This is a genomic window from Vibrio sp. 10N.239.311.G01, assembly GCF_041465805.1.
Lineage (GTDB): Bacteria > Pseudomonadota > Gammaproteobacteria > Enterobacterales > Vibrionaceae > Vibrio > Vibrio crassostreae_C.
The window spans coordinates 1-57,671 of sequence record NZ_JBFSRM010000029.1 but is presented as its reverse complement, the minus strand read 5'-3'; the positions used below and the strand labels follow the sequence as shown (position 1 = coordinate 57,671).

Annotated in this window: 56 protein-coding genes and 2 pseudogenes (1 of these 58 running past the window's edge); 33 read left to right on the top strand and 25 right to left on the bottom strand. The window is 44.6% G+C overall.

Annotation, left to right across the window (positions count from 1 at the left end):
• Nucleotides 1–400 carry the 5' portion of a DUF2860 family protein gene (locus tag AB6D06_RS19295; RefSeq protein WP_102332872.1) on the bottom strand. It extends 584 nt beyond the left edge of the window, so the window shows 400 of its 984 coding nt (coding positions 1–400); its start codon is at nucleotides 398–400; its stop codon lies off the left edge, out of view.
• A 221-nt stretch (nucleotides 401–621) separates the two neighbouring features.
• Between AB6D06_RS19295 and AB6D06_RS19290 the strand changes: the two genes are divergently transcribed.
• On the top strand, nucleotides 622–1,119 hold the full coding sequence (locus tag AB6D06_RS19290) for a fasciclin domain-containing protein (protein ID WP_017060018.1): 498 nt from the start codon (nucleotides 622–624) through the stop codon (nucleotides 1,117–1,119).
• 127 nt (nucleotides 1,120–1,246) lie between these two features.
• On the opposite strand, the gene AB6D06_RS19285 is transcribed toward AB6D06_RS19290, so the two are convergent.
• The 6 genes from AB6D06_RS19285 to AB6D06_RS19260 form a co-directional block, all read right to left on the bottom strand.
• Complete coding sequence (locus tag AB6D06_RS19285) at nucleotides 1,247–1,543, bottom strand: hypothetical protein (protein WP_017060019.1); 297 nt, start codon at nucleotides 1,541–1,543, stop codon at nucleotides 1,247–1,249.
• Nucleotides 1,544–1,674: 131 nt separating this feature from the next.
• Entirely contained in the window at nucleotides 1,675–1,932 is a 258-nt protein-coding gene (locus tag AB6D06_RS19280) for a hypothetical protein (protein ID WP_017060020.1), read from the bottom strand.
• 165 nt (nucleotides 1,933–2,097) lie between these two features.
• Nucleotides 2,098–2,580, bottom strand: a complete 483-nt coding sequence (locus AB6D06_RS19275) for a GNAT family N-acetyltransferase (RefSeq protein ID WP_017069854.1) — start codon at nucleotides 2,578–2,580, stop codon at nucleotides 2,098–2,100.
• A gap of 98 nt (nucleotides 2,581–2,678) precedes the next feature.
• The gene (locus AB6D06_RS19270; protein WP_065584628.1) at nucleotides 2,679–2,993 is read right to left on the bottom strand and encodes a cupin domain-containing protein; all 315 of its coding nucleotides are present in this window, start codon (nucleotides 2,991–2,993) and stop codon (nucleotides 2,679–2,681) included.
• A 60-nt stretch (nucleotides 2,994–3,053) separates the two neighbouring features.
• Nucleotides 3,054–3,557 carry a YgjV family protein gene (locus tag AB6D06_RS19265; RefSeq protein WP_017060023.1) on the bottom strand — a complete coding sequence of 168 codons (504 nt, stop codon included), beginning with the start codon at nucleotides 3,555–3,557 and terminating at the stop codon, nucleotides 3,054–3,056.
• Nucleotides 3,558–3,680: 123 nt separating this feature from the next.
• On the bottom strand, nucleotides 3,681–4,481 hold the full coding sequence (locus tag AB6D06_RS19260) for a PhzF family phenazine biosynthesis protein (protein WP_065584627.1): 801 nt from the start codon (nucleotides 4,479–4,481) through the stop codon (nucleotides 3,681–3,683).
• Nucleotides 4,482–5,045: 564 nt separating this feature from the next.
• Between AB6D06_RS19260 and AB6D06_RS19255 the strand changes: the two genes are divergently transcribed.
• The gene (locus tag AB6D06_RS19255) at nucleotides 5,046–6,077 is read left to right on the top strand and encodes a PotD/PotF family extracellular solute-binding protein (protein ID WP_017060025.1); all 1,032 of its coding nucleotides are present in this window, start codon (nucleotides 5,046–5,048) and stop codon (nucleotides 6,075–6,077) included.
• A 3-nt stretch (nucleotides 6,078–6,080) separates the two neighbouring features.
• Nucleotides 6,081–8,513 carry a putative bifunctional diguanylate cyclase/phosphodiesterase gene (locus AB6D06_RS19250; RefSeq protein ID WP_372111437.1) on the top strand — a complete coding sequence of 811 codons (2,433 nt, stop codon included), beginning with the start codon at nucleotides 6,081–6,083 and terminating at the stop codon, nucleotides 8,511–8,513.
• A 224-nt stretch (nucleotides 8,514–8,737) separates the two neighbouring features.
• On the opposite strand, the gene AB6D06_RS19245 is transcribed toward AB6D06_RS19250, so the two are convergent.
• Both AB6D06_RS19245 and AB6D06_RS19240 read right to left on the bottom strand, forming a co-directional pair.
• Complete coding sequence (locus AB6D06_RS19245) at nucleotides 8,738–9,763, bottom strand: GGDEF domain-containing protein (protein ID WP_372111436.1); 1,026 nt, start codon at nucleotides 9,761–9,763, stop codon at nucleotides 8,738–8,740.
• A 9-nt stretch (nucleotides 9,764–9,772) separates the two neighbouring features.
• Nucleotides 9,773–10,228: a hypothetical protein gene (locus tag AB6D06_RS19240; RefSeq protein ID WP_372111433.1), complete on the bottom strand. Its 456-nt coding sequence runs from the start codon at nucleotides 10,226–10,228 to the stop codon at nucleotides 9,773–9,775.
• Nucleotides 10,229–10,689: 461 nt separating this feature from the next.
• Between AB6D06_RS19240 and AB6D06_RS19235 the strand changes: the two genes are divergently transcribed.
• From AB6D06_RS19235 to AB6D06_RS19210, 6 genes are all read left to right on the top strand, one after another.
• Nucleotides 10,690–11,064, top strand: coding sequence for a cytochrome c (locus tag AB6D06_RS19235; protein ID WP_029235248.1), 375 nt, complete (start codon nucleotides 10,690–10,692; stop codon nucleotides 11,062–11,064).
• 37 nt (nucleotides 11,065–11,101) lie between these two features.
• On the top strand, nucleotides 11,102–12,526 hold the full coding sequence (gene ccoN, locus AB6D06_RS19230) for a cytochrome-c oxidase, cbb3-type subunit I (protein WP_017069846.1): 1,425 nt from the start codon (nucleotides 11,102–11,104) through the stop codon (nucleotides 12,524–12,526).
• Nucleotides 12,527–13,141, top strand: coding sequence for a cbb3-type cytochrome c oxidase subunit II (locus tag AB6D06_RS19225; RefSeq protein WP_017064719.1), 615 nt, complete (start codon nucleotides 12,527–12,529; stop codon nucleotides 13,139–13,141).
• Nucleotides 13,138–15,294 (top strand): c-type cytochrome, encoded by a 2,157-nt coding sequence (locus AB6D06_RS19220; RefSeq protein ID WP_372111430.1) that lies wholly within the window; start codon nucleotides 13,138–13,140, stop codon nucleotides 15,292–15,294. Before AB6D06_RS19225 ends, AB6D06_RS19220 begins: the two co-directional genes overlap by 4 nt.
• A gap of 266 nt (nucleotides 15,295–15,560) precedes the next feature.
• Nucleotides 15,561–15,788 (top strand): PAS factor family protein, encoded by a 228-nt coding sequence (locus tag AB6D06_RS19215; RefSeq protein WP_004730426.1) that lies wholly within the window; start codon nucleotides 15,561–15,563, stop codon nucleotides 15,786–15,788.
• Between the two features lie 264 nt (nucleotides 15,789–16,052).
• Nucleotides 16,053–16,235 carry a hypothetical protein gene (locus AB6D06_RS19210; RefSeq protein WP_004730424.1) on the top strand — a complete coding sequence of 61 codons (183 nt, stop codon included), beginning with the start codon at nucleotides 16,053–16,055 and terminating at the stop codon, nucleotides 16,233–16,235.
• Nucleotides 16,236–16,406: 171 nt separating this feature from the next.
• Here the strand turns inward: AB6D06_RS19210 and AB6D06_RS19205 are convergent, their stop codons facing one another.
• From AB6D06_RS19205 to AB6D06_RS19175, 7 genes are all read right to left on the bottom strand, one after another.
• Complete coding sequence (locus AB6D06_RS19205) at nucleotides 16,407–17,699, bottom strand: alpha/beta fold hydrolase (RefSeq protein WP_017064721.1); 1,293 nt, start codon at nucleotides 17,697–17,699, stop codon at nucleotides 16,407–16,409.
• A gap of 396 nt (nucleotides 17,700–18,095) precedes the next feature.
• Nucleotides 18,096–18,833, bottom strand: a complete 738-nt coding sequence (locus AB6D06_RS19200) for a DUF3726 domain-containing protein (RefSeq protein WP_017064722.1) — start codon at nucleotides 18,831–18,833, stop codon at nucleotides 18,096–18,098.
• Nucleotides 18,830–20,641, bottom strand: a complete 1,812-nt coding sequence (locus AB6D06_RS19195; RefSeq protein ID WP_102393759.1) for a hypothetical protein — start codon at nucleotides 20,639–20,641, stop codon at nucleotides 18,830–18,832. The genes AB6D06_RS19200 and AB6D06_RS19195 overlap by 4 nt, the downstream gene beginning before the upstream one ends.
• 263 nt (nucleotides 20,642–20,904) lie before the next feature.
• Nucleotides 20,905–22,512, bottom strand: a complete 1,608-nt coding sequence (locus tag AB6D06_RS19190) for a BCCT family transporter (protein WP_372111427.1) — start codon at nucleotides 22,510–22,512, stop codon at nucleotides 20,905–20,907.
• A 230-nt stretch (nucleotides 22,513–22,742) separates the two neighbouring features.
• Nucleotides 22,743–23,738, bottom strand: coding sequence for a membrane dipeptidase (locus AB6D06_RS19185; RefSeq protein ID WP_017060833.1), 996 nt, complete (start codon nucleotides 23,736–23,738; stop codon nucleotides 22,743–22,745).
• 206 nt (nucleotides 23,739–23,944) lie between these two features.
• Nucleotides 23,945–25,405 carry an aldehyde dehydrogenase family protein gene (locus tag AB6D06_RS19180; RefSeq protein ID WP_017060834.1) on the bottom strand — a complete coding sequence of 487 codons (1,461 nt, stop codon included), beginning with the start codon at nucleotides 25,403–25,405 and terminating at the stop codon, nucleotides 23,945–23,947.
• A 187-nt stretch (nucleotides 25,406–25,592) separates the two neighbouring features.
• Nucleotides 25,593–25,991, bottom strand: a complete 399-nt coding sequence (locus tag AB6D06_RS19175; RefSeq protein ID WP_017060835.1) for a RidA family protein — start codon at nucleotides 25,989–25,991, stop codon at nucleotides 25,593–25,595.
• Between the two features lie 157 nt (nucleotides 25,992–26,148).
• On the opposite strand from AB6D06_RS19175, the gene AB6D06_RS19170 reads away from it, so the two are divergent.
• From AB6D06_RS19170 to AB6D06_RS19125, 10 genes are all read left to right on the top strand, one after another.
• The gene (locus tag AB6D06_RS19170; protein WP_017060836.1) at nucleotides 26,149–27,033 is read left to right on the top strand and encodes a LysR family transcriptional regulator; all 885 of its coding nucleotides are present in this window, start codon (nucleotides 26,149–26,151) and stop codon (nucleotides 27,031–27,033) included.
• Between the two features lie 716 nt (nucleotides 27,034–27,749).
• A complete protein-coding gene (locus tag AB6D06_RS19165) occupies nucleotides 27,750–28,151 on the top strand; it encodes an ATP synthase subunit I (RefSeq protein ID WP_372058259.1) in 402 nt (133 codons plus the stop codon).
• A 1-nt stretch (nucleotide 28,152) separates the two neighbouring features.
• On the top strand, nucleotides 28,153–28,923 hold the full coding sequence (gene atpB, locus AB6D06_RS19160; RefSeq protein WP_017060838.1) for a F0F1 ATP synthase subunit A: 771 nt from the start codon (nucleotides 28,153–28,155) through the stop codon (nucleotides 28,921–28,923).
• A gap of 47 nt (nucleotides 28,924–28,970) precedes the next feature.
• Nucleotides 28,971–29,207 carry a F0F1 ATP synthase subunit C gene (gene atpE, locus AB6D06_RS19155; protein ID WP_004730405.1) on the top strand — a complete coding sequence of 79 codons (237 nt, stop codon included), beginning with the start codon at nucleotides 28,971–28,973 and terminating at the stop codon, nucleotides 29,205–29,207.
• A gap of 54 nt (nucleotides 29,208–29,261) precedes the next feature.
• Nucleotides 29,262–29,732, top strand: coding sequence for a F0F1 ATP synthase subunit B (locus tag AB6D06_RS19150; RefSeq protein ID WP_017060839.1), 471 nt, complete (start codon nucleotides 29,262–29,264; stop codon nucleotides 29,730–29,732).
• Nucleotides 29,733–29,743: 11 nt separating this feature from the next.
• Nucleotides 29,744–30,295, top strand: coding sequence for a F0F1 ATP synthase subunit delta (locus tag AB6D06_RS19145; RefSeq protein ID WP_017060840.1), 552 nt, complete (start codon nucleotides 29,744–29,746; stop codon nucleotides 30,293–30,295).
• Between the two features lie 9 nt (nucleotides 30,296–30,304).
• Entirely contained in the window at nucleotides 30,305–31,846 is a 1,542-nt protein-coding gene (atpA, locus tag AB6D06_RS19140) for a F0F1 ATP synthase subunit alpha (protein WP_102332884.1), read from the top strand.
• A gap of 46 nt (nucleotides 31,847–31,892) precedes the next feature.
• Nucleotides 31,893–32,762: a F0F1 ATP synthase subunit gamma gene (atpG, locus tag AB6D06_RS19135; RefSeq protein WP_017064727.1), complete on the top strand. Its 870-nt coding sequence runs from the start codon at nucleotides 31,893–31,895 to the stop codon at nucleotides 32,760–32,762.
• Nucleotides 32,763–32,806: 44 nt separating this feature from the next.
• Nucleotides 32,807–34,192, top strand: coding sequence for a F0F1 ATP synthase subunit beta (atpD, locus tag AB6D06_RS19130; RefSeq protein WP_210441835.1), 1,386 nt, complete (start codon nucleotides 32,807–32,809; stop codon nucleotides 34,190–34,192).
• Nucleotides 34,193–34,206: 14 nt separating this feature from the next.
• Complete coding sequence (locus tag AB6D06_RS19125) at nucleotides 34,207–34,650, top strand: F0F1 ATP synthase subunit epsilon (RefSeq protein ID WP_019820614.1); 444 nt, start codon at nucleotides 34,207–34,209, stop codon at nucleotides 34,648–34,650.
• A gap of 200 nt (nucleotides 34,651–34,850) precedes the next feature.
• Here AB6D06_RS19125 and AB6D06_RS19120 read toward each other — a convergent pair whose 3' ends face one another.
• Nucleotides 34,851–35,813: a nitrilase family protein gene (locus AB6D06_RS19120; RefSeq protein ID WP_372111418.1), complete on the bottom strand. Its 963-nt coding sequence runs from the start codon at nucleotides 35,811–35,813 to the stop codon at nucleotides 34,851–34,853.
• 106 nt (nucleotides 35,814–35,919) lie between these two features.
• Here AB6D06_RS19120 and AB6D06_RS19115 point away from each other — a divergent pair, with 106 nt between their 5' ends.
• Nucleotides 35,920–36,801 carry a LysR family transcriptional regulator gene (locus AB6D06_RS19115; protein ID WP_017064729.1) on the top strand — a complete coding sequence of 294 codons (882 nt, stop codon included), beginning with the start codon at nucleotides 35,920–35,922 and terminating at the stop codon, nucleotides 36,799–36,801.
• A 136-nt stretch (nucleotides 36,802–36,937) separates the two neighbouring features.
• Here the strand turns inward: AB6D06_RS19115 and AB6D06_RS19110 are convergent, their stop codons facing one another.
• The 5 genes from AB6D06_RS19110 to AB6D06_RS19090 all read right to left on the bottom strand — a co-directional run bounded on the left by AB6D06_RS19110 (nucleotide 36,938) and on the right by AB6D06_RS19090 (nucleotide 43,274).
• Nucleotides 36,938–37,474: an RNA-binding S4 domain-containing protein gene (locus tag AB6D06_RS19110; protein WP_017064730.1), complete on the bottom strand. Its 537-nt coding sequence runs from the start codon at nucleotides 37,472–37,474 to the stop codon at nucleotides 36,938–36,940.
• Between the two features lie 117 nt (nucleotides 37,475–37,591).
• Nucleotides 37,592–39,214 (bottom strand): microcin C ABC transporter ATP-binding protein YejF, encoded by a 1,623-nt coding sequence (gene yejF, locus AB6D06_RS19105; protein ID WP_065584617.1) that lies wholly within the window; start codon nucleotides 39,212–39,214, stop codon nucleotides 37,592–37,594.
• Nucleotides 39,215–39,223: 9 nt separating this feature from the next.
• On the bottom strand, nucleotides 39,224–40,246 hold the full coding sequence (locus tag AB6D06_RS19100) for an ABC transporter permease (RefSeq protein WP_017060847.1): 1,023 nt from the start codon (nucleotides 40,244–40,246) through the stop codon (nucleotides 39,224–39,226).
• A 31-nt stretch (nucleotides 40,247–40,277) separates the two neighbouring features.
• Nucleotides 40,278–41,366, bottom strand: coding sequence for a microcin C ABC transporter permease YejB (locus tag AB6D06_RS19095; protein WP_004730359.1), 1,089 nt, complete (start codon nucleotides 41,364–41,366; stop codon nucleotides 40,278–40,280).
• 12 nt (nucleotides 41,367–41,378) lie between these two features.
• Nucleotides 41,379–43,274 (bottom strand): extracellular solute-binding protein, encoded by a 1,896-nt coding sequence (locus AB6D06_RS19090; RefSeq protein WP_017068488.1) that lies wholly within the window; start codon nucleotides 43,272–43,274, stop codon nucleotides 41,379–41,381.
• Nucleotides 43,275–43,686: 412 nt separating this feature from the next.
• Between AB6D06_RS19090 and AB6D06_RS19085 the strand changes: the two genes are divergently transcribed.
• On the top strand, nucleotides 43,687–44,730 hold the full coding sequence (locus tag AB6D06_RS19085) for an endonuclease/exonuclease/phosphatase family protein (RefSeq protein ID WP_372100620.1): 1,044 nt from the start codon (nucleotides 43,687–43,689) through the stop codon (nucleotides 44,728–44,730).
• 115 nt (nucleotides 44,731–44,845) lie between these two features.
• Here AB6D06_RS19085 and AB6D06_RS19080 read toward each other — a convergent pair.
• Nucleotides 44,846–45,325: pseudogene (locus AB6D06_RS19080) on the bottom strand (outer membrane beta-barrel protein); the annotation flags it as partial.
• Between the two features lie 118 nt (nucleotides 45,326–45,443).
• Between AB6D06_RS19080 and AB6D06_RS19075 the strand changes: the two are divergent.
• The 7 genes from AB6D06_RS19075 to AB6D06_RS19045 all read left to right on the top strand — a co-directional run bounded on the left by AB6D06_RS19075 (nucleotide 45,444) and on the right by AB6D06_RS19045 (nucleotide 52,284).
• Nucleotides 45,444–45,758 (top strand): winged helix-turn-helix domain-containing protein, encoded by a 315-nt coding sequence (locus AB6D06_RS19075; RefSeq protein WP_017060852.1) that lies wholly within the window; start codon nucleotides 45,444–45,446, stop codon nucleotides 45,756–45,758.
• Nucleotides 45,759–45,958: 200 nt separating this feature from the next.
• Nucleotides 45,959–46,378 (top strand): D-ribose pyranase, encoded by a 420-nt coding sequence (gene rbsD, locus AB6D06_RS19070; RefSeq protein ID WP_017060853.1) that lies wholly within the window; start codon nucleotides 45,959–45,961, stop codon nucleotides 46,376–46,378.
• Nucleotides 46,379–46,477: 99 nt separating this feature from the next.
• Entirely contained in the window at nucleotides 46,478–47,983 is a 1,506-nt protein-coding gene (gene rbsA / locus AB6D06_RS19065; RefSeq protein WP_009844906.1) for a ribose ABC transporter ATP-binding protein RbsA, read from the top strand.
• The gene (rbsC, locus tag AB6D06_RS19060) at nucleotides 47,980–48,966 is read left to right on the top strand and encodes a ribose ABC transporter permease (RefSeq protein ID WP_017060855.1); all 987 of its coding nucleotides are present in this window, start codon (nucleotides 47,980–47,982) and stop codon (nucleotides 48,964–48,966) included. Before rbsA ends, rbsC begins: the two co-directional genes overlap by 4 nt.
• Nucleotides 48,967–49,115: 149 nt before the next feature.
• The gene (gene rbsB, locus AB6D06_RS19055; RefSeq protein ID WP_017060856.1) at nucleotides 49,116–49,994 is read left to right on the top strand and encodes a ribose ABC transporter substrate-binding protein RbsB; all 879 of its coding nucleotides are present in this window, start codon (nucleotides 49,116–49,118) and stop codon (nucleotides 49,992–49,994) included.
• Nucleotides 49,995–50,185: 191 nt separating this feature from the next.
• Nucleotides 50,186–51,130 carry a ribokinase gene (gene rbsK / locus AB6D06_RS19050; RefSeq protein WP_372111410.1) on the top strand — a complete coding sequence of 315 codons (945 nt, stop codon included), beginning with the start codon at nucleotides 50,186–50,188 and terminating at the stop codon, nucleotides 51,128–51,130.
• Between the two features lie 152 nt (nucleotides 51,131–51,282).
• A complete protein-coding gene (locus AB6D06_RS19045; RefSeq protein WP_017064748.1) occupies nucleotides 51,283–52,284 on the top strand; it encodes a substrate-binding domain-containing protein in 1,002 nt (333 codons plus the stop codon).
• An 84-nt stretch (nucleotides 52,285–52,368) separates the two neighbouring features.
• On the opposite strand, the gene AB6D06_RS19040 is transcribed toward AB6D06_RS19045, so the two are convergent.
• Nucleotides 52,369–53,160: a carbon-nitrogen hydrolase family protein gene (locus AB6D06_RS19040; protein ID WP_372111406.1), complete on the bottom strand. Its 792-nt coding sequence runs from the start codon at nucleotides 53,158–53,160 to the stop codon at nucleotides 52,369–52,371.
• A 155-nt stretch (nucleotides 53,161–53,315) separates the two neighbouring features.
• Nucleotides 53,316–53,738 carry a lysozyme inhibitor LprI family protein gene (locus AB6D06_RS19035; protein WP_136978920.1) on the bottom strand — a complete coding sequence of 141 codons (423 nt, stop codon included), beginning with the start codon at nucleotides 53,736–53,738 and terminating at the stop codon, nucleotides 53,316–53,318.
• Between the two features lie 363 nt (nucleotides 53,739–54,101).
• On the opposite strand from AB6D06_RS19035, the gene AB6D06_RS19030 reads away from it, so the two are divergent.
• The 5 genes and pseudogenes from AB6D06_RS19030 to AB6D06_RS19010 all read left to right on the top strand — a co-directional run.
• A complete protein-coding gene (locus AB6D06_RS19030) occupies nucleotides 54,102–55,673 on the top strand; it encodes an EAL domain-containing protein (RefSeq protein WP_372111403.1) in 1,572 nt (523 codons plus the stop codon).
• A gap of 96 nt (nucleotides 55,674–55,769) precedes the next feature.
• Nucleotides 55,770–56,168, top strand: coding sequence for a hypothetical protein (locus AB6D06_RS19025; protein ID WP_017067715.1), 399 nt, complete (start codon nucleotides 55,770–55,772; stop codon nucleotides 56,166–56,168).
• 788 nt (nucleotides 56,169–56,956) lie between these two features.
• Nucleotides 56,957–57,205: a type II toxin-antitoxin system Phd/YefM family antitoxin gene (locus tag AB6D06_RS19020; RefSeq protein WP_004730320.1), complete on the top strand. Its 249-nt coding sequence runs from the start codon at nucleotides 56,957–56,959 to the stop codon at nucleotides 57,203–57,205.
• On the top strand, nucleotides 57,195–57,485 hold the full coding sequence (locus tag AB6D06_RS19015) for a type II toxin-antitoxin system RelE/ParE family toxin (protein WP_005377002.1): 291 nt from the start codon (nucleotides 57,195–57,197) through the stop codon (nucleotides 57,483–57,485). The genes AB6D06_RS19020 and AB6D06_RS19015 overlap by 11 nt, the downstream gene beginning before the upstream one ends.
• An 82-nt stretch (nucleotides 57,486–57,567) precedes the next feature.
• Nucleotides 57,568–57,671 (top strand): annotated as a pseudogene (locus tag AB6D06_RS19010) (IS110 family transposase); the annotation flags it as partial.

The following is a 57,671-nucleotide window of genomic DNA, read 5'->3' as shown; positions in this document are numbered from 1 at the left end:
CATACGGATCCGTCCAAGCCTTACCCGAGATAAGCGTAGGAATAACAGAAAAATCCAATATGGTGCCACCAGAAAGTTGATATCGATAACCGATCTCAAACGCAATGGTACCTGTTGCAATATCCTCTCGTGTCGTACCCGCATACACTTGGTGAGTCAGCGATTCGCCAAAAGTATATTGAACAGTACCCAAAAAGCCGAGTAGCCCTTGGTTTTCACTCTCCCCTTCCTGGGTGTTGGTGGCTTGATTCGAATCTTGTTCAGTACTCAAATTACTACTGTCAGAGTAGAAACCGGCCAATACACTGAAGTTACCGCTGAAGCCTTCACTTGGAGCAAGGCCACTGTATGCAGGCATTGAAGCCAATGCAGAAAAGACTACTGGTAAAACAAACCTCATATTCACATCCATTACTTGAATAATCACCAAATAACTATAAGCATCAAATAACTATAAGCATCAAAATGGAATTATAACAAGCATTTGACAACATAAATTTATTCGCTTGACGCTGTCGATATCGCTAACCATTCACTCAAAGACACAACAAATTGATCTATCACGATTGGGCTTTCGTAATACCTCTCGAAAATAACGGACAAAACTCAAAGGAAGACAATATGTTTAATAAATTAATCAAAACCATGTCAGTGCTAGTTGCGACGCTTCTTTTTACGGCTTTTGCTCACGCTGATCACCACGGAATGAAGAAAGATATCGTTGACGTGGCGGCTGAAAACGGCTCTTTCAACACCTTGGTAGCAGCGGTAAAAGCGGCAGGCTTAGTTGAAACATTGAAAGGTGACGGTCCCTTCACAGTGTTTGCGCCAACGGATGAAGCGTTCGCTGCGCTACCAGAAGGAACGGTTGATATGCTGTTGAAGCCAGAAAACAAAGACAAGCTGATTGCAGTACTGACCTATCATGTGGTGCCAGGGAAAATAATGGCGTCTGAAGTGATGAAACTTGATAGTGCCGTAACAGTGCAAGGCGAAGCGGTAATGGTAGGAATTGATCACGGCAACGTGATGATCAACAAAGCGCAGGTCGTGATGGCAGATGTTGAAGCAAGCAATGGTGTTATCCATGTGATTGATGCTGTATTACTGCCCAAATAATAAAGATGAACACAAATCAAAGCTTCTTAGAGGGTGTGACAGGTTCACACCCTTTTGACGTTTAAATACCAAGTTAAGATCGGTATCAAACTAGCCAAGCCTGCCTTGATATAAGCAAGAACCCGGATTACATAAACAAGCGCCCGAATATCAGAAAGGCCGCCATCGATACCACCTTCGTGAAGACCACCACCCAGATGCAGTCACCAATACTAGAGTGCGTCGCTTTCCCGAGTAAGAACACAAACAGAATCAACCCTAACACCCAGCCTACTGTTGGAATCAATGACACTAGAGCAACGATAACAGCAATAGTAAGAAGGGATTTAAAATCTGCGACCACGAAAGACATTTTAGAGGCGATGTACATACAACATGCGGTGATTAATGCGTCCATCACAAACACTAAAGCTTCAATTCCCACGTTACTTCCTTCACTCAAATTAGTTGCAGTGAATATTATCGCTAAAGTGATAATTTTTCTTGAATAAGAGAACAAAAAGCAGGTGAAAACTGTGTCAAAAATGAGATTACCGTTCGTCTGAAGGCATAGGTTTATTTGTTCGAGTCTTCTAAGCCTTTGACCAGTGCTCGCGACCGAGTCTGATTTGCTTTTTGATAGGCATCAAAGCCATCTTCGCGTTTACCTCCGAACAAACAAAGAAACGAGTTGATGACAAATGAAAAGAATGAGATGACGACAACAAAGAGAGGAAATAGCCCCGACACCCCAGCATCTAAGGCAAGAACGCCAACAGCGAAGGACAACATCGACACCAATGTATATAGTTTAGATCTACTCACATGACTCATGAACAACACTCCTTGTATTCATTCAATGTTTAGATTAGACAAATTATCTTGCACACAATTTGAACTCATCGACAATATCAATAGATCAGGAAAAGTTATCCTTAAAAAGGTTCATTAATATTTCAAACTCGGTTTCTGTATCCCTACGAACACTAGCCCGCCTATTCAACTGACTTTTCTATCTTCAACTACCTTTTCCATCACGTAATTGGTCAGCTTTACACCACGCATTTCGACTTCCTGTTCATTCACCACCTTAAAACCAAGATGCTCATAGAAAGGCCTTGCGGTAATACTTACTTCAGAGAAATATCTCGATATACCACGAACTCGACCCACAGTGAAAACATGTTCCATCAACGCTTTCCCTACCCCCTTCCCTTGATATTCGTGGTGACAGAAAAAGTGATCAATCAAGCCACTTGGTTGCAGGTCAGTATAGCCAACTACGCAACCATCGAGTTCAGCCACAAAGGGTTGTAACCCATTCATACGCTTTTGCCATAACGCAAAGTCAAAGCTACTGGGTGCCCAAGCTTCGACTTGCTGTTGAGAATAATCTCGAACATTCACGTTACGTACCGTATGAAAGAAGATCTCCCACAGTGCTTTGTCATCATTCGCTTGATAGTTTCGAATTCTAATCACAACATACTCCTTTTTGTCTTAAGTCCTTTCTGAGGTGAAAATAAACAGCTGAATCAGCAAGCTTTATAACCTAACAGCCTCAGCTTTAGAGCAAGATATCAACGATAAAACACAGCGAGCCAGATCGTCACCGCATCTTTATCCGTCCTCAGCACCTTGTGTTTTTCACCTGCGGAAATATTGAGATAATCCCCTTTAGACAAGGTAACAATGCGACCATCTTCAAACTCAATCACCCCTTGCCCATCGATCACCATTACCCATTCATTCTCATCTTGATCATACCAACCCTCGTCTGGTGAACTGTGACCATATGAGAGTATTCTCTCGATTCGAATGTTGTCGTTGGCAATCAGGTCATTGAATATTTCATTGGGTATTGATGAAGGAACATCATTGTAAATGTTTGGCATCAAGCTCTCCTAGCTAGCATTGAATTGATTAACAACTTGGGCCTTAGCTGTACTGTAAACCTAAGCAGCGGCACTCTTTTTGAAGTAAAAACGGTAATAGCCCACCAAGTTACTGCAGATAAACAGCGCCTCCATAACAACCGCTGTTGGCGAACCAACTAAATAATTGTGAACCAACCAAAAGCTGGTTCCGATGATCATCAATTCTCTTAATCGACGGTCATCTTTATTGAAGGCTGCAAAGGTCTGAAATACGGAGGCAAAGCAACTCAATATGCTGGTCAGCCCTGAGTAAGTCACTGCGGTTGCGACCACCGACATCGAAGAAAACAAATATTTAAACTTAGACGAGGTAGAAAATACGCTCGTCAAATAGCGAATCGTGGCAATCGTCATTAAGCTCGCCGCTGTCCATTGTTCAAGAAGGATAAAGTGACTCGAAATAAGAACGCCAGCAAAGAACAGACAAGTGACGATTTTCTTCCTTTCCTTGAATTGGAATGACAGAAGATCAAAACAAATGGCTATTGCGACTAATACTTGGGAAAGATAAAAGGCAGACACGGTGATTCCTTCAATAATAACATTCCGCCCTAGCCGCTTCTTTCACGGTGAATAATCGAATAAAACATACTAGGCGGTTACAACAAAACAGAGCAAACAGCGCTCTAAAGCTTCTATAAAAATCTAAAGCTTCAACACACCACTAATCACAGTGGTCGCAGAGCCGATTAACTTTATTCGCCCATTAGCCAATAATTCAGTCGACATATAGCCACCACGACGAGACGCCTGATAAGCACTGAAACTGCTTTTGTTGAGCTTTTCTGCCCAGTGTTGCGTCAATGCGCAATGTGCCGAGCCAGTCACAGGATCTTCATTAACCCCAACCCAAGGTGCAAAGTAGCGAGAAACAAAATCAAGTTCCGTATTTGCTGCCAATGCTGTCACCACTACACCTCGCCCTTGAATACCTTTTAACGCATCAAAGTTTGGTGAAAGCTCCAATAACACTTGTTCGTTGGAAACTTCGATTAACTGCTTAGAGTCAAATTCTCTGAATGAAACTACTTGATGCGGATCTAAACCTAGGTGTTCAAGCAGCGTGAGGTTGGGTTCAGAACGCAATGATAGCTGTGTACTAGGAAAATCAAGCTCGATAGACGATTCACAAACGGCGGCAGATAATTCCCCAGATAAGGTGTTAAACACGACCTTATCACCTGTCTCAAGCAGTCCTTGTTCTTTCATCACATGAACCGTTGCCAGTGTGCCATGTCCACACAGCTTCACTTCGACTTCGGGAGTGAACCATTTAAGCGTCATAGTGTTAAGCGCGAGAAAAGCCGTTTCAGATACCGCCATCTCTTCAGCGATTGAAAACATTAACGACTCATCCAACGGCTCTTTGGAGATACAGACCCCGGCAGGGTTCCCTTTAAACGCTTGAGTTGTAAACGAATCTACTTGATATATCTCTAAATCCACAATGGCTCCTAAATGCACAACATTTCCCAAACCGGCAATCATGGCTCGTTGGGACATAACCTAGATATTGCTGCCCACAATAAGCACAATCACCTTGTGCTACAAGTCTTTAGCAACAACTTTATCGATACTTATTGAGAAACGAAACAAATGATAAACAAAACGTTATAGAAGTGTTTTTAGGGATAAAAGAACATTGAACATAAGAGTAAATCGCGATGGCAAAACAAAGGAATAACGACGATTAATACGAGCGAAAACCCGAAAAAGGTAATCACCGCATCATTATTTAATGCTTAATAACTTGTAAGAATGGATATTATGATGAATATTAATTTAAATAATCCATTCACGGACAATAAACTGGAATACGTACTTGTGTTGAATACGATACAACGGAGTCATCCTTGCCTCACACGATAAAGGTTCGGTATCAAGTAGGAGTAGCAAGTTGCTATTTGCATGAAATGCATGAAGTTGAAGTTAAATTAAGTGCCTAAATTTGAATCATGTCGCAAATTTTGGGCTACGATTTAGTTATCACGTACGAAAGGGAATCCGTCAGTGAAAGCGTTTTGCGTATCAATACTTGCGTCAACATCCTTTTTGGCTAGCCCTGTATTTGGCCAGCAGCATGATATTTATCTCTACAATTGGGATGAATTTTTATCTGACAGCGTCGTTACCCAGTTGAGTGATACCTACGGCATCTCACTAAAGCAGCAATATTTTTCTGACGAGTCCATTCGTGATGAAGTGCTATTGAGTGAACGACGAGGTGCGTTTGAATTGGTTGTCATTGAAAGTATGAAACTGAAAGCGCTGGCTAAACAGAACTTATTCCACAACCTGAGCGACTTGCAGCAATCCCTTTCAAGCAACTTTGACTCAAGATGGGTGGATGGGTGTGGCGAATATGGAATCCCCTACGCTTGGGGGACATCCGGCATCTTATACCGAAGCGGAAAAGTTGAGACTCCCAAGTCTTGGGGCGCTCTTCTAGACCCTGAAACCAAAACCAGCGGCCGAATCAGCATGTATTATGAGCCTACGGATTTGGTGAGTGCTGCGCTTCTGATGAATCAATTTGAGCCGTTTACCAACAACGAACAAGAACTTCGAGTCGCTTACAAAACGCTACAAGCACAGAAGCCTCACCTTGAAAGTAATGAATACGTTGTCGATTATATTCGTCATCCCGAACACTTAGCCAACATCGACCTCGCCTACGGATACTCAGGTGACAGCTATGTGCTTAATGATGCCGAACCTGAGGCATCTTGGGCCTACACAGTGCCTCTAGAAGGAACAACCTTATGGTTAGAGTGTATGGCTGCAATTAACAACGGAGAGCGATCTCCACAGGCAACCACGATTCTCTCCTTCTTATCGCAACCCGAAATCGCCGCTCAAAACGCAATGGATTCATGGTTTGCAACGCCAAGTTCAAAAGCAAAAGCACTCACTTCTCAGGAGTATCAAAACGATCCCGAGCTTTTCCCGAATAAAGAAGTATTAGATCGCAGCTACCTTTATCAGCCGTTAGAACCGAGTAGCATTCAAATTCGCAATCGTATTGTCGACAGTTTGAGATAACTCATGCCAGTATTGAAGAAGCTCTATTTTGTACTTTTACCAACGCTGACATTTGTGCTCCTGATAGCAGGAATCGTGATGTACAACTTCGCATCAAATCATGCTAAGCACATGTATTTGGACAAGGTGCAATCTGATGTGAACACCGCTTTAGTCGCGGCGGAATACGAGCAGCTCGGCTTGTCCTTACTAGTTAAAGATATCGGTTCTTCGTTGCAGTTCCTCCGCTACATTCAAAATCCTGGCGACTACACGACTCTATCGCTATTGGAAAAACGAGTACTCCGAGTATTAAGCCAGAATCACGTCAATCAATTTGGGCAACGCAATGTTTATATCGTGGACCCTAAGTTCAAATTAACGCTTTCGACTCTCAGAGCCGATCCTTTCGAGGGGTTAAAGATCCCTGACAAGATTTACGAAAGAGTCTTCGATATATACACCTCGTTAATCAGCAAAAATGAACTCTCCTACGAAGGCTTCTCTTATATCTCGATCAGTGGAGAGCTCAGATACTCGTATGTTGCAGCAATTGACCCTTACCTCCTTCCTCAAGACAAACGTGCAAGTAACAGTTTAAATCGCTACATCTTGATTGCTGACGGGCCTCTGATGCAACTCTCTAGCCTGCTAATCAAATACAATGACGATGACAATATTCAGTTCTTAATCGAGCCATCCTCAGACGCTGCCAACATTGAAAATACCCAATTCGTTATCAAATCAATTGAGCAAACCCAAGATAATATCAATGTGCAGATGACCAGCCGACATCTCATCGCGCAAGTAAATATTCGAGAACAAAAGTTCAACCATGAGAAAGCCATCATCGCTAAACAAACCTTGTTAGGTGGCTTTGGTACTCTCTTTACGATCATGTTGATCGTACATTTAGTGGTACGTTACCAACTCGTGCGCCCGCTTAAAGACTTACTGCAAGAGATATCGATCGGCGGGCTCAAACTTAGATACTTCAAACGCTCATCAGGGCAAAGTGAAGTTGATGGTTTAAAGAACGCGTACATAGACTCATTAACAGAGTTGAAGTTCGAAGCCGAATTCGACCAACTCACCAAGCTAGCTAACCGACGCTCTTTCATCAGACACCTTGATGTACGACTAAAAAGCTCGATGAGCCCACACTGCTATGTGGTTTGTTGGGACATCATCGATTTTCGTAAAATTAACGATCTCTACGGGGCAAAAGTTGGTGATAATGTACTGATAAGCTTAGCTAAAGCACTGAAAGAGACACTACAAAACCAACAAGCCTCTTTGGGCTTTAGTTGCAGTGATTACTCTTTAGCCAGACTGGGAGGGAATCAGTTTATCGCGATCTTGGAGATGGGTAAGAACCAAGTGATAAACGAAGAAATTGAGAACATCAACAATACGCTGACTGGCACCACCTTCCTTGACTACTATGGGTTTCGATTATCACTCGCAACAGGTGTTTTACCGCTCGACACGCCAAAGTTCGATGAGATTTGGCACCGATGCATCGATGAAATGTTAGCTAATGCGAAGTCTCATAGTGATGGCGAAAGTCGTATTGTTTATGGCGAAGAGTTGTTACATACCTTGGAACGCCATGACGTTGTAGAGAAAAGACTCTTAGAGTGCTGCGAAAGTGACAACTTTGAACTTCGCTTTATGCCTATTTTTAACGCCAAGACACTTCAGATAGATGGCGCGGAGTGCCTGATTCGTTGCCCAGCCTTATTCGATATCGATGCGGGGCCAGAAGAATTTATCCCAGTTGCAGAAAAGAGTAACCTTATTGCCAGGCTCGACATGTGGGTCATTGGCACCGCGATCAAAAGCTATAAAGAGCTTTCAGAACTTCATAAATACAAGGGCACTCTGTCAATTAATATCTCGGCGATGGAGCTCTACAACCGTAATTTTGCCGACAACATCCGTAAAGTACTCGAACGTTATCAAGTGCCACCTGGCAACATTATTATAGAGATTACCGAGACCAGTTACGTGAAAAGTACCAAGCTTACGGTGCAGACTATCGAGAGCCTCAGAAGCTTAGGTTTAAAGGTCTCCCTTGACGATTTTGGTACGGGCTACACAGCGTTTAACCAACTTCTCCACTACCCTGTGGATGAGCTCAAAATTGATAAGAGCTTTATCGATAACATGGTAGACGACAAGGCCGCCCGCAAGATGGTCGAATCTATGGTTAACTTAGGCCACTCTTGTGACACGCTAGTCGTCGGAGAAGGTGTTGAGTCGATAGAACAGTATCATTACCTCAGAAAAGCCAACTGTGACCTAATACAAGGCTACTTCTTCAGTCAGCCACTCACTTACCTGGAATTCATCGAGTTTGTTCGAAACCATAACCCGCAAGCAATTTTAAACCCGCAGTCTGTTAGCAGTTCGAGATCTAACGAGCGAATCGTTGCACTCACTCAAAAGCAGTAACCTTAAACCTAAACCTCAAAGCCTCTCTTCCTATTCAAGCGCGGAAAGCCACTATAGCTATAACTAGTAGTAGAACTATCTTCATCAGAGCAGGAGCTCTCTATTGGCTGCACATTGAATGAGGAGGCAAATAAAGAATGGCAAAAGCCATGATAGTGAAGCGGGAGAATGGTGAGCGTACAGTCAACAAAACCTAATGATCTAACTTATCGCTGATGCGGGGATTAACTCTGCATTGTCGTTAGTAGCTCCATCATATCTTTAGAGCTGATGTTCTTCTTATGCCTGACTACAGCGTCAATCATCAATTCTAAATTCCCCGCCGAGATATAATCCTTGAGCACGTCATTAAATTTTTCTTGTATTTCATCACTCGTGTACAAGTGATCAGGAATAAAAAATAAAAATTGGCTGCCACTACTACGAAACGAGATAGTACTTTCTGGAACCTTTGCCGTCAGAGACTTAGCCGCTGAACTCACCACCAAGTCTCCATATTCAAGCCCATACTTTTGGTTAATCTCATTGAGGTTTCTGATTCGTACAAAGTAAAGGTCGAAATTACCGTTTGTTGGATAGCTGTTCTTAACAAACTGCATGAGCGAGACTCGATTGCGAAAGCCAGTAATGAAGTCGGTAGAATGAAGTTTTCGTTTGATGGCAAAGTCGACGTAAAAAATCGCTCCTGTCACAAGCAGTAGCAACACCAGAAATACGCTGCTTATCTGATGCATCATCACCAACTTGTCGACCATTGTGGTGTTTTCTTCAATAACCGGGCTTTGAAGTCGAAACTTTTCGTTAATAAATTCGACCAGCGTGTTGTAACAAATATCAATTTTCTTCTGCAGTGATTCCTTAGGCAAAGCGCCTTGATTCACCAACTTAATTGAGGATTCTAGCGACTTAAATTTCTCAAACTCTCCGGTGAAATAAGGTTTGAAGTTGGCAGATTTAATGAAGTTAGAAGATTCGGTACTGTTGATCAGAATATCAAAGCGGCTCCACGTAATATCATAGGCTAACCACAAATCGTCGTAATTGAGATTATCCGAACGGCTCACCATCAAGAAATTCGCGTATTCCTTTACCAATTGGAAAACAAACCATGTTGCCTCATTTTGGCGATTAGAAAAGCTCTTGTTGATGTCATTAATTCGAGTAACGCTGTAGATATTGACGGATAGAACAACCACGACCAAAGACAAAACAACGACTTTGATTGCGGCCATAGACAACAGCTTCTTCATAATTAGCCTCTACAGGTGAATATCACGAATCTGCCAAATCATCTTGGCATGGAAATCAGGGGTATTGGTTTCAGGGTTCGCAGAGATTGGGTAAATCAACCAAAACGGGCCTTTCTCTCTCACAGACATAAACTCCCCATTCTTTTTAATCGCAATGATGGGTTCATAGGTATCAAAATCTTCTTTGGGCACCGCAATTTTATAGTCATTCAATGCTACGAAAGTGACTTGTGATGATATCGGTAGATCCATATTTTCAAGCACCGTTTGTAACGTCACACCACTATAAACGGTCAGACCCTCGACCCAAGGCAAGGTGGTAGTAATTTCTGTCTGAGGAAGTGACAGGAGTTGCTCTCTACTAAAACCATGCTTTTGCCCAGAGTGGTCGAAAAACGTTAACTCTGAGGCTGCAAAAATCGAAAACGAGCAAAGCCAAAGCATCAACAAGAATACAGTTCTCATTCTAAACTCCATTTAAAAGGTCACTAAATTGAGTCTAGTATAAATTGACCATTTAACTTGTACCGATACCACTCAGATTGATTGGTATCACTTTATTCCGAATGCTCCTACACCTCGCTGTTTTTCAATAACTTCGCCGTTTCTCTGTCTCTTCCATCACCGCTCTCGTTCAGCGCTCCCTACCCGCTTGACGTATTTCTTCTCGACTGGTTAGTAAGAAAAACTCGTATTTTACTCTGCGTAAGTAAACCAATCAGCCTTATGAATACGTATCAAACAACAAAATTAACAATAAATATGAGTAAGTAAGTAGCGAGAATGCTGGTTGCTGCATAACCTTTAATCGAACGTAAGCAGCTTTAAGAGACCTAATAACGAGTTCCAGTCGTTTCTTCTCCACCAATTGATCTCGTGTATTGACCTTAGAAAGCTTACTCATTTCATAATCAAGGGAATCGAGAATGAGTTTGAATATAAAAAAATTTAACCCCATGGCGACACTTTCTACCCTAGTAATGACGCTGGTCATGTTTCCTGTTTCTGCTGAAGTTAATCAAGAACAATTCGAATTAGGTAAACAAAAAGCCAAAGTGTGTATGACCTGTCATGGCGCTGATGGCATCTCAACACAAGATCCCTACCCGAACCTTCGCGGTCAAAAAGTGGGTTATCTCATCTCTTCATTGAAAGATTATCAGACTCGAGAAAGAACCAGTGGTTTAGCGATTCTCATGCAGCAACAAGCCGACACGCTCTCAGACCAAGACATCCGTGACATTTCCTATTTCTATTCTGTGCTCGGCAACGAAGCAGGCTCGCTCAGCGATTCAAATTAAGTCAGCGATTCAAAACCTCTAGGCAAGGAGCCTTGTTATGGAACAAGTGACAACGCAATACAGCATTAAGGTCGTGAAGTACTTCATCATTGCATCCTTAGTGTGGGCGATTGTAGGTATGATCATCGGCGTGATTCTCGCCGCGCAATTATATTGGCCAGTCTTAAACTTTGATTCTCAGTATTTCCAATTTGGTCGACTGCGTCCGCTACATACCTCTGGAGTAATTTACGGCTTCGTCGTGAATATCTTGATGGGGACGTCTTTGTACATTGCCCAGCGAACAGGCCATTGTGACTTGTTCAACAAAAGCCTTTCATGGATGGTATTTTGGGGCTGGCAATTCATCCTGTTACTTGCGGTCATTTCCTTACCCGCAGGCCACACTACCTCAAAAGAGTATGCGGAGCTTGAATGGCCAATCGACTTGATGATTGTGTTGGTTTGGGTGCTGTACGCGGTGTTGTTCTTTGGCACCCTTGCTAAACGAAAGGTCAGCCATATCTTTGTGGCTAACTGGTTCTTTGCTGCATTCATTATCGTCGTTGCAATGATTTTCATCGTGAACAACCTCGCGATGCCTGTGTTGGCGATGAAGTCCTACTCTGTGTTTGCAGGCGCTCAAGATGCGATTGTTCAATGGTGGTGGGGACATAATGCCGTCGGTTTCTTGCTGACCGCTGGTGTGATTGGTATGAACTACTATTTCATACCCAAAGCGGCGGATCGACCTATCTACTCGTACCGTTTGTCTGTGATCCATTTCTGGGGCTTGGTCGGCTTTTACACGTGGGCCGGAACGCACCATTTGGTTTATTCTTCTGTTCCCATCTGGATTCAGAACATCGGCATCGTTATGTCTTTGATCCTGTGGCTCCCTTCTTGGGCAGGCGCGTTCAATAGCGCAATGACCCTCCTACAAAATAAAGAAAAGCTGAAGTCCGACTACATTCTTTTATTCTTTTTCTCAGCGATTCTTTACTACTGCTTGGCAACATTCGAAGGTCCGCTACTCGCTATTCGCTGGTTCAACATGGTGGCACACAACACCGAATGGATCATCGGGCACGTACATTCCGCGGCTCTCGGATGGGTTGGGATGTCAGGGATAGCGGTTTTTTACTACTTCATTCCACGCTTATGGGGCCAAACCGATCTATGGTCACGACGACTGATTAAATGGCACTTTTGGCTTGCTCATGCTGGCGTCGCCATCTATGCAATAGCACTTTGGATCGCAGGCATCGGCGAGGGATATATGTGGCTCGCTCAAAATGAAAATGGCGAACTGATTTACAGTTTTGTAGAAGCTATGGACTTTAAAGCACCTTGGCTATTCATGCGTTTCTTTGGTGGCGCGCTGTTTGTACTTGGATTGTTCTTAATGGCTTTCAACTTGTACAAAACGGTTCGTATGCCCGTAACAAATGATGCTAAACACACTGTTAATGAAGGAGCTTAAATGATGAGTAAAGACTTTACACATTCAATCGTCATTTTAATTTTGACCACTGTTGTCGTGGCCTCCTTCTCTTTATTGGTCTGGGTAGTGCCAAGCATTGTCCGTGGCGATGATATTGCCAAAGGCAGCTTAGCGATGCCTCTCACACCGATTGAGTTAGCAGGCCGAGACATATACATCAGTGAAGGCTGCCATGTTTGTCACACACAAATGGTTCGCCCTCTAGAGCCAGAAGTGAAGCGTAATGGTCGCCCGAACCAAGAAGCAGACGATATCTATGAGTTTCCTAACTTGTGGGGCTCTAAACGTACTGGTCCTGACCTCACTAACTTAGGTAGAAAGTATTCTGACCAATGGCATGCTATTCACTTAATTGACCCTCGAAAAGTCGTACCGACCTCGATCATGCCCTCTTACCCGTGGCTATTTGAGCAGACTCTGACTGGCGATGATATTAGCGCCAAAATGGAAGTGTTACGTACCTTAGGTGTGCCTTATACCGATCAAGAAATTGGTGATGCCCGTTTGCAAGTAAGAGGCAAAACCAAAGGTGAAGCTCTGATTCGCTATTTACAAAGCCTGGGTAAAGATACGTCACAGGAGGTATCACAATGAGCACATTCTGGAATCTATGGGCGGTACTCTTAACCTTAATATTCTTTGTTCTGATGGTGTCTGTTGTCGTTAAATACTGGCGTAGCAATCACAAGGCCGATCACGACCACACCATTGGCACCTTTGATGGTATTGAAGAGAAAGATGCGCCTCCACCTAAGCTGTTATTTATCAGTTATGCAGTGGCATTTCTTTTGTCTGCGGGTTATTTGGTGCTCTACCCCGGGCTTGGAGAATGGGAAGGCTTAGTCGATTGGGAACAAAGCGACGATAAGCTCAGTTCACCATCCACCACTCTCAATGAGCAATTTGCACAAACCAGCGAAACCACGTTAGAGGGATTAGCTGCTGTCCCAGAGATCGTGAACAGCGGTAGGATTCTATTCCAAACTCACTGTGCCGCTTGTCACCGAGATAATGCACAAGGTCAGAAACACTTCCCTAATCTTATCGACCAAGAATGGTTATACGGCGGCAGTGATGAAGCTGTGATCCATTCGATTGCCAAAGGGCGAAATGGAGCGATGCCGGGTTGGAGTGAAATCATGCGCCCAGACGAGGTGGCAAAAGTCTCCTACTATCTAGCCTCCCTCAACCAACGTCATACCGATGTGCCGGAGATTAAAGTCGAGCTCGGTAAAACCTTGTTCGTCCAATACTGTTCGTCTTGTCATGCCGATGGTGCTGTCGCTAACCCAGCGATTGGCGTACCTGATCTTTCCGATGATATCTGGCTTCACGGAGGGAGTATTGAAGAGATTCAGCACACCATCAATTACGGTTTGAACAACCTAATGCCTGCGTTTGATGAGCAGCTCAGTGAGAACGAGATACTCGCGCTTGGGGCTTATATCCGACACGCTGGTGACGTAGAGCAACAACGGCTCGCGAGTTTGAAAGCATCATCTGTTGAGCGCGGAGAATATCTCGCTTATGCCGGTGACTGTGTGGCTTGTCATAGTGCAGAAGGTGGCGAACCCTTTGCTGGCGGCCTACCCTTTGTCACCCCCTTCGGCACCGTGTATTCAACCAACATAACGCCACACACTACCGAAGGTATTGGGACTTATGACTTCGATGATTTCCGAGCGGCGTTAGTCGCAGGTAAAGGCAAGAATGGTTACCTGTACCCTGCAATGCCTTACACCTCCTATCAATACCTCACCGACCAAGACATGTTGGATTTATGGGAATACATGCAGTCAATCACCGCCGTGCCGCGACGCAATGATGACAACAGCATGATGTTTCCATCCAATATTCGCTTAGGTTTGCTTGGCTGGAACATCGTATTCATGGATACCGACCCTATTGATTATGAAGTGCCAGAGGAACTCAAAGGAGAAATTGAGAATGTCGATAAGTGGCAACAAGGCAAATATTGGGTCGCAGGACTTGGTCACTGTTCGGAGTGCCATACACCTCGAAATATTGCCCAAGCACTGATACCAGAACGTATTTTCCAAGGTAACTTGATCGACGGTTGGAACGCGCCTGATATTACAGCCAATGAGCTCTATATCGATGGTTGGGATGAAGCAACACTCACAGACTTTTTACACACAGGACATTCAGACAAAGGCACCGCTTTTGCGGGTATGGCTGATGTAGTGAAAAACAGCCTAAGCTTGATGACGCGTGAAGATATTGAGTCGATGTCCTATTACCTACTCAGTGGGGACATCAACAACACCATTGCCAGTGATGCCGTTCAGTTACAGCCTAAAGGGTTTGATGAAGCTGCGTATGCCAGTGAAATCTACACCACGTATCGTCAAACTTGTGGGGCGTGTCATGGTGACGATGGTAAAGGTCGCGACCCAATCGCCCCTACTCTGTTGAATAATGGCATTATCATGCACAGCGACCCATTCAACACCATTGCGGTAACCGTTCGCGGCTTGCAACCTACCTATCTCGACAAAGATCGAAACTTCATGCCGATGGCAAGTTTCGAGGATGTATTGTCGGATCAACGCTTAGCTGAGTTAATCACGTTTGTGCGTTTAAACCTTGGCGACCGAAATGAACCAGTCACGGCTGAACATGTTCGAGAGGTAAGAGAAACACTTGAAGCAGCGGGTTATGCGGGTGGATTACACACCACGCCTGAAATGTACGAAAATCGAGATAAGAACATTAACATACGATAGGCGCTGTAGCTGTGCGTAGCCGATTGGCTCAATAAACAGCGAACAGCACGTAACTTTTATCTTTGCTAACAAGCCAAAAGGAGACCACTGTGTCTCCTTTTCTTTTGCCCAAACCCAAGTTTTCGATACTTTGCCATACAACACAATTGTAACTAACTGATTACACAATTAAGCAGAGCTGCACATAATGCGATCAATCTCGCAGAACAAAGATGACACCAAGTGCATAATATGCAAAATTTTCTAAAGATGTACTAAGGACAGTTATGGATACAACTACACTCATCTACGATACGTTGGAAGGCCTGTCGAGCGCAAAGCCACAGCAACACGCTCAAATCCGCCAAAATCTATATAACCAATTAGATTTATCATTTGAGAAGCAGTTGGCTTTGTATTCATCAGTTCTTGGTCCAGCAAGTGCTGGTAGATTGACCGATTTGGATAGTGCAGTGATGTCTGCACGCAAGATTGTTGGCTTAGAAAACAGCTAAGCAATCTTCAACCTATCTCAACTTTAACGCTGCCATTGTGCAGCGTTTTTTTATGGACGCTATTTACGATAAGTAAGGTTGGTTACAATAAATGCTGTTAGTTGCGATAAGTACGGTTAAGTAAGATAAGTGCAGTTAGGTCTGTTTTTCAAGTTACACGCATTCTCATTTGGTTAATCTTATGTTCCATTTTTAACAGGTGTGTAACCACAATAATGGCGCTAATGTTAGTAGCACGTTAACCACACATCGGATGGAAGAATCATGAGAGTACTTATTGAATATACACAAACAGGCAAATACCGTGATCATGCGTGGGAAGCATTAACGATTCGTTCAAAAGGCGAAATTCAAGCTGTAACTCCCTCTTATGCGGCTCAGCTTATCGAACAGAACCGCGCCAGCTTATCGACCACTGAAAATCAAGATATCGTCATCCAACCTTAATGGCTTCAAGGGCTACCCCTCCTAGTTCCTTAAATCGAATAGTTCGATGACATAAAAAAACGCTGCATGGGTGCAGCGTTTTCTTGTTTCTGGCGTATCGTATTTCTAACGTAGATAGTTTCTAAAGTAGAAAGCTTCTAACGCATCTTGTTTCTAGTGCAAATAGCTTGATTACTTTGGCAGATTTTCTAACGCTTCAACCATCGTCATCAATTTATCGACAATCCTTTCGCCGTCTACTCGCAAGCCATTGTGTTCATATTCATTGGTGATCCACGCTTTCGAGTTAGGAATGTTCGCCAATGTTTCACGGCTGTAATCCAACTCAACGTACATGTCATCGGCGTAAACGGCACACGCCATTGGCACTGTATTCTTGCTCAACTGCTCTGCGTTGTACAAAGTGCCCCAGTCCGACTTTTCAGCCAACATGTTCGCGGCTTCACGCAGTGGCTTCAGCGTTTCAAGTTGGTCGAACATCCATGGGTACACCATTTCACCAGTAAACCAGAACTCACTGCCCGATTGGTAGTTGAAGTGTGGGTACTGCTCACGAACACGATGTGCAGACCAGTTAGACGCTGTACCTTGACAGTAAATCGATTCATGCAAGATTGCGTAAATTGGGTTAGTTAAGTAACCCTGCTCTTGCTGCATTTGATTTAGGAAGCTGTAGCTCAGCTGTCTGTTACCGTTCACTTCAACAAACGCACTCTCCAGTGTGAAATACATTGGAAGGTTTGCTTCGCCGCCACCAAGATTAATACCTATTAGCTGGAACTGTTCAACTGTGAACACCTGACCGTTTGGCAGTCTCACATCGTTGTTGAGCAGGTAATCAGAGATCTCGCGACACATAGCTTGTGCTTGTGGGAACTGAGCAAAGAAAGCTCTGTTTTTGTCTTCTACACGCTTGTAAGTCGCACGATAAACATCGTCAGCTTCTCGTTCAATAGAAGGAATGCCGCCCGTCACATAACAACGCTGCAAGCTCTGTGGGAACAGTGACAAATAGCTCAGTGTACAGAAGCCACCAAAGCTTTGACCAATCGTCGACCATTGCTTAATACCAAACTGTTCACGAATCGCTTCAGCGTCACGAACGATGTTATCCGCTCTGAAATGCGTTAAGTATTCGACTTGTTGTTCTGGAGACAAATGCGCCAAAGTTTCATGGCTGATAACCGTGCTGTTGCCAGTACCACGTTGGTCTAGAAGCAGAACACGGTAGTTTTGTAATGCACGCTTTAGCCAACCCGATTGACCACTCACCCGTGGAGAAGGAAAACCTGGGCCGCCTTGAAAGTAGATCAACCACGGCAGCTCTTGCTCATCTTTAGCGAGATCAACCAGCTCACGTGCGAAGACTTGGATCTGTTGTCCATCTTTGGCTTGATAATCAAGTGGCAACTCGAAAGAGTGCTGACGGTACAGGGTGGTTCCATCAATAAAGTTAGCTTGCACGCTTCATTCCTTTTTATCTGATTCTAAAGTCATTGGTACGAATAAAAATGGCACCCTTTGGCACCGTAGTTAGCAAGATACGCATACTAGCTTGTAAATGAAACCGTTTGTTGAACCTGAATGTGAAGGTACTTCATTAAATCGCCAAATTAGCTTTATACGCGTAACAACTTGTGTCAAAACAGAGAGTTTAAGATGTGATCTATTGAGAAGAAGAACAAAAGTGGGACACAAATAAAAAGAGCTTAACGAGGTGAGGATACGTTAAGCTCTTTGGTTTTATCTGTTGTAAATGAGGTTTTTAGGTTGAACAAGCTCAGGCTTTATAGGTTTAGTTTCTATAAGCCAAAGATCTATAAACTGAGCTTCTGTAACTTATAGCTCTATAAAACAAAGCTAAGAAGCCTCGAGCTCACCTGCACCTTGAATTGAACGTTGGCTGTTTTCAACAAGGATAGCCGTCGCCGTTTCTTTCAACGCGCCCCACTCTCCATCGTCAACTTCAATGCCCTCGTTCCACGCCTTCTCTTGAGTTTTAAAAAGCGCTTCCGATTCAATGTGTGTTTGGTAGCCATCTGACAAACGTTCGATATCGAAATCCTGGACGGAAAGCTCGATGGTCATATTGTGGATATGATCGTCCGATGCCAGAGGCAAATCTGATAAAAACAGTTCTGGTGCAACGCAACCACGGTTAAGCACATACAAGGTGCTCTTAGGATTTGAGCCATTATCCCAACGTGCGGTACATGCGATGCCTTTCGCTGCCAGTTTTACAAGCTCACTGTACGCTAACCAACGGTTATGGCAGTTGTTTAGCTCGATTTTCAGCGTCTTTTTACCGACCATTTTTTCAATGGCGTAATCCATCACCACAGGAAGATGACACGCTAAGCTCGCCTTGTGCAGGTCCACTTCAACTGTGTTGTCGCTTGTCACTTGGATGTCTACAGGGCAATCGTCTTCTAGCCCCATAAAGTTGCTCGCATTGTTAAAATGACGAACACCATCCAAGCCAACCATTTGTAAATCTGCCACCATGTTCGCTATCACATCGGCTTCACCACATGTACGACGCATACCCAGAAAGGCTTTATTAACGGCCGCTACCAGTTCATTGTGAGAAACGATCATAACGATTTACCTCCATGTTGAGCGTTGATATGTGTAGGAACTTTATTTGAGTCAGCGATCTCCGCTTCACTTGGTAAGATTGGGAACACCCATTCGTCCTGATGAATTTCATCAAGCAACGGTGCACCTTGGAAAAACGTCACTCGTACCCAACGGTCTGAGCGAGGATCAAACTTAGTCGCTCCAAACATCGCTAGCTTACAACGCAGCAAATGCATTGGTGGCGAGTCTTGGTGCAGCACGTTCATTTGAATGTCGCCCATCGCCTTGTTACCTAACGTCCACACACGGCGCGCAATGGCACGATGCTGCGGTTGTTTAACAAGGAATTCAGCCAATGAAAGCTCTGGCGCGAATTGCAATAAAGCATGGTACAGACGGTAAGCTTGACGGCCGATATCCAACGGCAGTTCGCGCTCTTCGCCGAGTTCCTCGCCTCGAACACCGAGCCTTGGCTCTTCTTTGTCCTGAGAGCGATACCAGAACCAGTAGTTATTTTCTGCTTTCGTAAAGTCAGTCGTGATCGCCCAACGGTACTTTTCTTCTAACACAACCAATAGGTCTTGGATCTTTTTGCCACTAGGAAGCGAGAGTGTTTCGCTACAATTCATTTGCTCTTGATGGGCGTCCACTAATTCTGGGTACAATTCCATCAAGCATGAGATAAGGATTTCTTGGGCTTCCATACTCATGTGCTTAGATTGTTCAACTAACTGCGCCCATGTATCGCAATGGTTTACAGAAGCTTCTAGTGACTGTTCTGCGTGTTTCAACTCATCAACAGCGGTTTTGTTCAACTCTTGCTGATTTTCATTGATGGTAACAACTTGTTCTAAATGACAAATCGCTTTTTTAACTAATGTACGTAGGGGCTCAATCAATGCCGTATCCGTGTGATTAGCTAACACGTCAGCTAATGCATGCTCACGGGTTGTCATCCATTGATCGACAATACTTGGGTGGTTAATCAGATATGGCGCCATACCTAAACCTGTGGCATTACCCACACCTAGGTAGCGTTGTAAGCCTCTGTGCAAGGTAATCGCTTGTTCACCGCCTTGTTGCTCCGCTAGGTAATGAACCCAATCTAGGCTGAACTCACGCAGCATATAAACAGCACACATTTGAGCACTGAACGATTGATTAAAATCTGGATTCTTTTCCAAGATTTTAAAGTCAGCAATACCAAACTTACCATTACCATAAACCGCTGTGGTTCGTAGGATGTAGCCAACTTCCGCTAGCTCTTTTGGCGTTGGTTGAACACCTTTAGCCAAGTGACTAACAATATGTTCAAACACTCGTACACTTTTGTTGGCACGCGCTAAAACAAGCACATTGTTAGGGTTACGGCCTGCTTCTTGTAGCGGTACATTCGCACGAAGTCTCTCAAGTAGGGTGACATCAACATCACCAAGAACCAGAGCAAACGTTACGTCCCACTTTTCAGCAATTACACGGTCATTTCGTTCGTCGTCTGCAATCTCATCGCAGAAAACAACCAAATGATAAACATGATTTGGCGTCTCTAGCTTATAGATAACATGACCAAAACCTCGAGCGTCTAGTTGCCACTCATGCTTAGTCACTTTCCATTGCTGTTGCGCCATTTTACGAATCAGAGTTCTTACGAAGCTGATGCGTGTTTGGTGCATAGCACCCAGTCTTTCCGGTGCCATGACGACCGTTGCGTCACGTAGTGCTGATTCAGTGTAGGTAGAACGATGTGCATCCATTTTGCTCACCACCTTATAGTTATAGGATTTTGCTAGCCATTCAGAACCGATCGTTGCTGTCTTTTGAAGCATATATAGCGACAGTATGTTGGTTAGCTTTCACGTTTTTAATCGTTATTGATATTATCGAGGCAAGCGAACTCGCCACTTATTATTTGTCCTGACTAGATCGATTGACCTAAATACGTGCCGCCCGGTGTATCTTCACCAGTACGGTTTTTATCTTCCTTCCGGAATCTTGTATCAGCCTTCTTTCAAAGGCTCACACCTTGTTTATCTTCAGTTTTTAGAGAGCTTTATCTCTACATTTTCTTCTTTATACCGGCATTGATGTTTTATAAGCCTTGATCTTTCGCCATCTTGATTGCGATTTGAGGCGCATTCCAAAGTGATGGCAGCAAGATTAAGGACACCGGTACCGCTGTGATAACTATGAATGATTGCAGCGCTGAAATACCGCCGGAACCTAGGGAAATCAGAATCAATGCTGTTACCCCCATCATCACACCCCAGAAAGTACGAATAATTGCGTTAGGCTCTGTCTCACCGCTGACTACCACACTGATGGTGTAAGTCATTGAGTCACCTGTCGTTACGATGAAGATCGTCGTCAAGATCAAGAACAGAATAGAGATAAGCATTGGCATTGGTAGTTGCTGAGTTACTGCCAGTAGCGCGCCAGGTAAATTAAAGCCTTCGAACGCTTTACTTACGCTGCCTGGGTCTGCAATTTCAAACGCAAGGCCAGAACCGCCAACAATGGTGAACCAGAAACATGTTACGAACGGTGCAATAAGACTGATGGTTGATACCAATTGGCGAATACTACGACCGCGTGAAATACGTGCGATGAAGATTGCCATCATTGGGCCGTAACCTAAGAACCAACCCCAGAAGAATACTGTCCACCAGCTCAACCAACCTTCGTCACCACGGTATGTTGCCATTGGGATGAAGTTGTCTATCATGCTGCCTACACCTTGGATGTAGCCATTGAAAATGAAGTTTGTTGGGCCGAAGATCAGAATGTAGACCATCAATGACATTGCTAAAATTACGTTGTAACGGCTTAGCATTTGCATTCCGCGGTTAAGACCACTTAATGCCGACAATGTGTATAGAACGATAGCGAACAGGATGATGATAAGCTGCGTCGTGAAGCCATCAGGAATATCAAACAGTGCGTTCAGTGCGTAGCTCACTTGCAAGCCTAAGAAGCCGATAGGACCAATGGTGCCCGCCGCTACTGCGACAATACAACATGCATCAATCAATGCGCCGGTGTGACCTTTCAATGCTCGCTCGCCTAAAACTGGGTAAAGCAAAATACGAGGTTTAAGCGGTAAGCCTTTGTCGTAGTGAAGGTGCATCACCACAATAGACGTTAAGCTACCGACAATGGCCCATGCTAGAAAACCCCAGTGCATGAAGGATTGCGATAAAGCATTCACCGCGCCTTGCTGTGCGTTTTCTTGTGCGCCGTACAATGGTGGTGGGCTAACGTAGTGAGCGATAGGCTCTGCTGCTGCCCAAAATACACCGCCACCTGCCAGTAGCGTACAGAAGATGATCGCCATCCAACGGAAGCCGTCCATTTCAGGTTTAGCGATGCCGCCTAGGATAACCTTGCCTGTTCGCCCTGCCGCCAGGCCAAGACCAATAAGAAAAGTCAGAAGAAGAAGCATTTGCCAGTAAGGACCGAATACTTTTACAGACCATGCAAAGCCCGTATTTACTAGGCTTGATAACAGCTCGCCATCAAATAGAGCAAGTGCCACGAACAGAGCGAAAAAACCGCCGCTGTACCAAAGTGCTGGGTTGGATAGGCCTAATTTGTCTGACGTAGACTCAGACTCGTTTGTGTTGCTTTTTGCATTAATTGTTGTGTGTGCTTGACCCGCATTTAAGCTTGAAGATTTCACGCTATTGGTTAAATCAGACATACTCTGACTCCAGAGGTTTCTTTGCAGCTGTCATTTGAATGATGACTACAAGGGTGTATTTAACACCTGCCCTATTGTTTTTTGTGTTGGGCAGGCTAATCCATGTTTGGGTTACCGCGTTGCGAAATAGACCGTTGTTCCTTTTGAATAGTGAAATTGGTTTAAGCAGCACTTGCTTATTGAACGTTTGTTAGAAGGCTGCTAATTCGATGATGGCTCGCGAGAAACCGTTAACCCTTGGTTTGAGGCTCTAGGCCATCTTTCAAGAAGTTAAACCAGTTTTCTCCCAAGACTTGCCCAGCTTCAGACTCGCTGAAACCATGACGCATCAATCCGTTATATATGTTTTCCATACCCGCACTACCACAGAACCAAGGCAACGCATCTGGCCAACCTGAGTTGTTCGCAGAGCCTTCGCCGTAGTCCATTGCTTTAGACCAACGACCATTTCTCATCCATTCAAGAACGGCTTGAGGTTGGTTTAAGCATAGGTCACTGCCAATACCGAGGTGCTCTACGCCGACCATGTCAGCCGTAGTCGCAACCATCTGGCAGAAATCTTCCAAGGTACATTGGCTGCCGTTTGGTAGGTGGAATGGGTACAAGCTGAATCCGATTAAGCCGCCGCGTGCGGTTAGAGCTTTAATTACATCGTTTGATTTATTTCGTAGTGCATCATGAGCAAACGTCGGGTTCGCATGGCTGATACAAATAGGACGAGAAGACAAGTCGATAGCTTCAAGTGTTGAGCGCTCTGCACTGTGAGACATATCTATGATCATGCCCACTCGGTTCATCTCTTCGATGGCTTGTTTACCAAAGCGAGTAATACCTGTGTCGTTCTTCTCGTAGCAACCCGTCGCCAATAAGCTCTGGTTGTTGTACGTCAGTTGCATGATCAAAAGACCTTGCTTACGCATCACTTCGATAAGACCGATCTCATCGTCGATTGGAGAACAGTTTTGAGCACCAAGGAAAATGCCGACTTTGCCAGTCGCTTTTGCAGTCTCGACATCAGCCATTGAGTGAATCGGCATGATAAGGTCTGCGTTCTGCTCGAATCTTAAATTCCATTCTGCAAAGCGAGATAAGGTTTCACGAGCCGTCTCGTGGTAAACCGCGGTAGCGTGAACTGCTGTAATGCCGCTCGCCTTTAGTGTTTGGAAATATTCTCTGTTCCAATTGCAGTATTGCAATCCATCTATAACAATCCGTTGCTGGTACATAACCACTCCTATTGAAAGCTCAGTGTTCTAGCTCGGTTTTGAAAACACGCTCAAATAACATGTTTTCAAAAATGGGTTAAATCACTTGTCTAAGTTCGTTTGCTGCTTTGGTTTGAATGTTGGCCTGACTCTGTGAATCAGGCCAATTCGATAGCTGGATAGCTAGGAAGTTAATTCAGCTATCCAATTCTTATTTAGAAAGTGGATTAGTAAGGACGTTGGTAAGCCGTCTTAACCACTGTGTAGAACTCTTTCGCGTATTGACCTTGCTCACGAGGACCGAAGCTAGACTCTTTACGACCACCAAACGGTACGTGGTAATCCGTGCCTGCTGTTGGTAGGTTGACCATCACACAACCGGTCTGCGCTTGTTGCTTGAACATTGCGCTAGTACGTAGGCTCTGAGTAATGATGCCGCCTGTTAGACCGAAGCGAGTGTCGTTGGTTGTCGCAATCGCTTCTTCTAGGTCAGCGACACGAATCACACTTGCCATTGGTGCGAACACTTCTTCTTGGTTCACTTCCCAATCGTTCTTAGTGTTCAAGAACAGCGTTGGAGACATGTAGAAACCTTCGTGCTTCATACTCAAGCGTTCGCCACCAAATGCCAGCTCACCGCCGCTTTGACGTGCTTTCTCAACCCAACCTAGGTTTGCTTCAAGTTGGTTGCCATCAACGACAGGGCCCATGAACACACCCTCTTCCAGTGCGTGACCCACTTTCAGCTCGCTCATACGTTTAATCAGTGCTTCAACGTATTGGTCGTGAATGCTATCCATAACCACAAGGCGAGAAGACGCGGTACATTTTTGGCCTGCGCCAGAGAAAGAACCTGCAATCGTTGCATCAACCGCAGTTTGGATATCAGCATCGTCAGCAATAACAAGTGCGTTCTTACTGCCCATTTCTAGTTGGCATCGAACGAAGTTTGGCGCTGTAGCCGCTGCCACTTTACGACCCGTATCAACAGAACCGGTAAAGCTCACACCGTTCACTTCTTTAGAGTTGATCAGTGCATCACCTACTGTTGAACCGCTACCCAGTACAAGGTTAAACGTACCTGCAGGGATACCTTGGCGGTGGATGATCTCTGTAAGCGCGACCGCACTTGCTGGTGTTAGGTTTGCTGGTTTCCAAATAACGCTGTTACCGAAAGCCAATGCTGGAGCAATTTTCCAAGCTGCTGTTGCTGTCGGGAAGTTCCAAGGAGAGATAATGCCGATAACGCCCACCGCTTCGCGAGTCACTTCAACAGAAACACCCGGGCGTACAGAATCTGCGTTGTCACCAATTTGGCGAAGCACTTCAGCCGCAAAGTATTGGAAGAACTGACCTGCACGGTAAATCTCACCGCGACCTTCAGCAAAAGGCTTACCTTCTTCACGAGATAGCAAAGTGCCCAGCTCATCACAACGGGCAATCAGCTCATCACCAATCGCTTGAAGCACCGCTTGCTTGCGTTCAATCGGCGTTTTTTCCCACTCTGGTTGAGCGTGTTTCGCCGCTGAAATCGCTTGTTGAACTTGTTCAGCACTTGCTTGTGCAAAGTTGCCAATATTTTCAGAAATATCTGATGGGTTAATGTTCGCTACGGTGCTTACACCCGCTTGCCATTCGCCGCCAATGTAAAGTGCGTTTTCTGCTTGAACATTCTGTAAGTGAGTCATCATTCTGTCCTTGTAACGTTAGGTTGCGGTTGAGTCTGGCAACCATCGGATTAATTAATAAATTGTTAATTCATATAGAGAATAAGTATTAATTTTGTATCTAGACGTAAAACTATTCGCTTGTATTAGTAAAGATCTGCGTAGACAAACAGCTTTGATTGGCAAATTGCCTCAGTTCACAGTCCATTTATTCAGGTTGAGACGCCGATGCATAAACCACGAACTCAACCAACATCTCTTCTCTAGCTAGCCCTGCAACAACGACTGCTGCACGATTTGGATAAGGTGCGTTGAAGTATTCTCCGTATACGCTGTTTACCGTTTTCAGGTATTCACGGTCAGTCACGTAAATCAGAACCTGCAGCACAGAATCCATCGATTCGCCTGCACACTCCAAGGTATGAACAAGGTTGTTAAAAGTCTGACGCGTTTGCGCTTCAATACCGCCTTCTACTACTGCGCCCGTTTCATCGATTGGAATCTGCGCAGTGTATAGAGTGCCGTTATTAACGATTGCCCACTCTAGTGGTGCTTTTGAAGCAAAAAGAGAGGTTTTTACTGGGTGTTTTTTAGTTTGTGCGTTCACGATTTCATCCAACTTTGTAACAACTATGTTTCAAGATGGTTAAATACTGCACCTTGACGCCTGATAAATCTAACGGTAAATTTTGTGCATTTGATAAATAAAATCTATCACCTTGCGAAAAGTAAGGTATAGCAAGGGCTAGAGAAGGATCGGAGTCATGAGTATTAAGCTACAACAGTTAAAACATTTCGTTTTGGTGGTCGAAGAAGGTGGATTTAGAGCGGCATCTCACCGTGCAAATCGATCGCAAGCGGCACTTTCGACTTCGATAAAAGAGTTGGAAAAAATACTCGGCCAACCTCTGTTTGAAACAGGCAACAAATCGACACTGACGCCTTTTGGAGAAATATGTTTGCCCAAGATCATTCAATTTCTGAACGTTTACAAAGCATTAGACAATGACTTACGCGCAGCGGCAGCAGGACAACAAGGAAGAGTTCGAATAGCGAGCGTGCCTTCGGTGGCCGCAAAACTCATCCCTAGTGTTTTAGGGGCATTTTGTGAGCAGTACCCGAATGTAGAAGTGAGTTTGATTGATGATAATGCGGCAGGGGTAGAAGCAAGATTACTCTCTGGCGAGGTGGATGTTGCCCTCGGTAATAGCTCCCATTTAGAAGAAGAGAGCATCGACTTCACGCCTTTGCTTTCTGATCCTATCGGTGTGGTGTGCCTCAAAGATAACCCTATCGCCTCTCAACGGGAAGGAATCGAATGGCAAACCTTGTTAAAGCAGCCCTTCATTCGTAACGGGACTTGCACCCTACTGGACCCAACACCTGCGCGCATGCTCAGCGAACAAGCCCTGTACTCTGTCGAGAACATTACCTCGCTTTTTTCGGTGTTAGAGCTCGGGATAGGCGTGACCACGCTACCTAAGCTGGCTTTCCCAACCAATGAAACCCGCTTGGTGTGGATTCCGCTAATTGACCCACCCTTGCAACGACAAATCGGCATTTTCAGACTGTCTGATCGTACGATCTCGCCACAAGCACAGGCTTTCCATGACTTATGTATTCAATACCTCAGTTATGAAGAGTCATAAGAGAGCCTAGATTAAGTAAATTAGGCAGCGCTCTGCTGCCATTTACTTCCTCAAAACTCGGTGTTTCTTCTCCGCACCATGCTTCTCGCACACCCAGTCCCCCATTTCACTCCTATATCATCAACATTTAGGCGCTGAATTTTCACTCTCGCGCACGCAAATAGTGACAAGCTGACGACAATATAAAAAATATTCGCTTATTGATAAGGAGCGACGTACGTTTAATTTACCAGAAAAACCAGATCTTCCATCATTGCCTCAAACAAGCTTAACCCCTACCAAAATCACACTTCACAACTCAGCTTGTAAATGAACCTAAGTGTTTGAATAGTCGTAATTGATAAGATCATAAGTTGAAAATTTAGCTCGCTACTCCCTTCTAAAAAGACCCTCTTTTCACAAGGATAAAGCATCTTAAATATTCATGAATAAAGTGATAGAACTATTACTTTCATAAATGAAAAACATTCATTTCAAAAATGGAATTATTGATATCAATATTTGTCGTTTTGATCACATAATTTTAGGCGTAGTTTATATTTTGTCGAAACGAGAGCGAACTAGTTTATATCGTTCTATTTCGTCAGGAGATATAAAACCAGCAAGATTATCTCTTTGTTAACAAGCAAAGTTTTATTAACAAGTAAATGCGAGTAGCAAGACATATTCAAACTGTGTTTTATATGAGCTTACACTGTTAAATATAAGGTTTTATTATGAGGCTTAATGGGATAAGTGGTGACATTCTTGTTGCTGCTAAAAGAGTTGTTCTCTGCCAAGTAGTATTAGCCGTCGGTGTAGTTTTATATGAAGTGTTTTTTGGTAATAAATTAGATATGGAATCGTCGGCTTTGGGTATCGGAATTGCGATGCTACCTCCGCTGTTTGGTTTTATATATGCAAGCCTAAAGGTGCGCAAGAATCCTAATTATAGTTTACGTGACTTAATGCAAATGAGTCGTGTCGTGAAAATAACTTATACGTTCTTAATGTTTATCTTGGCGTTCCAGTTTTTCAAATTGGATAACCCAGTAATATTGTACGCATATATTCTCACTATGGTTGGGTACTTCTTAACACCATTTATTACTGCCTCTACAAGATCGGAGTACGTGTAGTATGGATCAAGTAACTACCGCTCACGAATACATAGAGCATCACTTAACCTTCTTAACTACAGGTGATGGTTTCTGGGCGTTCAACATCGACTCGATGTTGGTATCTTGGATTACGGGTTTACTGTTTATTGGAGCTTTTCGATACGTAGTGACTAAGGGCACCAGCGGTGTTCCAGGTCGATTTCAATGTTTTATCGAACTGATATTTGATTTTGTAAACAACCTAGTAAAAGAGATTTTTCAAGCGGAGGATAAATTAATAGGGCCACTGGCATTAACCACTTTTGTTTGGGTGTTGTTAATGAACGCGGTCGATTTATTACCAATAGATTTCATACCAGCATTAAGTCGTGCAATGGGTCTAGAACACTTTAGAGATCTACCAACGGCGGACGTAAATATTCCAATGTCGATGGCACTCGGTGTATTTATCTTACTGTTGACTTATACATTTAAAAATAAAGGATTGAAAGGCTTTATCAAAGAGCTTACTACGCAGCCATTTGATAACCCTCTTTTATACCCTGTTAACTTAGTTCTTGAATTAATAACATTAATTTCAAAACCTATATCACTAGGCTTACGATTATTTGGAAACATGTATGCAGGTGAGATGATATTTATTCTGATCGCATTAATGCCATGGTGGATGCAATGGGCACTGAGTGTTCCTTGGGCACTATTCCACATATTAATCGTATTCTTGCAAGCATTTATATTTATGGTACTGACCGTTGTTTATTTAGGTATGGCAACAGAAGAACACCACTAATTAATAACTAAAAAATTTAACTAACAAATTATTTATCGGAGATACAAATGGATATCGTAAGCGCAGTTTTATATGTAGCAGGTGCATTACTGATCGGTTTAGGTGCAGCAGGTGCAGCATCTGGTATTGGTAACTTAGCAGGTAAATACCTTGAAGGTGTTGCGCGTCAACCAGACCTTACTCCAATGCTTCGTACTCAATTCTTCATCATGATGGGTCTTGTGGATGCAGTACCGATGATCGGTGTTGGTATCGGTCTATACATCATCTTCGCCGTGGCTTAATCAAACCGCTTTGAAAGATCGATTTGTAAATAATCAAGATTTAGTGAGGAAGGTATGAACTTAAATGCAAGCATGTTTGGACAAGCAATCTCATTCGTGATTTTTGTTTGGCTCTGCATGAAATATGTATGGCCCCCTCTCACCGCGATGTTAGACGAGCGCCAAAAAGAAATCGCTGATGGTTTACGCCACTCAGAGAACGCTGCGAAAGAGCTAGAACTAGCAAAATCAAATGGCGCGCAACTCATCGAAGATGCAAGAAAAGATGTGACTGAACTGGTTGAACAGGGCCGAAAACGCCGCAATGAAATCATCAGCTTAGCGCAACAAGAAGCCGAGCAAGAAAAGGCACGCATCTTAGAACAAGGTAGAGCTGAGCTAGAAGGCGAACGCCAAAAGATACGCCGTGAACTTCAGGCAGATATGGCAGACGCAGTAATTCAAAGTGCACAGAAACTGATTAGCAAAAACCTAGATTCCGCAACGAACCGAGCGCTAGTTGACCAAATGATTAGCGAACTCTAAGGAGAGGCAATATGTCAGATTACACCAATATTGCTCATCCCTACGCCAAAGCATCGTTTGAATTTGCTTTAGGTGAAAACCAGTTACAAGAGTGGCACTCAATGCTGTCCATTCTTGTGGCTGTCGCGGAAGAAGAAACGATCGCTAGTCAGATTTCTTCAGCAGAAGGTGCTTCTACACACCAAACAGAAGAGCTGGCAAACCTCATCATTCATATTTGCCAAGGACTCGTTGATGACCACGTCATTAATCTTATTCGAGTCTTGGCCGAGAACGGCCGCCTTTCTGTTGTAAGAGACCTGTTTGAATTGTACTGCGAGCTAAAGGACGAACATGAACGTGTAGTGCCTGTCACTGTCACCAGTTCAGAAATGCTGACACAAGACCAAGTTACGTCACTAACAGCTGCACTTGAGAAGAAATTAGAGCGTCAGGTTGAAATGAAGCAGGTTATTGATGACACGTTAGTAGGTGGAATGGTCATCAAGGCGGGTGAAACCGTTATCGATGGTTCTTTAAACACATCAATTGACCGATTGGCTCATCAACTTCACGCGAGATAGGTAACAATTATGCAATTAAATTCAAATGAAATCAGCGATCTAATCAAAGAACGCATCTCGAAATTTAATGTGAGCACCGAGGCTCGCAATGAAGGCACTATCGTATCGGTTCGTGATGGCATCATCACAATCAATGGCCTTGCTGATGTTATGCAAGGCGAGATGATTGAGCTACCAGGTGGCAAATACGCACTCGCACTTAACCTCGATACGCACTCAGTAGGTGCGGTGGTTATGGGCCCCTACACTGACCTATCTGAAGGTATGAAAGTGAAAGGTACAGGTCGTATCTTGGAAGTCCCCGTCGGTAACGGTCTTCTTGGCCGTGTTGTGAACACATTAGGCGAGCCAATCGATGGCAAAGGCCCAATAAGTTGTGACCGACTCGACCCTGTAGAAGTGATTGCACCCGGTGTAATCGAACGTAAGTCTGTTGATCAGCCAATTCAAACTGGCTATAAAGCGGTTGATACCATGGTGCCAATCGGTCGTGGTCAACGTGAACTTATCATCGGTGACCGTCAGACGGGTAAAACAGCGTTAGCTATCGATGCGATCATCAATCAGAAAGATTCTGGCATCAAATGTGTGTATGTAGCGATTGGCCAAAAAGCCTCCACTATCGCTAACGTGGTTCGTAAACTCGAAGACCACGATGCGCTTAAAAACACCATCGTAGTCGTGGCATCAGCATCAGAGTCTGCAGCGCTTCAATACCTAGCCCCTTATGCGGGTTGCACCATGGGTGAATACTTCCGTGACCGCGGTGAAGATGCACTGATCATCTATGATGACCTATCAAAACAAGCCGTTGCTTACCGTCAAATCTCGTTGCTATTGAAACGCCCACCGGGTCGTGAAGCCTTCCCTGGCGACGTATTCTACCTTCACTCACGCCTTCTAGAACGTGCAGCACGAGTGAATGCAGAGTATGTAGAGAAGTTCACTAACGGTGAAGTGAAAGGTCAAACTGGCTCATTAACGGCGCTTCCGATCATTGAAACTCAAGCGGGTGACGTATCAGCGTTTGTACCAACCAACGTAATCTCAATCACCGATGGTCAGGTTTTCCTTCAAACCCAATTGTTTAACTCAGGCTTACGTCCTGCAGTAGACCCAGGTATCTCGGTATCTCGTGTGGGTGGTGCGGCGCAATGCAAGATCATCAAGAAACTGTCTGGTGGTATCCGTACTTCATTAGCTCAATATCGCGAGCTGGCGGCCTTTGCTCAGTTCTCTTCTGACTTAGATGAGATGACGCGCAAACAGCTAGACCATGGTGAGCGTGTTACCGAATTAATGAAGCAAAAACAATACTCTCCAATGTCAGTCGCTGAGCAAGCAACGGTTATCTACGCAGCAGAGAAAGGCTACTTGGTCGGTGTTGAGCTAAACAACATTGCCCGTTTTGAAGAAGAGCTGATTGCTTATGCCAAAGGTCAGAACCCTGCGTTGTTCGAAAAAATCAACGCGACAGGCGATTACAATGACGAAATCGACGGTGCTCTTAAAGAGATCCTAGAAGGTTTTGTTGGGATGAAAGCTTGGTAAGTGCTCCGGTTTGTTAGCTGGAAATCAAAACAAATAGGAGCAGATTATGGCAAGTACTAAAGAAATTCGCACCAAGATAGCCAGTGTTAGTAACACTCAGAAAATCACTAGCGCAATGGAAATGGTTGCAGCAAGTAAGATGCGCAAGGTTCAAGACAACATGACGCTAACTCGCCCCTACGCCGAGAACATGCGAAAAGTTATCTCTCATGTTGCATCGGGTTCCCTGGAGTACCAGCACCCTTACCTGCAACAGCGTGAACCTAAGCGTGTCGCTTACATCATTATCTCGTCCGATCGCGGCTTGTGTGGTGGCTTGAACTCAAACTTGTTCAAGAAAGTGTTAGAAGAAATGGAGCAATGGCGCACCAAGGGAGTCGAGGTAGAAACAACCTTAGTGGGATCTAAGGCTATCTCGTTCTTCCAACGCGGCGGCAACGTTATTGCACAAACGTCAGGTCTTGGCGATACACCTAAGTTAGAAGACATCTTAGGTACGGTGAATGCGATGCTCGGGCATTACGACGAAGGTAAAATCGATAGCTTGTATCTCGTTTACAACCAGTTCGTCAACACCATGGTTCAAGCGCCAACGACCTTGCAGTTGCTCCCCCACCCTTCGGATTCTGAGGAAGGTGGTGAGCCTAAAAAAGCGCGTCGTTGGGACTACATCTATGAGCAAGCACCCAAAGACATACTCTCAGAACTGTTACATCGATACATCGAATCGCAAGTGTATCAAGGCATTGTTGAGAGCATTGCCTGTGAGCAAGCAGCCCGAATGGTCGCTATGAAAGCGGCGACTGATAACGCAGGCCAACTCATTGATGACTTGCAGTTGGTCTACAACAAGGCGCGTCAGGCTGCCATTACCCAAGAGCTGAGTGAAATAGTCTCAGGTGCCCAAGCTGTCTAGGGCTAGAAAAGACTGGGTCAAGAACAGAATTTGAGGATTTAAGAATGAGTGTTGGAAAAATAGTTAAAGTAATCGGCGCGGTGGTTGACGTCGAGTTCAGCGGCGGCAACAGCCCACGCGTTTATGATGCATTGAAAGTGACTAGCGACGAAGCAAGCTCGTTAGTATTGGAAGTACAACAACAACTGGGTAGCAATATCGTTCGTTGTATTGCAATGGGTACGTCAGATGGCTTACGTCGTGGCCTAACGGTTGAAAACACAGGCTCTCCAATCACGGTTCCTGTCGGCGAAGAAACACTAGGCCGTATCATGAACGTGCTTGGTCAACCTATCGATGAGTGTGGTGAAATCGGTCAGAAAGAAAACTACGAGATTCACCGTGAAGCCCCTTCTTATGAAGAACAAGCAAACAGCACTGAGCTTCTAGAAACAGGCGTTAAGGTTATCGACCTTATCTGTCCATTCGCTAAGGGTGGTAAAATTGGTCTGTTCGGTGGTGCTGGTGTAGGTAAAACCGTCAACATGATGGAGCTTATCAACAACATCGCCAAAGCCCACTCAGGTCTTTCTGTGTTTACCGGTGTAGGTGAGCGTACTCGTGAAGGTAACGACTTCTACTACGAGATGAAAGAAGCAGGTGTACTAGACAAAGTAGCCATGGTTTACGGTCAAATGAACGAGCCACCGGGAAACCGTCTACGTGTAGCACTTACAGGCCTAACTATGGCTGAGCGCTTCCGTGATGAAGGTCGTGACGTACTGTTGTTCATTGATAACATTTACCGTTACACGCTTGCGGGAACAGAAGTATCAGCTCTGCTAGGTCGTATGCCTTCAGCAGTAGGTTACCAACCAACACTGGCTGAAGAGATGGGCGTACTTCAAGAGCGTATCACGTCAACAAAACAAGGCTCTATCACCTCTATCCAAGCAGTATACGTACCTGCGGATGACTTGACTGACCCATCGCCAGCAACAACCTTTGCTCACTTAGATGCGACCGTTGTACTGTCTCGTAACATCGCGGCACTGGGTCTCTACCCTGCGATTGATCCATTGGATTCAACCTCTCGTCAATTGGACCCACTTGTGGTTGGTCAAGAGCACTACGACATTGCACAAAAAGTACAAACAACGCTGCAACGCTACAAAGAGCTAAAAGACATCATCGCGATTCTTGGTATGGATGAGCTGTCTACTGAAGACAAACAGACCGTATCTCGCGCTCGTAAGATTGAACGTTTCTTAACGCAGCCTTACCACGTAGCCGAAGTGTTTACCGGTCAGAAAGGTGTCTTTGTACCGCTAAGCGAAACACTAAGAGGCTTTAAAGGTCTATTGAGCGGTGAATATGACGATATCCCAGAGCAAGCGTTCTTGTACTGTGGCTCTATCGACGAAGTGCTTAACAAAGCAAAATCACTCTAAGAGGCAGGTGCACCATGGCTATCGGAATTACAGATAATACATTTCAACTTAATATTGTAAGTGCGGAAGGTACGCTGTTTTCAGGTCCAGCGTATGCCCTAGCCGTTTCTGGCGCTGACGGTGAACTGGGGATCCGCCCCGGTCACTCCCCGCTTCTCAGTAAGATCAAACCGGGCGTAACCGTGTTCGTTACAGACCCTAAATCAGAAGGCCAAGTGCTGTATGTCTCTGGTGGGATGCTGGAAGTTCAGCCGGATGTGGTTACGTTATTAGCCGACACGGCCTTGCATGGTAAAGACATTGACCGCGCTCGCGCAGAAGAAGCGAAATATGCCGCTCTAGAGAACATCAACAAGGGCAACATAGACATTAACTTTGCACAAGCTCAGCTAGAACTAGCGAAAGCCGTTGCTCAGCTTCGCGCATCAGAACTGACGTCTTCTCGCACTCGCCACTGAGAATAGAACTTAGATACTTAATGCTTAATGCTTAATGCTTAATGCTTAATGCTTAATGCTCAGTGCTTGATGTGTAAATAGTCTACCCACTTAAACATGATTTAAGTGGGTAGACTACATCAGAAACCCTCACTTCTCTTTCAACTTCCCCACCCTTTTAACCGCTACTAATACATCCTTTTTCACCTGAGCTTACAACATTACTTCTCTGCAAAGCGCGCTTGGTGTGGGTCCAATTCATGACCTAGCGACTGCGTCAGTGAATGGTACAGTTCAGGCTTACGACCACGAATCCAGCGCCTGCCAGTACACATATCCAACTCTTCGGCTTTTAGCTCTGCAATCACCATATCGTTATCAACGCTGTCCGTCTCGGTGATGATTTCACCATAAGGGCTCAAAATCATCGCATTACCGGTTCTCACTTCATCCATATCAACGCCGACACCATTACTGAACACCACAAACATACCGTTATCGTGCGCTCTTGCAGGCAACCAACGCATTAGCCATTCGCGCCCATTCTTACCCTGCATTTCAGCACGAATCGCTTCTGGGTTTTCATCTCGGTTAAACCATAAATCTGGGTCAATTCGCTTCATTGCATTCGGGCTACGTGACTGACAACCGCCCGTCTGGTGTGGCGCAATCAATATATCAGCGCCTTTCAATGCAGTAATTCGTACGTTCTCGACCAAGTTGTTATCCCAACAAATCAAGATACCGACTTTACAACCATGGGGCGTATCGAACACCGTGTATTGGTCGCCGCTGCTCATATGTGGGCTCACAAAGGTGTGCAGTTTACGGTGTTTCTGAACTTCTCCATTGGGCATCACGAACACATAAGTGTTGTATAACTCGCCATCCACACCCTGCTCTATCAAACCAGCCCCAACACTGATGCCAAACTGTGTTGCCAGTGCAATCAGATTTTGAGTCGATTCACCACTCGGCACAGGTTCCGCTAGCGCTTCTATCTCGTCTCGCGACAAAGCAGACACATGCCAGTAGCCAGTGATGCACATCTCTGGGAAACTGATGATCTCCACACCACTCTTCGCAGCTTGTTGAACGTATTGACCTATCACCGACAAGTTATACGCCTTATCGCCTGCATGATGGTTAAACTGAACCGACGCTACTTTGATGTCTCTTTTCATTATTCGTCCTCAAATTTCGCTTTATCTGATTTGGTATGAACTCAGTATAAAAAATCGATTCAATTCCATATAATGAAAGATATTCTTAGTTCAATGAGCATTCGGAATGGAATTTGATTTACTGAAGGCGTTTTGTCAGTTGGCTAAGTCGGGCAATTATCGTATGGCATCAGAGCAGCTCTACATTACTCAGTCGGCACTGACCAAAAAGATTCAACGACTGGAATCCAATATAGGAGCGAGTCTGTTTTCTCGCGGCAGGAACGGCGCAGAACTGACACACGCAGGTAAAACCTTACTACCCGAAGCCCAACGTTTGGTTCATTCAATGCAAGCGTTTGAGCAGCTTTCAGGCTCCGTAGTGAATGGAACTCAGGGGCATTTGAACATTGGTTTTGGCGTATCTAATTATCACGAAGCACCTAAACTGATTGCCGCCTATAAACAACAGTACCCAGACGTTCACATCACCTTAAATGACACACCTTCTAAGCAGCAGACCGACGAGCTATTGAGCCATGAACTCGATATCAGCTTCAATCGAATACCCGACTCCTCGGATTTAAAGAGCCTAACGCTTTTCAATGATTCGCTTGTGATTGCGGTTCACAAAGATATTCTCAAGCAAGCGCCAGGTAACGATCAGGTTCTCTTTGAGTTATCGAAATGGCCTTATCTAAAATTGGCTCAGCACCGTGGCCCCGGATTAGACAGACAGATTCAACAATATTGTCTTGCCAATAAAATCGACTTATCTAAGACACAAGAAGCCGATGATATCCTCACCCTGCTTGCCTTGGTTTCGGCCAATATCGGTTTCACCATCGTACCCAGCAGTGCGCAGTACATTAGTAACACCGATGTGGAATTCATTGCGTTAGAAGGTGAACACGCGACTTGGCCTGTCGGGTTAATCTGGAATGGAGAGAGTGACAACCCACTCAGGGATAGGTTTGTAGAGTTTGTGGCTCATCAAAAAGGAAATTAGACCAGAAGCTAAATTTCACCAACAAAAAAGGCTCACTAAATAGTGAGCCTTTTGATATTTTCTTAACGTAAACCTAAGTCTAAGGTTGCTTGCGTTTTGAAAGAATAGCTTTAGATCAGTAGGTTAGAGCTATAACTTAGAAGAACTCAATCGAATTACGGCCGCTTTTGTCATCACGTGTTGGCTTTGGCGTATCCGCTTTCTTTTTCGGTTTCTTCTCTTTTTTCTCTTTCTTTGGTTCAGCCTTTGCGCTTAGCATTTCTGCTTTGCTTTTCTTAGATTCCTTCTTCTTAGAATCCTTTTTAGACTGACCTTTCTTCGCCTTGTTCTCTTTTTTAGGCGTTTCTTTCTTTTTCGGCTTTTCTGATTCTTCTTGTACTGGCTGATCACACACCACTACATAGTATTCTTGGTTGAATTCAAAGAAGTCGCCATCGTACATTTTACGACGCTTACGGGTTTCTAGCTCACCATTTACCGCTACGTAGCCTTCAGAGATGATGTGCTTAGCTTCACCGCCACCACTCACTAGGTTAGCAATTTTAAACACTTTGTAGAGCTCGATTGGCTGTGATGAAACATCAATACCAATTGCTTCAATTTCAATCTCTTCGCCTTCTTCGCCCAGCTCTTGGCCTTCGTAATCAGCGTCTTCGTAATGTTCTTGGTCCATGGTGACCTCTACCTAAATATGTACTTCTGAAATATTGGGCGCAGTGTAATCTTAAAACAACGAAATGACCATGTTGAATTCAACCAGAGCCCATTTGTTTTAAACAAACCCTCTGCGTTATAAAACACCACCAACATTCGAAAGACTCACCAACTGCTTAGTATATTCATGCTGCGGATTACCAAACAAAGTCTCAGTGTCGCCCTTCTCTATTACCTCGCCAGCTTTCATGACGATGGTGTAATGACACAAGGATTTCACGACATTCAGATCATGACTGATAAACAAATAGGTCAGGCCATACTTTTCTTGAAGTGACTTCAGCAAATCCAATACTTGAGCTTGAACGGTTCTGTCCAATGACGATGTTGGTTCATCGAGCAGGATAAACTCTGGCTTTAAAATCAAAGCACGTGCAATCGCGATACGTTGCCTCTGCCCGCCAGAAAACTCGTTAGGGTAACGATGACGAGTTTCAGGGTCGAGGTCGACCTCTTTCATTACGTCACAGATGCGTAGATCAAGTTCAGTATCGTCCAATTGCTGATGTACCAATAAACCCTCACCAATCACTTGAGCGACCGACATTCGAGGGTTCAATGCCGAGAATGGGTCTTGAAATACCACTTGCATACGGCTTCGAAACGGTAGCATCTGCTGGCGGTTTAAGCCTTGAATTTGTTCGTCAGCGTAGGTAATCGAGCCTTCACTTTCAACCAATTTGAGGATTGCCATACCGGTTGTCGATTTACCAGAACCACTCTCACCCACTAAACCGATGGAGTGCCCTTTTTTCAAGGTGAACTCCATATCAGTCACTGCCTTTATATGCGAAATTGTGCGCTTAAATAAGCCACCCGTAATGGGGAACCAAACACGAAGTTGGTCCACATCAAGCAAAGGCTTACTGTCAGGAGAAACAGGTACTGGTAACCCTTTTGGGTCAGAGTTGATAAGCTTTTGCGTATAAGGGTGAGCTGGCGCATTAAAGAGTGTTTGGCAGTCGTTACTTTCGACTAAACGACCGTCTTTCATTACCGCTACTCTGTCGGCAATCTTACGAACGATACTCAAATCATGGGTTATGAAAAGCATCGCCATGCCCAGCTCTTGCTGTAGGTCTTTCAACAAATCCAAAATCTGCGCTTGTACCGATACATCCAAAGCCGTAGTGGGCTCATCGGCAATCAGTAATTCTGGCTCATTGATCAGTGCCATCGCAATCATTACGCGCTGACGCTCTCCACCTGATAGCTCGTGTGGGTACGCTGATATCTTCTGCTCTGGGTAACGAATACCCACCTTGGATAGCCACTCTATCGCCAAGGCTTGAGCTTTATTGGTTCGCATTCCTCGGTGAATAGAAAGAGTTTCAACCAGCTGCTTACCGACTCGGTGAAGTGGGTTAAGCGAAACCATGGGCTCTTGGAAGATCATGCCGATGCGGCCACCACGAATCCCGCGCAACTGTCTTTCTGAACAGCTCAGGATATCGGTACCAGAGAAATTGATCTTACCGTTTAAGTAATGAGACGAGCCTTTTGGTAACAGCTTTAAAATCGAGTTAGCCGTGACCGATTTTCCGGAACCACTCTCACCCACCAGCGCTAATGTCTCACCTTTGTATATTTCTAAAGAGACATCTTGTGTCACTTGCTCTATCGAGTTTTTTCGCCCGAAACCGACAGACAGTTTATCTATGGTCAAAACCGGAGAAGCAGGCGTTGTATTTGAAGTCATAACCTATCCTTACTTCTGTTGATGCGGGTCGAAAGCATCACGCACCGCTTCACCAACGAAGACCAGTAACGTAAGCATCAGTGAAAGCACGACGAAGGCAGAAATGCCAAGCCAAGGCGCTTGTAAGTTAGCTTTACCTTGCGCCAACAACTCGCCTAACGAAGGCGAACCCGCAGGAAGACCAAAGCCCAAGAAGTCTAACGAAGTCAGTGTGGTCACCGAGCCTGAAAGAATAAACGGCATCATGGTTAACGATGCAACCATCGCGTTAGGTAACATGTGACGAAGCATAATACGTTTGTCATCAACACCCATGGCTTGCGCGGCTCGCACATAATCGAAGTTTCGGCAGCGTAAAAATTCCGCTCGCACGATGCCGACTAAACTCATCCAACTAAACAGCACCATAATCCCGAGCAACCACCAGAAATTCGGCTCAATAAAACTCGACAAAATAATCAGCAAGAACAGGGTCGGCATACCAGACCAGACTTCAATGAAGCGTTGTCCGAATAGATCAACCCAGCCACCGTAGTAGCCTTGTGTTGCGCCAACCACGACACCAATCACGCTCGATACAATGGTCAGAATAAAACCAAATAGAACGGAAATACGGAAGCCATAAATGATACGAGCTAATACATCTCGCCCCTTATCATCAGTCCCTAACCAGTTCACCGAATCGGGCTCCGATGGCACCGCACCTGAAATATCGAAGTTTATTGTGTCGTAGCTAAACGGAATGATTGGCCACACGATGTAACCGTTGTCTTCAATGAGCTCGATAACATACGGGTCTTTGTAGTCGGCCTCGGTTTCAAACTCACCACCAAACTCCGTCTCGGCATATTCATTGATAACAGGCACAAACCACTGATTATCATAAGAAACCAAGAGTGGTTTATCATTGGCAATGATCTCAGCGAACAGGCTCAAGCCAAACAAGATGGTAAATATCCAAAGGGAGATAAAACCACGCTTGTTTGCTTTAAAACGTAACCAACGAGCTTCAGCTAAAGGGTTGTTAAACATTTATTATCAATACCTTGTTATTCGTTCGCCATTAACGCGCTTCAAAATCAATTCGAGGATCAACCCAGGTATACGTCAGGTCGGAGATAATGCTCAGCACCAAGCCAAGCAAGGTCATGATATAGAGAGAGCTGAACACCACGGGATAGTCACGTTGAATGGTTGATTCAAAGCCAAGCAGACCAATTCCTTCGAGTGAAAACATCACTTCAATCAACATAGAACCCGTGAAGAAAATACTAATAAATGCGCTTGGGAAACCCGCAATAATGATCAGCATGGCGTTACGGAAAACGTGCTTATAAAGAATACTGCTCTCGTCCAAGCCTTTCGCTCTCGCAGTCACTACATATTGCTTATTGATTTCATCAAGGAAGGAGTTTTTGGTCAGCATGCTGAGCGTGGCGAATCCACCGATAACCATGGCGAAAATGGGCAACGCCAAGTGCCAGAAGTAGTCGCCAATTTGCTGATACCAGTTGAGCTGGTCGAAGTTACTCGACACAAGCCCTCGCAATGGGAACCAACTGAAGTAGTTACCGCTTGCAAACAAGATAATCAGAATAATCGCAAACAAGAAGCCCGGCACCGCGTAGCCGACAATCACCACCGCGCTCGACCAAATATCAAAGCGAGAGCCGTGATGTATCGCCTTCATAATGCCTAAGGGTATCGAAATCACATAGATGATTAACGTACTCCACAACCCTAAGGAAATGGAGACAGGTAAACGCTCGATGATTAAATCAATCACGTTACCACCCTTAAACAGGCTTTCACCAAAGTTAAAGGTCGCGTAGTTTTTCAACATATCGAAGTAGCGAACGTGAATCGGTTTATCAAACCCAAACTGCTTTTTGATCTCTTCAACCACTTCAGGATCAAGCCCGCGTGAGCCTTTATAGCCACTGGCAGACGCTTGATCACTTTCACTTAAATCAACTTCTTGTCCACCACCAGAAAAACGCTCCATAATGCCAGAGTTATGCCCTTCTAATTGAGCAACAGCTTGCTCTACCGGGCCTCCAGGCGCTATCTGGATGATGAAAAAGTTGATGGTGATGATCGCCCACAGCGTGGGGATCACCAACAATAAACGTCGAAATATATACGCGGCCATGCTAACTAACTCCTAGCGACGTTTTTCAGGAAGCAAAGCCGCCTTCTCTTCTGAAATCCACCATGTATCGATACCTAAATCGTATTTAGGCAATACATCTGGACGCTCAAACTTGTCCCACATTGCTACGCGATACTCGCCAACGTGCCATTGCGGGATGTTGTAGAAATTCCACTGCAATACTCGGTCTAGTGAACGACCTAGTGTAAGAAGCTTTTCAGGGTGCTGTTGGTTACGCGCAATTTCTTCTGTTAACGCGTCAACCACTGGATCGATAACACCTGCAGTATTGTAAGTAGAATCAATGTAGTTAGAGTTCCAAACGATCATTAAGTTCGGGCTAGGATAAGGGTTTGCGGAAAATGACGACGAAACCATGTCGAAATCACGATCACGCAAGCGCTTGATGTATTGAGTGGTATCGATGGTACGGATCTTCATCTCAATACCCATGCGCTTAAGGTTCTTTTGAACCGGCGTTGCGATACGTTCCGTGGTTGGGCTGTAAATCAACAACTCAAATGACATCGGCTTGCCAGTCTTTTCGTTGGTCATGACTTTGTCTTTCAGCACCCAACCCGCTTCTTTCAACAATTTGAAAGCGGTACGCATTTGGCTACGAATACGACCGCTACCATCGGTGACGGGTGGTTGGAATTCTTCGGTGAAAACTCGCGGTGGAATCTGATCTTTGTATTGAGACAACAACTCGACTTCAGCTTCGCTTGGTAAGCCTTTCGCTTCGTAGTCGGTATTTTGGAAGTAGCTACGAGTACGCTTGTACTGACCATAGAACATGTTCTTGTTCATCCACTCAAAGTCCATCGCGTAGGTTAACGCTTCACGCACTTTAGGATCAGAGAACACAGGAGATTGGATATTAAAGACGAAACCTTGAGTCGTTTCAGGCTTCTCGTGGTTAATCTCTTCTTTAATGATGTAGCCTTTATCGAAGTTCGCGCCCGTATAAGAGTTAGCCCAGAACTTAGCCGAATTCTCGGTTCGAAGATCGAACTCCCCTGCTTTGAACGCTTCCAACATTACCGTGTCGTCACGGTAGTAATCGTATTGCACCTGCTTGAAGTTATTGCGGCCAACGTTAACTGGTAGGTCTGCTGCCCAGTAGTTTTCATCTAGACCATAGGTAACACTTTGGCCTGATTTGTAGCTGATGATCTTATAAGGACCACTACCGACTGGTGGCTCACTTAGAGGCTCAGACAGCTTTCTGTCTTTCCAGAAATGTTTCGGCAATACACGAGTGCTTTGCGCGAAGCTAAACAGTTTTTCGCGGTTTGGACTGTTCATTTCAATACGAACAACCAAATCAGAGACCGCTTTTACTGACTTAATCTCTTTGTAATACACACGATACTGAGGCACGCCCTCGGTTGAGAACTTGTCAAAAGTAAAGGCAACATCATGCGCAGTGATAGGCTCGCCATCTTGGAATTTAGCATTTGGGTTGATGTCGATTTCCATCCAAGTGAAATCACTGGAGTAGCGAACCTTTGAAGCGATCAATGGATAGTACGCATCAATCTCGTCACTCGGAGAAAACATCAAGGTATCGTAAATCTCTCCGGTATAACTTGCAGCAACGCCGCGGGAACCGAATCGATTAAAGCTATCGTACGTACCTATGCTGCCATAGGTCACTTTGCCCTGCTTTGGCGCATCAGGATTAACGTAATCGAAGTGAGTGAAATCGGCTGGATATTTTGCTTCACCAAAACCAACCAGTTGTGTGGTTTCAATAACGGTGACAGCAGGAGTTGATTGGGTTTCAGAAGCGTAAGTAACGGAGGGTTGTAAAGCAATAAGCGGCAACATGATTGCACATGACTTCAAATTAAACCTGAAAAACTGAGTGCGTTGCGAAGCTTTGCGTCGAAAAACTGTTCCCATTTGACTCTCCCTTCAAATGTCATGACTTCTATATTCAAGTTGATTTATCGGCTTTGAATGCATGCCGTTAAATCAAGTATAGGTTCAAATCTAACATCATGTAATAACTAATAAAACCATCAGCACTCTATCTCTGACGGTTTATTTACAAATTACTCGTCACCACTCGAAGTTATTGGATGCAGTGAGCTTTGATTGCTTTGGTTCCTTTGATTGAGTTGATTAGCTTGGTGGCGTTGGAAAGCACGGGGGAAGGCAGAAGCACTAAGATTGCTCTAGCCTGAATGACACAAGCCTCAACGGCTAAGATTCCTTTGGTTGGCTTCTAAAGTGAAATTTAGGCTCTAAATAATCAACAAACTATACTTTTACTGGAGTATCCTTGCAGCCTAGGTCTAAATGGAATGACACTTTGAACAAACCAAACCAAATAACATTCGCAACGTTCAACCTTCTGAACTATCTCGAGCCACCGAATGCTTATTATGATTTTGAGAACATCTACAGCTTCGAAGAATGGCAGAAGAAGCAACATTGGATGGCTGAAGCGATTCGCTCATTAGATTGCGATGTGATTGGCTTCCAAGAGATATTTAGCCCGCAATCTTTAGAGCTATTGATGAACGAGCTAGGTTATCCATACTTTGCAGTGGTCGATAGCGCCAACGTTGAAGATGATTACCTATACACCTCACCAGTTGTTGGGATCGCTTCCCGTTACCCGATTGAAAACGTGCAGCCTGTTACGCCAGATTCGACGTTACTGACAGCATTCAACCTTGACGACAAATTCTCATTCAACAGAACGCCTGTTCACGCGACGATTACGTTACCCCATTTAGGTTCAACCGACTGTTATGTGGTGCACTTCAAATCACAACGTCCGACAGAGCCAAAAGCAGAATCTGTCGATGCGGACAACACTCAGCAAGGTGCAAAACCACAAAGTGACACGCTCACTCGTTTTCACCAAGAACAGCTTGGCTCTTGGCTATCAAGTGTCCAACGCGGTCTAGAAGCTCAGATGCTGCATCAATACATCACCAACCAACGCTACCAAACCGAGCAACCTGTTGTGTTGATGGGTGACTTTAATAAGCCACTGTTTAATGATGAGTTTAAAGGGCTGTTGAATTACTCAATCAACCGAGACGAAAACAGCAAGCATTGGCTATCCCACTTTCGCTTGAAAGACAGCTGGGATCTTTACCATCAACTGCATGAAGAAGACTTGCTTGAACAGCGAAAGCCAACCCATTACTACGGCGCTTCTGGATCTGTACTGGACTACATTTTGATGTCGAACGAGTTTGATTGTCAGAACTCTTCAAGCTTAATGGAGATCTCTAGCTACACAGTGTTAGACCATCACCTGATTAATCCTAGTTTTGAACACGACCAATTCAGTACCGACCATGCCATCGTGTCTGTCACCGCTCATATTCGTGAAGCCTAGAGTTAAACATAAAAAAGCCGCAGTCAAAAACTGCGGCCTTCCACTTTAGTTAAACGGGTTGAGCCAACCGACGCCCCATTTAGAAACCGATTTACCGTTTAGCAAAGTGTGAAACTTAGAATGTGTACATTGCGCCTAAGTAGAAAGAGTCCAGAACAACAGTATCTTCTGTCTTGTGTCCGTTTTCGTAATCTTCGATATCAAAAGCATCGGCTTCGTATGCTAAGCGAAAGCTCAACGAAGACATTGTAGGTGGCGTGTATTCAACACCAACACCCATACGGATGCCATCTCCCGAATCATCAAAACCATCTCCTGACGGGCGAGAGCCATCAGCAAGCTTCATGTCTAGATCAATAGTCGACAGACCGATAGTGCCAAATGGACGAATGCCATTATCAAACGTGTAACCGAGGTTCGCCGTTACCGAAAAGATTTGAGGTGTCCAAGTGAAAACCTTATTACCAGATTTCGTTTTCAGGGCTATATCACCAAAATCTGTGTATTGAGCTTCAACCGAAACAATGCGGTTAAATTTGTAACCAGCAATTAATCGGTAAGTATTGTCTTCGGCTTTAAAAGTAATAGGCTCACTGATCGTGTCAGTTCACCCGCCCACTTCGACCATTAGCACACTTAAATAATTACCCGCTCCAACAGCAGGCCAATTTGCTCAATCTCCACAATTTAGAATAAGACGAACAGAAAACACGATGAACCACACAATAGACTTCAACGGCTTAATCATTGATATCGACGCTCGAACGATTACCAACCAGCAAGGAAACAAAATCACTTTGCGCCCTCGCCTATTAGCAGTGCTCTGCTTGTTATTGGAAAATGTGGGAAGACCGATTTCAAGAGAGCATATTGTTGATGTGTGTTGGGACGGACAACTCTCGTCACCACATGTTCTTGCAAACGTAGTCTATAACCTACGCAATGTGTTCGCGCGATTAAGAGCATCCAACGTCCAGATCATTACCATTAGTAAGTTCGGATATGCGCTATCGATTGAACCCACGTAAAAGGATTTATGCAATCAATGGCGGTGACTAAGATCACCAAAAAACGCCCCATCGAAACGTTTCGATGATCATTATCACACTCTAAAACAATCAAACGTGCAAATGATAAATCAGACACTATTATCACTATCGAAACGTTTCGATGGCTTTTCTTGAGTTGTTCTCAACCCATCAAGCGTTATTTTTCGATAGGTCGTGATATGAAAAAAAGTACTTTAATAAACTCTGAACTCTCTTACCTAGTGGCGACTCTTGGCCACACAGATGAAATCACGATTTGTGACGCGGGCTTACCAATTCCAGACCACGTAACTCGTATTGATCTTGCTTTAACTCACGGTGTCCCAAGCTTTCAGCAAACGGTAAAAACCATGCTGGATGAATCTCAAATCGAAGGTGTTGTGATTGCAGAAGAGTTTGCGAAAGTAAGCCCAGAGCACCACGCTGCGCTGATTGATTTAATCAAGACAGAAGAAGCGCGTTGTGGCAAATCGCTTTCTATTACTTACATCACTCATGAAGAATTCAAACAGCGTACGCATGAAAGCCGCGCGGTAATTCGCACCGGTGAGTGCACACCATACGCAAATGTTATTTTCCAAGCTGGCGTAACCTTTTAGCTCAAGCAAAACGCAACGACAGCTCAGTGACATCACTGAACCAAAACAATACATAGACAGAACAATCAAATACAACTGGCCCCGAGTAAAGGAACCGACATGACTCAAGCCATTTTAGAACTTAGCTCAATTGAGAAAGCCTTCCCTGGTGTGAAAGCACTGGATAAGGCAAGCCTCAACGTTTATCCAGGACGCGTAATGGCGTTAATGGGTGAAAACGGTGCGGGTAAATCAACGCTTATGAAAGTGCTGACAGGCATCTACCACTTGGACGGCGGCACTATTGCCTACCAAGGAAAACCTGCTGCATTTAAAGGGCCACGTGATTCTCAACAAGCAGGCATTAGCATCATTCACCAAGAGCTGAATCTAATCCCTGAATTGACCATCGCCGAGAACATCTTCTTAGGTCGTGAAATCACGGGCACCATGGGTCGTATCTTGTGGAACGAGATGTACCAAGAAGCAGACAAGCTACTTAAACGCCTTAACGTGAAACACAGCTCGAAAACGCCTCTAGGTCAGTTGAGCCTTGGTGAGCAGCAAATGGTAGAGATTGCGAAAGCCCTATCGTTTGAATCTAAAGTCATCATCATGGATGAACCAACCGATGCGCTAACCGATACCGAAACTGAATCTCTGTTTAAGGTGATTAACGAATTGCGCGATGAAGGCTGTGGCATTGTTTACATCTCTCACCGTTTGAAAGAGATCTTCGAGATTTGTGATGACATCACCGTGCTGCGTGACGGTAAGTTCATTGGTCAGTGTGAAGTAAAAGACACCGACGAAGATGGCCTAATCGAAATGATGGTTGGTCGTAAGTTAGACGAACAATATCCACGTATCGGCCAGAGCCATGGTGAAACTTGTCTTGAAGTGATTGGCCTGACGGGTTCTGGTGTTCACGATGTGAGCTTTACGCTAAAACGCGGTGAAATCCTGGGTGTATCTGGCCTAATGGGTGCTGGCCGAACTGAACTGATGAAAGTGATTTACGGTGCCCTTCCAAGTGAACGCGGCGTCATCAACCTAGAAAATAAAACCATCAACCCTGTAAGCCCGAAAGACGGCTTGGCCAATGGCATTGCTTACATCTCTGAAGACCGTAAAGGCGATGGCTTAGTTCTAGGGCTTTCTGTTAAAGAAAACATGTCGTTATGTTCACTTGACCTACTAACAAAGAGCGGTCAAATCCAACATAAAGACGAAGTGATTGCAGTAGATGACTTCATCAAGCTATTCAACATCAAAACCCCGACGCGCGAACAGATTATTGGCAACCTTTCTGGTGGTAACCAACAGAAAGTGGCTATCGCTAAGGGCTTGATGACCAAACCAAAAGTACTGATTCTCGACGAGCCAACGCGCGGTGTCGATGTCGGTGCTAAGAAAGAGATTTACCAACTCATTAATAAATTTAAAGCCGACGGCATGAGCATCATTTTAGTCTCATCTGAAATGCCAGAAGTGTTAGGAATGAGTGACCGCATCATGGTGATGCATGAAGGCCGTGTAAGCGGTGAATTTGATGCTAAAGAAGCAAACCAAGAATTATTACTGGCGTGTGCGGTCGGTAAAAAGATCAACGAGGACGCAGCATGAGTACTAAAACCATGAGCAAAACAACTGAAGCTCCAAAGAAAAAACCGTTAATCAGCAAAGAGTGGCTGATTGATCAAAAGTCATTGATTGCTTTGCTCTTCCTGATTGTTGTCGTTTCTTTCTTAAACCCGAACTTCTTTACTGTCGACAACATCCTAAACATTCTGCGCCAAACCTCGGTTAACGCAATTATCGCTGTAGGTATGACGCTGGTTATCTTAACCGCGGGTATCGACTTGAGTGTGGGTTCTGTACTGGCGCTTTGTGGTGCGTTCGCAGCCAGCATGATTGGCATGGAAATCCCTGTGATGATCGCAGTACCAACCGCTCTTGTAGCAGGTGCAGCATTAGGTGCGATTAGTGGTGTGATTATCGCTAAGGGTAAGGTTCAAGCCTTCATCGCAACGCTTGTCACCATGACACTACTTCGCGGCGTAACCATGGTTTACACAGATGGTCGTCCTATTTCAACAGGCTTCACAGACACAGCAGACGCATTCGCTTGGTTCGGTACTGGCTACGCAATGGGTGTACCGGTTCCAGTATGGATCATGGTCGTGGTATTCGCAGCAGTATGGTACCTACTTAACCACACACGCTTTGGTCGCTACGTTTACGCACTGGGTGGCAACGAATCAGCAACTCGCCTATCAGGCATCGACGTAGACAAAGTAAAAATCGGTGTTTACGCAATCTGTGGTCTGCTAGCTGCAGTGGCAGGCATCATCGTGGCATCGCGTTTGTCATCTGCTCAACCAACCGCAGGTATGGGTTATGAGCTAGACGCTATCGCAGCCGTAGTTCTTGGCGGGACAAGCTTAGCTGGCGGTCGTGGCCGTATCATGGGCACATTGATTGGTGCTCTGATTATCGGCTTCCTAAACAACGCCCTAAACCTACTAGACGTATCTTCTTACTACCAGATGATTGCAAAAGCAGTGGTTATTCTTCTGGCAGTATTGGTCGACAACAAAAACAAATAAAACCTATTCACACTCTAGGTTAATACAAGTAACACTCTAGTTTAATAAAAGTAACAGTTTGTTTTACCTTAAAATATTAGAATCTATAAATAATGTAACAACGAGCTAGGACTCACCTCTTAGCTCCCCCTACACAAAGGACTTACACCATGAAAAAATTAGCGACTCTTATTTCTGCTGCTCTTCTTTCTACAACAGTATCTGTGTCTGCACAGGCGCAAGATACAATGGCAATCGTTCTGTCTACATTGAACAACCCATTCTTTGTAACCATGAAAGATGGCGCAGAAGCGAAAGCTGAAGAGCTAGGCTACAAGCTTATCGTTCTGGATTCTCAAAACGACCCAAGCAAAGAGCTGTCGAACATTGAAGATCTAACCATTCGTGGTGTTAAGGCAATCCTGATCAACCCAACAGATTCAGACGCCGTGTCTAACGCAATTCGCATGGCTAACCGTTCAAACATCCCAGTACTAACACTAGACCGTGGTGCAAGCCGTGGTGACGTAGTAAGCCACATCGCTTCTGATAACGTAATCGGTGGTGAAATGGCAGGTCACTTCATCATGGAAAAAGTGGGCGAAAAAGCGAAAGTAATCCAACTTGAAGGTATTGCTGGTACTTCTGCAGCTCGTGAACGTGGTGAAGGCTTCATGAATGCAGTAAACGGCAGCGACCTTGAGCTTCTTGCAAGCCAACCTGCTGATTTCGACCGTACTAAAGGTCTGAACGTAATGGAAAACTTGCTTGCTGCTAACCCAGATGTACAAGCAGTATTTGCTCAAAACGATGAAATGGCACTAGGTGCACTTCGCGCAGTTCAAGCGTCAGGTAAAGAAGTGATGATCGTTGGCTTTGATGGCACAGACGACGGCATCGCTGCTGTTAACCGCGGCCTACTAGGCGCTACAGTTGCACAACAACCTGACCTAATCGGTTCTCTAGGTATCGAAATGGCAGACAAAGTACTGAAAGGCGAAACAGTAGACGAGTACGTACCAGTACCTCTAAAAATCATCGCTAAGTAATCGTTACTAGGTAACGCGATATAAAGCAGGGAGTTCCCTATCTCCCTGCTTTGATTGGCTCGCTGACTCAAACAAAAGCAAACCCCGACAGTGCATCGCTGTTTCTCATTCCGCTCACAAAAGAGAGCGCACTTAACACCATGAGAAAGACCCATGCATTTTCAAATACGATATATCATAAGGCTCGTATCATGACTCAACTGATTGTTTTAGGTAGCGTTAACGCTGACCACGTACTGCAAGTTCCTTCGTTCCCTCGTCCGGGTGAAACCTTGATTGGCGGTAACTATCAGGTCATCCCTGGCGGTAAAGGCGCAAACCAAGCAGTCGCTGCTGCGCGATTAAACGCAGATATCGGCTTCATCGCCTGTGTCGGTGACGACCCATTCGGCATCAACATTCGTCAAGACTTCGCTAAAGACGGCATCAACATCGACGGTGTTATCGTGGCAGACAACACGCCAACTGGCATCGCGATGATCCAAGTATCCGCAACGGGTGAAAACAGCATCTGTCTTTCTGCAGAAGCTAATGACAAGCTGACTTGCGACCAAATCGAACCACATCTAGAGAAGATTCGCGGAGCCAAATACCTGCTAACTCAACTTGAAACGCCAATTGAAGGTATTGAGTACGCTGCGAAAGTAGCAAAAGAGAGTGGCACGCAAGTCATTCTAAACCCGGCTCCTGCTCGTCCATTATCGGATTCACTGCTTGCTTGTGTTGACGTGATTACACCGAACGAAACTGAAGCAGAAGTGCTGACAGGCATTACCGTGACGGACAACGCGTCTGCTCATCAGGCTGCGTTGGCTCTGCATGCTAAAGGCATAGAAACGGTAATGATCACGCTAGGCGCGAAAGGCGTGTGGGTGAGTCATCGCGGTCAAGGCAATGAAGCCAGCGAAGGTGAATTAATCGCAGGCTTCCGTGTTGAAGCAACAGATACAACTGCCGCAGGTGACACTTTCAATGGCGCATTAGTCACAGGCTTGCTTGAAGATATGCCACTAGAGCGTGCGATTAAATTTGCCCACGCTGCTGCTGCTATCTCCGTGACTCGCTTTGGTGCTCAAACATCGATTCCAAGCCGTGCTGAAACTGATGCGTTCTTAGCAAAGCGACTGTCTGCTTAGCTTGATACCTATTTGAAGGCCTAACTCCTGAACTAAACCGTAGTTAACGGATGTTAGCCTTCAAATTCGGTAACAACAAATAACAAGCATAAGCCCCTGTTTTCAGGCAGAATATCGCCCAACGTGGAAGGTTATTCCCACAAGGATTTTTTATGGCAACAATGAAAGACATCGCACGGCTCGCAAAGGTTTCGACTTCTACCGTGAGCCACGTGATCAACAAATCACGCTTTGTCAGTGAAGAGATTGCTGAGCGTGTTAACAGTGCGGCTAAAGAACTCAACTATGCGCCTTCTGCATTGGCTCGCAGCTTGAAAATGAAGCAAACCAAAACCTTGGGAATGCTAGTGACCACATCCACCAATCCATTCTTTGGCGAAGTGGTGAAAGGTGTAGAACGTCGTTGCTACGAAAAAGGCTACAACCTTATCTTGTGTAACACCGAAGGCGATAGCGAACGCATGAAATCCTCTATCGATACCTTGCTGCAAAAGCGTGTCGATGGCCTGATGCTAATGTGTTCTACCCTTGAAGGCGAACATATCGATGTATTCGAGCGCTACCCAGAACTACCTGTTGTGGTCATGGACTGGGGCCCAATGCTATTCGCGAGTGATAAGATCCAAGACAACTCGCACCAAGGTGGTTACATGGCAACTAAACACCTGATTGATAACGGTCATTCTCAAATTGGTTGTATCACAGGGCCACTGCACCGCAATCAAGCTTCGTCTCGTTATCAAGGCTTCAAACAAGCAATGGAAGAAGCCAATTTAGAGATCAACCCTAAGTGGATTGTTGAATCCAACTTTGAATGTGACGGTGGCTTTGACTCTTATCAGACATTGAAAACTCGTGGCGAAATGCCGTCTGCCTTGTTCGTCAGTAATGACATGATGGCGATGGGCGTGATTCACGCTGCGGCGCAAGATGGCACATCGATTCCGAATGACCTATCTATCATTGGCTACGATGACATCCACTTGTCTAAGTACATGACACCCGCGTTAAGCACTGTCCACCAGCCAAAACATCGTTTAGGTAAAGCCGCAGTGGATACGCTTTTGAGCAGATTACAAACTCCAGATGCTTATCCGCAAGTCGTTGAACTTGAACCTACTCTTGTTGAACGAAGCAGCGTAAAAGCCATTTAAAGCGCCTTCTTAGAGATCTAAACAACAAAGGGCAAGGTTAAAAAACCTTGCCCTTTTCGCTCCTAATGCACTTCACTTATCTTCTTAGCGATTCAACACAGATGCGATTTGCTGTATTTCGTCTAACACATCGACGCCATTGTATTGCGGCGCAATCGAGAGATCTTGAATACTCACGGTTTCTACCGATTGCCTTTCGTTGAGCTGAGTCACTAACTCCCCTTTGGGTGAGTAGGCTCGGCTTCCACCACAATAAGTCGCGGTAAACGCATTAACCACATCTTGCCCGACGCGATTACAAGTAACCATGTGACACCCTTCCTCCAAGGCTCTCGCTTGAGCAATGGCAAAACTATGATGCCCACCGAAGTTGGCAGGGTGAAGAATAACGTCGACCGACTGATACCCTCTCATGATCTCCGGGAACCAAATATCAAAGCAAATCGCGACACCAAACTTTAAGCCTTTGTGCTCAAACGAGAGGCGTTCCTCCCCTCTCGAGAAATACTGCTTATCGAATTTGGTTTGACTGATTTTTCTATATTTGTGTCGTAAACCGGAAGCATCCACAACCACGACGCTGTTGTAATATTGGCCGCTATCTTTCTCGGCAATACCAGCAACAATCAAGGTGTGATGCTTCGCTGCAAGCTGCGTTAATGAATCAATAGTACTGCTGTCGGCGAAGTCTTCAGCCAATTCATGAATTTCTTCAGCCTCATTAAAAATATACCCAGTAGTGAACAGTTCAGGCAGTAAAGTAATATCGCCAACTGACGGCTCCGCTTGCAAAAGATCAGAGACCGAATCTATATTCTTTTGTTTGTTTTTGTATTCAACTTCAAGCTGAATAAGCGTGATACTGACATTATTCAAAATCGATTCCTTACTAGGTAATACTTAAAGCTGTAATGCTTCAAGCTGGAGACTAAGAACTAAGAACGACAGAGTAGGCCAATCCCCTATCGCTTTCTTATTCGCCCGCCAAAGGTTGAAGCAGGTGCACAGTCCTGTACGTATTTTAAACCTGCCTACGGCGCTAATTTAGGCTCTGGTAAAACCGGAGGCGTGCTGTCCATGTAGGTTAAGAAATTCGCCCACACCTCATGCGTGCGCTGCTTGGTTAACCTTGTCTTACAGGAAAGCGCCATAACCCCTCGAATAGAACCATCACGCCATTGGATGTAAACAGAGTCACAATGTGCTGTCATGTACGCCTGCCAGCTCTCCTGAGCCTTCTTAATTGAAGCGACCAGCTGAGCTTCATAAGCATTGTGCTCAAAGCTGGCTGCAAGGTATTTATCCAGTTCCGCTTGTGCAGATTCCAACTCAATTGCCGCACAGTGATTGATCTCGATGGTATTCATCGCATTCTCGCAATCAACAACACCTTCGTCGGCCAACGCAGAGAATGAGAAGCACACCGCTATGAGTGCTGATATCAGTTTTGTCATAATCATCCTTTATGCTGTCACCACCAAAACGAATCGAGTCGTGACTTTATTTATTTAAACGTGGCTCAATATTTAGCTCATTCAACTCATTCAGCTCATTCAGCTCATTCAGCCAGAGCAAATAACAATAAAATTTATCAGGATATAAGCATTTGTTATCCGCATGAATCATCAAAAATGACGCCTCGCCAACTCAAATAAACGAGATAACGCTCAGATTTTGCTGGTAAAACTAGAAAACATATTATTTATATCAATAATTCGTGCCTGCATTCACAATATTAATTATTTATATTGCTACGTAATCGTTAACTTTATAAATTAAATCGAATGCTCACATAAATCGGTAACGCTTCTCCAACTATGGATATCAAGTACCAAAACATTGCTAAGACTTCATTTTACTTTGCCATTTCTTTCTTTTTATCCATGGCAATGCTCATTCCTTTTACACCGCATCACTACCAAACATTAACCGAAGACACATCAAGGTTAGTTGAAACCAGGTTAGAAGGGATCCAATCAAGGTTCGACCGTTTTTTATCTGAAGTTAGACCTGAACAGTCTTGCGACGCGATCGTTAGACAGCTTCGACAAAACGTTTTTGAAGCCGATTGGGTAAAAGAAGCAGCGGTATTCAATAAACAGAACCGATTTTACTGTTCAACCACCGATGGTGACGTTTCATTTCGCCTATACAGCACCATCAGGCAGCGGCTCAATGACGACCCGAATTTAACAACCCTGTCGTATTCCAACTCGGCCATCACGCAAGTTCAGTCCATCATGCTCATTTTCTCGAACAAAGAAGATGCCGGAGTGAGCCTGATGATTCCGCCACACTTCATCTATGACCTTGTTGAAACAAACCTGAGCAGCCATGGAATACAGGCCAAAGTTGAAGTGATCAAAAGAGATATCCACCCTACCGATATTGACTCATCAATCGCCAAGGTGCGGATACAATCGAACACCTACCCATTGACCATCACCTCATACATTGGGTATCAGTTTTATCTTCACTTCATGTTGAGTTATTTATGGTTTGGCTTTTTGATGGCCGGAATCACCACCATTATTCTCCTTTCCATCAAGCATAAAAAGCAGAGCCAACGCAGCTTAGAATATTCGCTTTCAAGTGCGCTAAAAAACCAACACCTTCATGTTCACATGCAGCCTATCGTTAACCAAAACACCAATGAGATCGTCGGCTGTGAGTCACTATTACGATGGAACGACCCAATTGAAGGTAACGTCTCCCCGGCTATTTTCATTCCGCTTGCTGAAAGCTTAGGCTTAATTGAGGAGCTCACCTACTTCGTGCTGCGCAAAGTATTAATGACGTTGAAAAGCAATCAAGATGTGTTCGACTCAAAGTACATCAGCGTCAACATCAGCCGCAACGTAGTGTCTAACAGTAACTTCTCTAACAAAGTGATCAGCATCTTTAAAAGACACCCTGAGATCCTCAAGCAGGTGGTTTTTGAAGTAACCGAATATGGTGAATGTTCTGATGCCGACATGGTCAAAATTAGAGACAACCTAACCAAGCTATCGAACAGGGGCGTCAGAGTCGCGATTGATGATTTTGGTACAGGCTACGCAGGGTTAGATTTCGTAAGACAGTTCCCGTTCAGCATTCTCAAAATCGATCGCGTGTTTGTGAAAAACATATCCGACGAATCCAGCTTTGGTCTCCCTTTGCTAGAGTCCATGCTTCAACTATCACGCACCTTAGGGATGCAAGTGATCGTAGAAGGTGTCGAGTACGAATCCCAAGTGAAAATCTTATCTAAGCTTGGTGTCGACTATATCCAAGGCTTCTATTTTTATAAGCCGATGCCGATAAACCTGACTATCAGCTTACTCAAGCAACAGCATTTTGAGTCAGATAACGTTGAGGAACAAACCAACCAGACATTCCTTGTTACATAAGGCACTAAAAAACAACGAAAGAAAATGCGAAGGCTATGGGTCTCCTTTGATGAACATTTAAACCATCGCATCATTGAATGCATCACAAGGGATATCATGGAAAAGACACTTCAAACCAAACTGGCGACTAGCCTACTACTGCTGAGAATCGGCATTTTTATCGTCTTCTTGTTCTGGGGCTTAGATAAGATCCTTGTCCCTGAGCACGCGACAAAAGTACTGTCTGGCTTTTACGGCATCGACATCTCGAACAATGCGATGATGGCTCTGGGTGTCGCGCAGCTCGGATTTTTAGGCGCATTCGTTGTAGGCATGTGGAAAAAGTACACCTACGGAGCCATTTTAGTCCTTCATGCAGGCTCAACCTTTTCCTCTTTTGGAAAATACATGGACCCGTTCAACAACCTACTGTTCTTCGCCTCTTGGCCAATGCTCGCAGCCTGTATCGCGATCTTCTTACTTCGCGACTACGACACTTATAGCGTTTCCAACTAACACAAAGGGCGCCGTTATTGGCGCCCTTTGTGTTTTGCTTGGTTCTTATCAACCTAAGATACTCTGTTAGCTGTATGACCCTATTTTACATTTCTATAAGTTACTAGAAACCCTGTCAAACCTATTGAGAGAGCAGCAATACATACTCCCCTTAGTATTGCATCATTGAGATAAGCTGAGTAGAAAAGCATTGCAATAAATGCACTACATGACACCAAAAAAGGTGCAATTGAACGATGGGTAAAACGTGAAGTATCAACCACACTATAACGATCTAGAACCAAATCCAAGAGCAAGAGCATGTGCATAACAAACAAAACATTTAGTACTGGAAGTACCCAGTAAAACCAACTATCTACAGGAAAGCTAAATAGTTGAACAAAGGTAAGGTGAGCCAATATAGAAAACAAAATACTTTTCCAACCATTCTAACTACTTTGTACTCTAATGCGGTATGTTCGTCGGGCGACAGAAGCAAGTGGCTTGACTGAAGAAACCCAAATAGCCAACCAAACTATAAGTAATACCATGGTTCAAGAGCCTCTAAATTAAGGTTTACGCAGCTATTCTGAATTAGATATCTAGAACTATTATCCCAAGATATCGACACTTTACGCCTTGCTAAGGTGTGAGCAAACCAATACCTTAGCCTCCGCATAATACCTTAAACACATAAACCAACGCATAGTAAAAATGCCACGTGTTGCGAATCACTCTTAAGCAACTTGTTATACCGCTTGATTGAGGCTAAAATGACCAAAATAAAGACCACTTAAGAGACCTATTAAATGACCACTAGAATTTTAGCCGATGTTGCTGCAAGCATTACTGAGTTGAAAGCTAACCCTATGAAAGTTGCAACTAGTGCTTACGGTGAACCTGTTGCTGTACTGAACCGAAATGAGCCAGCATTTTATTGCGTACCAGCCGAAGCGTACGAAATGATGATGGACAGACTCGAAGATCTTGAACTACTAACTATTGCGAAAGAGCGTGAATCTGAAGAGAGTATTTCGGTAAATATTGATGACCTATAAACTCGACTTTAAAAAGAGTGCACTCAAAGAGTGGAAAAAGCTTGGCTCAACGCTTCAACAACAATTTAAGAAAAAGCTAATCGAGCGTTTAGATAACCCGCATGTTCCGGCTTCAAAACTCTCTGGAGCTGACAACATGTATAAGATTAAGCTGCGCCAATCGGGCTACCGTCTCGTCTACAAAGTTGAAGACGATGTCATCATTGTAACCGTCTTAGCAGTCGGAAAACGCGAACGTAGCGATGTTTACCGTAAAGCTATGAAAAGGTTAGATGATTGATTGCGGTATCAACGAATGACATGGATTCCCCCTACCGAGGATCTGCCACACTTATGTGGTACTTAAATGCATCGGAGGCACCATGTCTGATTATTCTTATTTCTGCGGTATCGACCTAGCTAAAAACCACTTTAGTCTTCATGCCGTAGACCAAAATGGTAAGGTCATACTTCATAAGTCAGTAAC

What these genes read in the sequence shown, in the direction of transcription:
- AB6D06_RS19290 (WP_017060018.1), top strand. Translation starts at nt 622, where the DNA reads ATGTTTAATAAATTAATCAAAACCATGTCAGTGCTAGTTGCGACGCTT.
- AB6D06_RS19280 (WP_017060020.1), bottom strand. Translation starts at nt 1,932, where the DNA reads ATGAGTCATGTGAGTAGATCTAAACTATATACATTGGTGTCGATGTTG.
- AB6D06_RS19270 (WP_065584628.1), bottom strand. Translation starts at nt 2,993, where the DNA reads ATGCCAAACATTTACAATGATGTTCCTTCATCAATACCCAATGAAATA.
- AB6D06_RS19250 (WP_372111437.1), top strand. Translation starts at nt 6,081, where the DNA reads ATGCCAGTATTGAAGAAGCTCTATTTTGTACTTTTACCAACGCTGACA.
- AB6D06_RS19245 (WP_372111436.1), bottom strand. Translation starts at nt 9,763, where the DNA reads ATGAAGAAGCTGTTGTCTATGGCCGCAATCAAAGTCGTTGTTTTGTCT.
- AB6D06_RS19240 (WP_372111433.1), bottom strand. Translation starts at nt 10,228, where the DNA reads ATGAGAACTGTATTCTTGTTGATGCTTTGGCTTTGCTCGTTTTCGATT.
- AB6D06_RS19235 (WP_029235248.1), top strand. Translation starts at nt 10,690, where the DNA reads ATGAGTTTGAATATAAAAAAATTTAACCCCATGGCGACACTTTCTACC.
- ccoN (WP_017069846.1), top strand. Translation starts at nt 11,102, where the DNA reads ATGGAACAAGTGACAACGCAATACAGCATTAAGGTCGTGAAGTACTTC.
- AB6D06_RS19225 (WP_017064719.1), top strand. Translation starts at nt 12,527, where the DNA reads ATGATGAGTAAAGACTTTACACATTCAATCGTCATTTTAATTTTGACC.
- AB6D06_RS19220 (WP_372111430.1), top strand. Translation starts at nt 13,138, where the DNA reads ATGAGCACATTCTGGAATCTATGGGCGGTACTCTTAACCTTAATATTC.
- AB6D06_RS19215 (WP_004730426.1), top strand. Translation starts at nt 15,561, where the DNA reads ATGGATACAACTACACTCATCTACGATACGTTGGAAGGCCTGTCGAGC.
- AB6D06_RS19210 (WP_004730424.1), top strand. Translation starts at nt 16,053, where the DNA reads ATGAGAGTACTTATTGAATATACACAAACAGGCAAATACCGTGATCAT.
- AB6D06_RS19200 (WP_017064722.1), bottom strand. Translation starts at nt 18,833, where the DNA reads ATGATCGTTTCTCACAATGAACTGGTAGCGGCCGTTAATAAAGCCTTT.
- AB6D06_RS19195 (WP_102393759.1), bottom strand. Translation starts at nt 20,641, where the DNA reads ATGCTTCAAAAGACAGCAACGATCGGTTCTGAATGGCTAGCAAAATCC.
- AB6D06_RS19190 (WP_372111427.1), bottom strand. Translation starts at nt 22,512, where the DNA reads ATGTCTGATTTAACCAATAGCGTGAAATCTTCAAGCTTAAATGCGGGT.
- AB6D06_RS19185 (WP_017060833.1), bottom strand. Translation starts at nt 23,738, where the DNA reads ATGTACCAGCAACGGATTGTTATAGATGGATTGCAATACTGCAATTGG.
- AB6D06_RS19180 (WP_017060834.1), bottom strand. Translation starts at nt 25,405, where the DNA reads ATGACTCACTTACAGAATGTTCAAGCAGAAAACGCACTTTACATTGGC.
- AB6D06_RS19170 (WP_017060836.1), top strand. Translation starts at nt 26,149, where the DNA reads ATGAGTATTAAGCTACAACAGTTAAAACATTTCGTTTTGGTGGTCGAA.
- AB6D06_RS19165 (WP_372058259.1), top strand. Translation starts at nt 27,750, where the DNA reads ATGAGGCTTAATGGGATAAGTGGTGACATTCTTGTTGCTGCTAAAAGA.
- atpB (WP_017060838.1), top strand. Translation starts at nt 28,153, where the DNA reads ATGGATCAAGTAACTACCGCTCACGAATACATAGAGCATCACTTAACC.
- atpE (WP_004730405.1), top strand. Translation starts at nt 28,971, where the DNA reads ATGGATATCGTAAGCGCAGTTTTATATGTAGCAGGTGCATTACTGATC.
- AB6D06_RS19150 (WP_017060839.1), top strand. Translation starts at nt 29,262, where the DNA reads ATGAACTTAAATGCAAGCATGTTTGGACAAGCAATCTCATTCGTGATT.
- AB6D06_RS19145 (WP_017060840.1), top strand. Translation starts at nt 29,744, where the DNA reads ATGTCAGATTACACCAATATTGCTCATCCCTACGCCAAAGCATCGTTT.
- atpA (WP_102332884.1), top strand. Translation starts at nt 30,305, where the DNA reads ATGCAATTAAATTCAAATGAAATCAGCGATCTAATCAAAGAACGCATC.
- atpG (WP_017064727.1), top strand. Translation starts at nt 31,893, where the DNA reads ATGGCAAGTACTAAAGAAATTCGCACCAAGATAGCCAGTGTTAGTAAC.
- atpD (WP_210441835.1), top strand. Translation starts at nt 32,807, where the DNA reads ATGAGTGTTGGAAAAATAGTTAAAGTAATCGGCGCGGTGGTTGACGTC.
- AB6D06_RS19125 (WP_019820614.1), top strand. Translation starts at nt 34,207, where the DNA reads ATGGCTATCGGAATTACAGATAATACATTTCAACTTAATATTGTAAGT.
- AB6D06_RS19120 (WP_372111418.1), bottom strand. Translation starts at nt 35,813, where the DNA reads ATGAAAAGAGACATCAAAGTAGCGTCGGTTCAGTTTAACCATCATGCA.
- AB6D06_RS19115 (WP_017064729.1), top strand. Translation starts at nt 35,920, where the DNA reads ATGGAATTTGATTTACTGAAGGCGTTTTGTCAGTTGGCTAAGTCGGGC.
- AB6D06_RS19110 (WP_017064730.1), bottom strand. Translation starts at nt 37,474, where the DNA reads ATGGACCAAGAACATTACGAAGACGCTGATTACGAAGGCCAAGAGCTG.
- yejF (WP_065584617.1), bottom strand. Translation starts at nt 39,214, where the DNA reads ATGACTTCAAATACAACGCCTGCTTCTCCGGTTTTGACCATAGATAAA.
- AB6D06_RS19100 (WP_017060847.1), bottom strand. Translation starts at nt 40,246, where the DNA reads ATGTTTAACAACCCTTTAGCTGAAGCTCGTTGGTTACGTTTTAAAGCA.
- AB6D06_RS19095 (WP_004730359.1), bottom strand. Translation starts at nt 41,366, where the DNA reads ATGGCCGCGTATATATTTCGACGTTTATTGTTGGTGATCCCCACGCTG.
- AB6D06_RS19090 (WP_017068488.1), bottom strand. Translation starts at nt 43,274, where the DNA reads ATGGGAACAGTTTTTCGACGCAAAGCTTCGCAACGCACTCAGTTTTTC.
- AB6D06_RS19075 (WP_017060852.1), top strand. Translation starts at nt 45,444, where the DNA reads ATGAACCACACAATAGACTTCAACGGCTTAATCATTGATATCGACGCT.
- rbsD (WP_017060853.1), top strand. Translation starts at nt 45,959, where the DNA reads ATGAAAAAAAGTACTTTAATAAACTCTGAACTCTCTTACCTAGTGGCG.
- rbsA (WP_009844906.1), top strand. Translation starts at nt 46,478, where the DNA reads ATGACTCAAGCCATTTTAGAACTTAGCTCAATTGAGAAAGCCTTCCCT.
- rbsC (WP_017060855.1), top strand. Translation starts at nt 47,980, where the DNA reads ATGAGTACTAAAACCATGAGCAAAACAACTGAAGCTCCAAAGAAAAAA.
- rbsB (WP_017060856.1), top strand. Translation starts at nt 49,116, where the DNA reads ATGAAAAAATTAGCGACTCTTATTTCTGCTGCTCTTCTTTCTACAACA.
- rbsK (WP_372111410.1), top strand. Translation starts at nt 50,186, where the DNA reads ATGACTCAACTGATTGTTTTAGGTAGCGTTAACGCTGACCACGTACTG.
- AB6D06_RS19045 (WP_017064748.1), top strand. Translation starts at nt 51,283, where the DNA reads ATGGCAACAATGAAAGACATCGCACGGCTCGCAAAGGTTTCGACTTCT.
- AB6D06_RS19035 (WP_136978920.1), bottom strand. Translation starts at nt 53,738, where the DNA reads ATGACAAAACTGATATCAGCACTCATAGCGGTGTGCTTCTCATTCTCT.
- AB6D06_RS19030 (WP_372111403.1), top strand. Translation starts at nt 54,102, where the DNA reads ATGGATATCAAGTACCAAAACATTGCTAAGACTTCATTTTACTTTGCC.
- AB6D06_RS19025 (WP_017067715.1), top strand. Translation starts at nt 55,770, where the DNA reads ATGGAAAAGACACTTCAAACCAAACTGGCGACTAGCCTACTACTGCTG.
- AB6D06_RS19020 (WP_004730320.1), top strand. Translation starts at nt 56,957, where the DNA reads ATGACCACTAGAATTTTAGCCGATGTTGCTGCAAGCATTACTGAGTTG.
- AB6D06_RS19015 (WP_005377002.1), top strand. Translation starts at nt 57,195, where the DNA reads ATGACCTATAAACTCGACTTTAAAAAGAGTGCACTCAAAGAGTGGAAA.